The organism is Winogradskyella psychrotolerans (assembly GCF_018860545.1).
GTDB classification, from domain to species: Bacteria; Bacteroidota; Bacteroidia; order Flavobacteriales; family Flavobacteriaceae; genus Winogradskyella; species Winogradskyella psychrotolerans_A.
Map to the genome: position 1 here is coordinate 1 of NZ_JAHKPN010000011.1, position 57,671 is coordinate 57,671.

The 57,671-nt window shown below is 34.0% G+C and carries 48 protein-coding genes and 1 other RNA gene (1 of these 49 running past the window's edge); 22 read left to right on the forward strand and 27 right to left on the reverse strand.

Going from position 1 to position 57,671, the window contains the following annotated elements; translation table 11 throughout:
• Positions 1–174 precede the first annotated feature (174 nt).
• From KO515_RS03445 to KO515_RS03465, 5 genes are all read right to left on the reverse strand, one after another.
• On the reverse strand, positions 175–4,368 hold the full coding sequence (locus KO515_RS03445; RefSeq protein ID WP_215934988.1) for a phosphodiester glycosidase family protein: 4,194 nt from the start codon (positions 4,366–4,368) through the stop codon (positions 175–177).
• 10 nt (positions 4,369–4,378) lie between these two features.
• Complete coding sequence (locus tag KO515_RS03450; RefSeq protein ID WP_215934989.1) at positions 4,379–5,623, reverse strand: glycosyltransferase family 4 protein; 1,245 nt, start codon at positions 5,621–5,623, stop codon at positions 4,379–4,381.
• A 227-nt stretch (positions 5,624–5,850) separates the two neighbouring features.
• Entirely contained in the window at positions 5,851–6,339 is a 489-nt protein-coding gene (locus KO515_RS03455; protein WP_215934990.1) for an AAA family ATPase, read from the reverse strand.
• Positions 6,340–6,353: 14 nt separating this feature from the next.
• Complete coding sequence (locus KO515_RS03460) at positions 6,354–6,578, reverse strand: hypothetical protein (RefSeq protein ID WP_215934991.1); 225 nt, start codon at positions 6,576–6,578, stop codon at positions 6,354–6,356.
• Between the two features lie 113 nt (positions 6,579–6,691).
• On the reverse strand, positions 6,692–7,603 hold the full coding sequence (locus KO515_RS03465) for a helix-turn-helix domain-containing protein (RefSeq protein WP_215934992.1): 912 nt from the start codon (positions 7,601–7,603) through the stop codon (positions 6,692–6,694).
• 201 nt (positions 7,604–7,804) lie between these two features.
• Between KO515_RS03465 and KO515_RS03470 the strand changes: the two genes are divergently transcribed.
• Positions 7,805–8,836: an NAD(P)-dependent alcohol dehydrogenase gene (locus tag KO515_RS03470; protein ID WP_215934993.1), complete on the forward strand. Its 1,032-nt coding sequence runs from the start codon at positions 7,805–7,807 to the stop codon at positions 8,834–8,836.
• Between the two features lie 116 nt (positions 8,837–8,952).
• Here the strand turns inward: KO515_RS03470 and KO515_RS03475 are convergent, their stop codons facing one another.
• From KO515_RS03475 to KO515_RS03500, 6 genes are all read right to left on the reverse strand, one after another.
• A complete protein-coding gene (locus KO515_RS03475; RefSeq protein ID WP_289846260.1) occupies positions 8,953–9,678 on the reverse strand; it encodes a tRNA-uridine aminocarboxypropyltransferase in 726 nt (241 codons plus the stop codon).
• Positions 9,679–9,852: 174 nt separating this feature from the next.
• Positions 9,853–10,419, reverse strand: a complete 567-nt coding sequence (locus KO515_RS03480) for a hypothetical protein (RefSeq protein ID WP_215934995.1) — start codon at positions 10,417–10,419, stop codon at positions 9,853–9,855.
• Between the two features lie 151 nt (positions 10,420–10,570).
• Entirely contained in the window at positions 10,571–11,605 is a 1,035-nt protein-coding gene (locus KO515_RS03485) for a hypothetical protein (protein WP_215934996.1), read from the reverse strand.
• Positions 11,606–11,760: 155 nt separating this feature from the next.
• Positions 11,761–12,432: a phosphoglycolate phosphatase gene (locus KO515_RS03490; RefSeq protein ID WP_215934997.1), complete on the reverse strand. Its 672-nt coding sequence runs from the start codon at positions 12,430–12,432 to the stop codon at positions 11,761–11,763.
• A 238-nt stretch (positions 12,433–12,670) separates the two neighbouring features.
• A complete protein-coding gene (locus tag KO515_RS03495; RefSeq protein ID WP_252723772.1) occupies positions 12,671–13,849 on the reverse strand; it encodes a DUF3095 family protein in 1,179 nt (392 codons plus the stop codon).
• Positions 13,850–14,116: 267 nt separating this feature from the next.
• On the reverse strand, positions 14,117–16,153 hold the full coding sequence (locus tag KO515_RS03500; RefSeq protein WP_215934998.1) for a dipeptidyl peptidase 3: 2,037 nt from the start codon (positions 16,151–16,153) through the stop codon (positions 14,117–14,119).
• A gap of 93 nt (positions 16,154–16,246) precedes the next feature.
• On the opposite strand from KO515_RS03500, the gene KO515_RS03505 reads away from it, so the two are divergent.
• Positions 16,247–17,266, forward strand: coding sequence for an SRPBCC family protein (locus KO515_RS03505; protein WP_215934999.1), 1,020 nt, complete (start codon positions 16,247–16,249; stop codon positions 17,264–17,266).
• A gap of 229 nt (positions 17,267–17,495) precedes the next feature.
• Entirely contained in the window at positions 17,496–17,861 is a 366-nt protein-coding gene (crcB, locus tag KO515_RS03510) for a fluoride efflux transporter CrcB (RefSeq protein WP_215935000.1), read from the forward strand.
• Positions 17,862–18,265: 404 nt separating this feature from the next.
• On the opposite strand, the gene KO515_RS03515 is transcribed toward crcB, so the two are convergent.
• Positions 18,266–18,634 carry a DUF1801 domain-containing protein gene (locus tag KO515_RS03515; RefSeq protein ID WP_215935001.1) on the reverse strand — a complete coding sequence of 123 codons (369 nt, stop codon included), beginning with the start codon at positions 18,632–18,634 and terminating at the stop codon, positions 18,266–18,268.
• Positions 18,635–18,758: 124 nt separating this feature from the next.
• Entirely contained in the window at positions 18,759–19,127 is a 369-nt protein-coding gene (locus KO515_RS03520) for a hypothetical protein (protein WP_215935002.1), read from the reverse strand.
• Between the two features lie 55 nt (positions 19,128–19,182).
• Between KO515_RS03520 and KO515_RS03525 the strand changes: the two genes are divergently transcribed.
• On the forward strand, positions 19,183–20,154 hold the full coding sequence (locus KO515_RS03525; protein WP_215935003.1) for a transglutaminase domain-containing protein: 972 nt from the start codon (positions 19,183–19,185) through the stop codon (positions 20,152–20,154).
• A gap of 68 nt (positions 20,155–20,222) precedes the next feature.
• Here KO515_RS03525 and KO515_RS03530 read toward each other — a convergent pair whose 3' ends face one another.
• The 3 genes from KO515_RS03530 to KO515_RS03540 form a co-directional block, all read right to left on the reverse strand.
• On the reverse strand, positions 20,223–20,756 hold the full coding sequence (locus KO515_RS03530; RefSeq protein ID WP_215935004.1) for an STM3941 family protein: 534 nt from the start codon (positions 20,754–20,756) through the stop codon (positions 20,223–20,225).
• Positions 20,757–20,927: 171 nt separating this feature from the next.
• Positions 20,928–23,471 (reverse strand): adenosylcobalamin-dependent ribonucleoside-diphosphate reductase, encoded by a 2,544-nt coding sequence (locus tag KO515_RS03535; RefSeq protein ID WP_215935005.1) that lies wholly within the window; start codon positions 23,469–23,471, stop codon positions 20,928–20,930.
• A gap of 231 nt (positions 23,472–23,702) precedes the next feature.
• Positions 23,703–24,056, reverse strand: coding sequence for a hypothetical protein (locus tag KO515_RS03540; RefSeq protein WP_215935006.1), 354 nt, complete (start codon positions 24,054–24,056; stop codon positions 23,703–23,705).
• Between the two features lie 107 nt (positions 24,057–24,163).
• Between KO515_RS03540 and KO515_RS03545 the strand changes: the two genes are divergently transcribed.
• The 9 genes from KO515_RS03545 to KO515_RS03585 all read left to right on the forward strand — a co-directional run bounded on the left by KO515_RS03545 (position 24,164) and on the right by KO515_RS03585 (position 31,439).
• The gene (locus KO515_RS03545) at positions 24,164–24,775 is read left to right on the forward strand and encodes a hypothetical protein (protein ID WP_215935007.1); all 612 of its coding nucleotides are present in this window, start codon (positions 24,164–24,166) and stop codon (positions 24,773–24,775) included.
• Positions 24,772–25,140: a hypothetical protein gene (locus KO515_RS03550; RefSeq protein WP_215935008.1), complete on the forward strand. Its 369-nt coding sequence runs from the start codon at positions 24,772–24,774 to the stop codon at positions 25,138–25,140. The genes KO515_RS03545 and KO515_RS03550 overlap by 4 nt, the downstream gene beginning before the upstream one ends.
• Before the next feature lie 32 nt (positions 25,141–25,172).
• Positions 25,173–25,466 carry a winged helix-turn-helix domain-containing protein gene (locus tag KO515_RS03555; RefSeq protein ID WP_215935009.1) on the forward strand — a complete coding sequence of 98 codons (294 nt, stop codon included), beginning with the start codon at positions 25,173–25,175 and terminating at the stop codon, positions 25,464–25,466.
• Between the two features lie 98 nt (positions 25,467–25,564).
• On the forward strand, positions 25,565–26,959 hold the full coding sequence (locus KO515_RS03560) for a DUF4153 domain-containing protein (protein ID WP_215935010.1): 1,395 nt from the start codon (positions 25,565–25,567) through the stop codon (positions 26,957–26,959).
• A gap of 330 nt (positions 26,960–27,289) precedes the next feature.
• The gene (locus tag KO515_RS03565; protein ID WP_215935011.1) at positions 27,290–27,808 is read left to right on the forward strand and encodes a hypothetical protein; all 519 of its coding nucleotides are present in this window, start codon (positions 27,290–27,292) and stop codon (positions 27,806–27,808) included.
• The gene (locus KO515_RS03570; RefSeq protein ID WP_215935012.1) at positions 27,805–28,419 is read left to right on the forward strand and encodes a SanA/YdcF family protein; all 615 of its coding nucleotides are present in this window, start codon (positions 27,805–27,807) and stop codon (positions 28,417–28,419) included. The genes KO515_RS03565 and KO515_RS03570 overlap by 4 nt, the downstream gene beginning before the upstream one ends.
• 16 nt (positions 28,420–28,435) lie before the next feature.
• A complete protein-coding gene (locus tag KO515_RS03575; RefSeq protein WP_215935013.1) occupies positions 28,436–28,843 on the forward strand; it encodes a DUF2809 domain-containing protein in 408 nt (135 codons plus the stop codon).
• Complete coding sequence (locus tag KO515_RS03580; protein ID WP_215935014.1) at positions 28,831–29,334, forward strand: DUF1361 domain-containing protein; 504 nt, start codon at positions 28,831–28,833, stop codon at positions 29,332–29,334. Before KO515_RS03575 ends, KO515_RS03580 begins: the two co-directional genes overlap by 13 nt.
• A gap of 227 nt (positions 29,335–29,561) precedes the next feature.
• Entirely contained in the window at positions 29,562–31,439 is a 1,878-nt protein-coding gene (locus KO515_RS03585) for a TlpA family protein disulfide reductase (RefSeq protein ID WP_215935015.1), read from the forward strand.
• A 52-nt stretch (positions 31,440–31,491) separates the two neighbouring features.
• Here the strand turns inward: KO515_RS03585 and KO515_RS03590 are convergent, their stop codons facing one another.
• Positions 31,492–32,694, reverse strand: coding sequence for an NAD(P)-dependent oxidoreductase (locus KO515_RS03590; protein ID WP_215935016.1), 1,203 nt, complete (start codon positions 32,692–32,694; stop codon positions 31,492–31,494).
• Between the two features lie 130 nt (positions 32,695–32,824).
• Between KO515_RS03590 and ssrA the strand changes: the two genes are divergently transcribed.
• Positions 32,825–33,221, forward strand: a transfer-messenger RNA (tmRNA) gene (gene ssrA, locus KO515_RS03595).
• Positions 33,222–33,518: 297 nt separating this feature from the next.
• Here the strand turns inward: ssrA and KO515_RS03600 are convergent.
• Positions 33,519–34,670 carry an adenylyltransferase/cytidyltransferase family protein gene (locus KO515_RS03600; RefSeq protein ID WP_215935017.1) on the reverse strand — a complete coding sequence of 384 codons (1,152 nt, stop codon included), beginning with the start codon at positions 34,668–34,670 and terminating at the stop codon, positions 33,519–33,521.
• A 370-nt stretch (positions 34,671–35,040) separates the two neighbouring features.
• Here KO515_RS03600 and KO515_RS03605 point away from each other — a divergent pair, with 370 nt between their 5' ends.
• Positions 35,041–35,586 (forward strand): DUF922 domain-containing protein, encoded by a 546-nt coding sequence (locus KO515_RS03605; RefSeq protein ID WP_215935018.1) that lies wholly within the window; start codon positions 35,041–35,043, stop codon positions 35,584–35,586.
• Between the two features lie 54 nt (positions 35,587–35,640).
• Here the strand turns inward: KO515_RS03605 and KO515_RS03610 are convergent, their stop codons facing one another.
• From KO515_RS03610 to KO515_RS03645, 8 genes are all read right to left on the reverse strand, one after another.
• A complete protein-coding gene (locus tag KO515_RS03610) occupies positions 35,641–36,504 on the reverse strand; it encodes an endonuclease/exonuclease/phosphatase family protein (RefSeq protein ID WP_215935019.1) in 864 nt (287 codons plus the stop codon).
• A gap of 64 nt (positions 36,505–36,568) precedes the next feature.
• Complete coding sequence (locus KO515_RS03615; protein ID WP_215935020.1) at positions 36,569–37,375, reverse strand: glycerophosphodiester phosphodiesterase family protein; 807 nt, start codon at positions 37,373–37,375, stop codon at positions 36,569–36,571.
• 105 nt (positions 37,376–37,480) lie between these two features.
• Positions 37,481–39,088 carry a RagB/SusD family nutrient uptake outer membrane protein gene (locus tag KO515_RS03620; protein ID WP_215935021.1) on the reverse strand — a complete coding sequence of 536 codons (1,608 nt, stop codon included), beginning with the start codon at positions 39,086–39,088 and terminating at the stop codon, positions 37,481–37,483.
• Positions 39,089–39,107: 19 nt separating this feature from the next.
• A complete protein-coding gene (locus KO515_RS03625; protein ID WP_215935022.1) occupies positions 39,108–42,182 on the reverse strand; it encodes a SusC/RagA family TonB-linked outer membrane protein in 3,075 nt (1,024 codons plus the stop codon).
• A gap of 303 nt (positions 42,183–42,485) precedes the next feature.
• Positions 42,486–45,266: a helix-turn-helix and ligand-binding sensor domain-containing protein gene (locus tag KO515_RS03630; protein WP_215935023.1), complete on the reverse strand. Its 2,781-nt coding sequence runs from the start codon at positions 45,264–45,266 to the stop codon at positions 42,486–42,488.
• Positions 45,267–45,365: 99 nt separating this feature from the next.
• Positions 45,366–46,094 (reverse strand): MIP/aquaporin family protein, encoded by a 729-nt coding sequence (locus tag KO515_RS03635; protein WP_215935024.1) that lies wholly within the window; start codon positions 46,092–46,094, stop codon positions 45,366–45,368.
• A 15-nt stretch (positions 46,095–46,109) separates the two neighbouring features.
• Positions 46,110–47,606, reverse strand: a complete 1,497-nt coding sequence (glpK, locus tag KO515_RS03640) for a glycerol kinase GlpK (protein WP_215935025.1) — start codon at positions 47,604–47,606, stop codon at positions 46,110–46,112.
• A 54-nt stretch (positions 47,607–47,660) separates the two neighbouring features.
• Entirely contained in the window at positions 47,661–49,235 is a 1,575-nt protein-coding gene (locus KO515_RS03645) for a glycerol-3-phosphate dehydrogenase/oxidase (RefSeq protein WP_215935544.1), read from the reverse strand.
• Between the two features lie 182 nt (positions 49,236–49,417).
• On the opposite strand from KO515_RS03645, the gene KO515_RS03650 reads away from it, so the two are divergent.
• The 3 genes from KO515_RS03650 (at position 49,418) to KO515_RS03660 (ending at position 54,121) form a co-directional block, all read left to right on the forward strand.
• Entirely contained in the window at positions 49,418–50,173 is a 756-nt protein-coding gene (locus KO515_RS03650; protein ID WP_215935026.1) for a DeoR/GlpR family DNA-binding transcription regulator, read from the forward strand.
• A gap of 27 nt (positions 50,174–50,200) precedes the next feature.
• Positions 50,201–51,700 (forward strand): sulfatase family protein, encoded by a 1,500-nt coding sequence (locus KO515_RS03655; RefSeq protein WP_215935027.1) that lies wholly within the window; start codon positions 50,201–50,203, stop codon positions 51,698–51,700.
• Between the two features lie 267 nt (positions 51,701–51,967).
• Entirely contained in the window at positions 51,968–54,121 is a 2,154-nt protein-coding gene (locus KO515_RS03660) for a T9SS type A sorting domain-containing protein (protein ID WP_215935028.1), read from the forward strand.
• A gap of 77 nt (positions 54,122–54,198) precedes the next feature.
• Here the strand turns inward: KO515_RS03660 and KO515_RS03665 are convergent, their stop codons facing one another.
• The gene (locus KO515_RS03665; protein ID WP_115838817.1) at positions 54,199–54,627 is read right to left on the reverse strand and encodes an FKBP-type peptidyl-prolyl cis-trans isomerase; all 429 of its coding nucleotides are present in this window, start codon (positions 54,625–54,627) and stop codon (positions 54,199–54,201) included.
• Between the two features lie 307 nt (positions 54,628–54,934).
• On the opposite strand from KO515_RS03665, the gene KO515_RS03670 reads away from it, so the two are divergent.
• The 4 genes from KO515_RS03670 to KO515_RS03685 form a co-directional block, all read left to right on the forward strand.
• Positions 54,935–55,174, forward strand: a complete 240-nt coding sequence (locus KO515_RS03670; protein WP_215935029.1) for a DUF7218 family protein — start codon at positions 54,935–54,937, stop codon at positions 55,172–55,174.
• A gap of 76 nt (positions 55,175–55,250) precedes the next feature.
• On the forward strand, positions 55,251–55,703 hold the full coding sequence (gene msrB, locus KO515_RS03675) for a peptide-methionine (R)-S-oxide reductase MsrB (protein WP_215935030.1): 453 nt from the start codon (positions 55,251–55,253) through the stop codon (positions 55,701–55,703).
• Entirely contained in the window at positions 55,703–56,245 is a 543-nt protein-coding gene (gene msrA, locus KO515_RS03680; protein ID WP_215935031.1) for a peptide-methionine (S)-S-oxide reductase MsrA, read from the forward strand. The genes msrB and msrA overlap by 1 nt, the downstream gene beginning before the upstream one ends.
• A 35-nt stretch (positions 56,246–56,280) precedes the next feature.
• Positions 56,281–57,671, forward strand: the 5' portion of a protein-coding gene (locus tag KO515_RS03685; RefSeq protein ID WP_215935032.1) for an aldo/keto reductase. It continues 76 nt past the right edge of the window; the window shows 1,391 of its 1,467 coding nt (coding positions 1–1,391); the start codon lies at positions 56,281–56,283; the stop codon falls past the right edge of the window.

Below are 57,671 nucleotides of genomic sequence, written 5' to 3' on the forward strand. Positions count from 1 at the left end.
TGGTTACATATTAGCTTCTCGATACAAAATTCCTAAAAAGCGGAATTTCACTCGAAGTGACGATACCTTGTATTTGAGGTTTCGACTGCGCTCAACCTGACATTGAGGAATAAATTGAATAAAAAAAAGAGGCAAATATCACTATTTACCCCTTTTTACAACTAGTATTTTATATTAATCTTCAATCCAACCCATAATCGCATTGGCTACAAACCTCGGTTCTGGAGGCAACGCATAAATGTCCTTTTCGTAGTTTTTATTATAGGGTGAAATATTCATAATATTTCCATCGACAACGAGCGTACTACTTCCACCTGGATCAAAGCCCATTGCTTTATCCATGCCATATTTTAAAAGAATATCGACCATATCAAAATGCGTAGCTCCAACGGATTCTCTAATACGACCATTGACCATTAACACCATTAATTTACCTGCTTTGGTAATTCCAACAGCAATTTTTGGACCTCGCATATCCGTAAAATCTAATCGTGCCGCTTGTGTTTTAATAGAGTTAGTGGTTTTCCAACCTTCTTCTTCCATGTTTAGAATTTGCTTGCCGTCATCTATCAACATAGGTCCTGCTTCAATAGCATAAGAAATTTCATCCCATCGATAAGGATTGTCTTCTGGCTCTAATAATTGAATTGATAATGATTTACCTTCTTCAAACATGGCATCAGAGAACAAATCTTCTGGAATAGATAAGGTAATTCCAACAGGAATCACACATACTTCTTCTTTCGGTTTTGTTTTAATTATTTCTTTTACTGTGTTTCCTGCTATTCTAACAATCACATTGCCATTACCCTTATAGGTGTCTTCAGTAAATGATAAATCGTAAAAACATGGTTCCGTTGCACTATGGGTATTATAATGAGCACTAGAAAATGTTAAGTCTTTCGTTTTTCCTTTAACAGTTAAACCGGCTTTGCTATTCACTTTTCGAATGTCAACATCACCGTTTTTATAAATGATAAAGGCTGGTTTATTAAAAAGTGGTGGACAAAACACTTTATTATCCATAATTAACAACCCTAAAGGCGAACCAATATAGGTTTCTGGTAAGCCTAGTTTACCAACCAATTCCGGATTTAATATATAACCACCATTCCACGCTAATTCAATTTTGTTTGGGTTTTTACTTTTCTTCTTGTACTCTTTTACAAGGGCAGGTACATTTTTAGGCTCTTTATTCGCAATATGTGCTGCGAATTTCCATTGGTGCTTTTTAGTATCAATTTCAGCTAATACTCCACTCCAAGGTAACCCGTCATCGTAAACACCTCCTGCAAAAGAGGATTTTACTTTTTCTACCGTTTTAGAAAGTTTTAAATCTTCTTTAATCTGCGTTAATAATTTGGCAATTGGTGTGCCGTTTTCAATGGCATCTTCAGTCATCATATTGAGTAATGTCTTCTCGCCTAGCTCATCTTTTAAATCTTGATACAACTCACTTTTAAGCACCATATCAAAATCCTTTGCCGTTTGAATTGGTGTAGGATATGCTAAAGTGGTACGCACACCAGCTGGTACAAACTGAATAAAACCACTACCTTTAGGAATACCCATTATTTTAGCGGTCATCTGATACATCACTTTTCCAATATGAAAATGATCGATTTCAATAATATCAGTCATCATTGCAGCATATTCTCCGTTAGTAATTAAGAAACCATCCGCTTCTTTAATATCTCTTAAAATCTTAATGGCCTTCGCTCCCATTTGAGGAAAATGGACACCTTCTGACCATTGTTTGGTTTCTACAATTTGAATCACTCCTGCATTGTACAACAATCCTAATTCTGGCTCTTTTCCGCTTTCTAAATACTCTTTAATATCCGCACTTGAGAACCATTTTGTGATTCTTGCCTCATGGATAAAAATGTAGATTTTTTCTAACTTATCTACATTTGCTTCAAGAATATCTGAGGTTAACTCTTGTTCTATGGTTAGATTTAATTGTGCACGAATCGGTTGTAATACAAAATATTCTAATTCATGTTTAATATAACGGCCAGGAAAATAACCTTTCGGAACATTTTTCTTTAAGTTCTTAGTCAAAATTTTTCGGTCATCAATACCCAAATATTTACTGTTAGTCAGTTGAAAAAGTGCTAATTCCCAATCAGCAAAAAACTGTGGCGCTAAAGTTAAATCTGGTAAATGTTCCGGTTTAAAAACATCGGTATATATCATGTTTACCAATCCGGTGACTTCTTGATAAGTGAAGGCTTGATAAGCGAAAGATTTTTTATTTCTATGACGATACGCCAACGCATGATCATGACGAATGGAAATTTCACCATCTACATATTTAAAAATATCATCAATAGCATTGTAATATTTATGGATGACTTCAAGGTTGGTATTTACCAAATCTGGAATATCATTTTCCATCGTTCTTGCATAACGCATCACACGGCCTTTTACCAATTGTTCTTCCACTCTAAAAAAGCTAGGATCAATTAAAGATTTTAGGTAATGCATAAACGACAAACGACCATAACCTGGTAAATAATGACGCTTCTTTTTATTAAGAATTGCATTCAAATCTTCATTTTCAAAATCCACAGACTTCTTATATTTCTTTAATAGATTAATCACTTGTGGATTATTTTCTATCGAAACCGAAACCAATTGGTAATACATACGCTGCAAAATGTAACGCATATTCTCCTCCAAGGCCTCTAAGCTGTAACGTTTTTTAATAACGCTTCTATTATGCGTCACATCAACCATTCTGTTTTGTGGATAAAACACATGATCACAGATTTTTTCTGCGAGTTTCTTTGGAACTTTAGACCCTTTAAATTCAAGTACATTAAGTCTAAGTGATTCATCTAAATGACGTCCAATCACCTCATCATAGACTTCTCTTGGTTCGTATTGTCTACAAAATATTGGTGTTCCACATGCTGCTGCTTCTATAATTGGCAGCCCACGGCCTTCGGTTTGACTTGGTAATAAAATTAAAGATGCCACATCAAAAAGCTGTTCGATATCTAATGGCTTTTTGTGTTTCTTTTTAAAATCATTCTTATCAAACTCACTAAATAAAAAGCCAAGTAATACACGCGATTTAAATGCTTTTGGTAGGTCTTTTAGAAAATTAGTGAAATCCTTTTTTAAATCGTGATAATAGTTCTGCTGGCCATGTGGAATCGGGCCCGAAACTATTAAAGATAATTTTAATTGAGGATTGGTCGTGAATTTTTCTGCAAATGAATCATAAGAAAATAAGCGTTTAATCAATTTGAAATTCAATTCTATAGACTTTCTACTTATCACTCGCGTTGGCTGTAAAAACACGATATTGTTATTGACAAAATCAAAGTTTTTGATCGTTTTATGACCTAATAATATAGGTTTTAAAGACCGTTTACTTTCGGTATGATGCGCAGCTGTATGAACCGTTATACTATCCTTTTTGTTTGCAAAAATAGTTGACACTTGCATAAACGCTTTTATAATATCGCGCTTACTCATTTGATGCATTTTGGTATCTACCGCAGTACCTAACAAGGCAACATTTGCCGGATTATGACCATTGACATTTATTAAATGATCTTGCTGAATTCTATTGATATTCACATTCATCCACGAGCGACTTTCCCAAGGATAAACTGTTTCTATAATTGAGAAAAACTCTCCGACATGCGCGTTGTGAAAAAAGAAATCTCTTGGTCCTTTTTTTAGACCTTTCTTTTTAATTTCTACCTCTCTATTTCCACCTTCCCAATAAAAATCGTGATTATTGTTAATCACAGGAATGCCTAAATATTCTGAAATTAAAACCGTTGCCAAAGCCAAAGACACATTACCAGGATTAGAACAGACATTAATAAGATATAACAACGAAATATCATTCTCCTCAATATAGTTTCCTAATTTTTCAACGAGCACTAATACCTCTTTCCAAAACTTACCAATAAGATTATTATAAGCTTCACTCCCACGTTCCATTTTAATTTGAAAGAAATCCTGGTACAACGGCCAAGCATCAAATGCTTCCATCTCAGGAATCACTTTTTTAAAGGCGTCTTTTGGAATAAGCTCATCAGCTTCCTGTTTAATTTCACCCGCTATAAAATGAATCGGAATATTGGGATAAATACTCTTAAAAGTTTTGGCGTATTTTTCCGTTTCTACCGTAATGCCATCAATAGTGAAATAAAAGGTTAAAAACGCAATACCACCATTTTCAATATGCGTATCAAATGTAGACGCATTACCTTTAAATGCAGATGGTAAGTCCTTCTCCTTAAATTTATCCATGAATAAACCTAAATCGAACCAGGTATTTATTTTTTCATTTTTAAGCTCATTTAAAATAGTAGAGATTTTCGTTGTTTTTTTATCAGTCATGTTTTAATTCTTAAAATGTAAATAATTGGCTTAACTTTTCTTCTAATACTTCATAGGAAAAATATTTTTTACCAATGTTAAAATTGTATTCGCCGATTTCTATACAGCGTTTTGGGTTGTATATAATATCGGACATTTGCTGTACGCTTTCTGGTGTAAGATTTCCATCTGAAATCATTACAGTTTCAAAACCCTTGTTACCAATATCTTGGCTATAAACAGGTTTATAATCGTTAACAAAAATTGGTTTTTTCGCTAATACGGTTTCTACAAAGGCGTTACCAAAGCCTTCATAGGTACTAAAATAGGTACATGCTCTTCCGTGGGCATACACATCAGATAAATCTTTATGATCTAACACCTTATGTGCTGCAAATATGATTTGTCGCGATAAATTTAAGTCATGAATTTGGTCGATTAATTCATTGTAATAGGTCTTATTTTCGTCGTCATTATTATTACCAGTAATGATTAGTTTAAGTTTCTTATCATCTAATTGATCAATTAATGAAATAGCGGTTTCAATCCCTTTTCGTCTTACAATACGCGTGACTTGCAGTAAGGCTATTTCATCCTTTAAAACTCCAACATCTCTAAGGAAAAATTCATTTTCTGGTGTTGGCACTCCGTAAACGCGGTTAAAATCCATAACATTAGGTACCATAATAGCATCAATATCAAATCGGTTTTTAAACGTTTCTACACCAAACGTATTGATGACCGCATGTTTAACGTCTGGCAGTAATAATGGAAAGTTCTTATCCACATAATGGTTAATTTCTGGATGAACAGACACGTAGCGCTGACCACGTTCCCAATGAAAATCATGATCGTGAGTTACCACAGGTATTCCCGAAGTTTCTATTAATTTTTTAATAGCGACTCCCATAGATAAATGACAAGGTAATGCTGATGCGTTTTCAGAAAGAATAACATCTATTTTCTTCTTCGCCACCCATTGTCGCATCGCAAGGTGAATACGATTAGACGCTTTCTCAACATGTTCTAATAAAGGATCTGGATCTCTATCGGGTTCAAAAAATGCTTTACGTTGGCCCCATTCTGCTTCAACTGAAAAGAAAGATAAGGCAGGATACAAATAATCGTGTTCACGATCTATGGTCCAGGATTCAAATTCACCAGACATGATGAAGACCTCATGGCCTAATTTTTTTAAAACATCTATCCATTTTTCGGTTTCGAGTGCTACGCCATCGACACCTCCAATTCGTCCAATAATAATTCCTATTCGCATGTTATATCTAAAGTTTTGAGTTCTTTAAATATAGAGAATAGAAAAATGTATTGAAAGGTTTTGAAGTGCTGTATTTACAGATTTACGACTTCAAAAATTTAAAGGATATTAAATTATGTGTAATATAATTTATGTTCTTATTCTTAACGAAATGATAATATTGAAAGTTATGCCTTTAGCGATTTTAAGCTCTAAAAGTACTTAAGGCATAGAAATTAGAAGTTATTTTATTCTGAAATCACAAATGCATCAGCGAGTTCTTGCTCGGTTGGTTTCTCAAACCAAGTTTCCATAAACTCGAAGTTATCATTGGTCACTTCAAACTCAAACGCGGCCCCTTTTTCCGTATTTCTCTTCATCACGCGCTCTAATCGTTTCGTTTTAGAAACGTCTAAAAAATGTAATTTTATGGTATAGCCATTCATTTCTGCGAACTTCCTGAGTTTTTCACGATGTCCAAATTTGGACAATCCTAAATCCAAGATGGCATCTGTTTTTGAGTCTTCTAACTGATGAATTAGATTTAACATGATGCGTTCTGAGCGTTCAATGCGTTCTAAAAACCAATCTAAACCATCGGTTTCTTTTTTATCAGGAAGAAACAACACGTTATTCCATGTATCGATTGAAAACACGACTCCATTAATTTGCCTTTTTAGTTCGTTGGAGTAAGTGGTTTTTCCTGAGCCTGTGTTACCTACTATAAGGTGAATCATTTTGCTTTTAATTTTTATTCTACGATTTCGTAATCAATATCTAGTTTCCGTAGTGCTCTTAACGCAGAACCCGAATTTTTATCTGAAACTTCGATATCTACAGCATCTCCTTCTAAAAGAATATCTGTAAGCTCATTGGACAAGGATGCGTTCCCATTACTAGAGATCTCAGTAATACAGTTGGCAATTGCTCTTTTATCTGGTCTTTGAGCGTCGCATGATAATAGGTTTAATTTCATTGCAATGGATTAATACTGTTATTCAGAATAGTCTGAAGTATGCTTTTTTAAATAATTTGTGGTAGGATAAGAATACGTAATGTAGTAAATAATAATGAAGTGGACCCTAGCAATTACGTAAACGTATTATAATTTGAGCGCTTTTTTTTTAAATACGCTAGAGGAGTCATACCCGTCTCTTTTTTAAAAAACCGACTAAATTCTTCTAAGTTGTAATAATGCAAGGAAGTAGCGACTTCGGTTATGTTATACCTGCCAGATCGCAACAAGGATTTTGCTTGCGAAATTAAAATTTCATTGATATGTTTTTTTGCCGATCTTCCGGTATCTTTTAATAATATCTTGGTGAGTTGATGTGTTGATAGCGCTAATTTATTGGCATAGAACTGTACTTTTCGTTCCTTAAAGAAGTTCTTTCGTAACAATTCGTGAAAATCCGAAATTACTTTGTCGTGCCTCAAGTGCTTCTCAATTGTATAAGAAACATTATGGTGGCTGATTAAAATGTTTTCGGTCTCATATAATAGAATTATAATAAGGTTTCGTATAATATCATTTTTAAAAAGATGTTGTTCATCTTTCATTTTATCTCGAATGTTTTCAATCTGAATTGTGAGTTTTTCCGTATCCAAATCTGTTAATTTCAAATAATCTAAGCCGTTATTATTTAAAATTCTAAAGCGATCCAAGAAGTAAATATTATTGAGTACCTCTACAAGAAAATTTTTCTTGAAAATAACAGTGAGGCATCTGTAGTCTTCAGACACTTCCGTCATCTCAAAAACGGTAGAAGGTGTCAAAACAGCCAAAGTATGCTTGTCGTAGTAGATCTCTTTATCTTCAATCTTTCCTTTGATGTAGCCTGAAGTACATAATGCTATCTGATAACATGTAGAACGAAAAGGTCTGTTAGGTGCGATATTATTAATTGAAATGTCGGACACAAAAAAGTTAAGGTCTTTCAAACTTTTAGTTTCTCCGTGAGTAAACTCGTTAATATTTAAATCAGGAATTTTAAGCGACATAACATCATGGTTTATACCTTTAAAAAAAAAGTGTTTTTTAGTCAAACAATAATTCTTTTTAGTCAAAGATATTGGTTTTATAGAAAATAACTTTGTAAAGAAGAGAATCATTATCCTGTTAAATATCAAATGGACGGTTTTAGAAATAATTAAAATCAAAACGATATAACACAGATAACATAATAATTAAAATTAAGACATATGAAAGCAGTAAGATTTTATGGTAAAGAAGATGTGCGTATTGAGGACATAGAAAAACCAAGCCCTAAAACCGGAGAAGTATTAATAAAAATTGGAGGAGCAGGTGTTTGCCATTCCGATTTACATATTATCCACGATGGTATACCTGGTGCCGATGAACTAACGCCATTTACACTAGGACATGAAAATGCTGGCTGGGTTGAAGAAATCGGAGACGGAGTTACAGAATATAAAAAAGGAGATGCTGTAATTGTTTACGGACCTTGGGGCTGCGGACACTGTAAACCTTGTCAATTGTCTTCAGAAAATTATTGTGATTATCAATCCGTGCAAGCCTATGGAGGAGGCCTTGGTTTAAATGGAGGGTTAGCTGAATATATGATCGTGCCTTCTACTCGATTATTGGTACCCATTGGTGAACTTGATCCTGTTATTGCTGCTCCGTTAAGTGATGCTGCACTTACACCGTATGCCGCAATAAAACGTTCATTAACCAAACTTACCACAGATGCTACCGTTGTGGTTATTGGTATTGGTGGACTTGGTCATATGGCACTTCAAATATTAAAAGGGGTTTGTGGTTCTACGGTTATCGCCGGAGATATCTCTAAAGACAAACTTGAATTAGCAAAAACACATGGTGCCGATTACGTTATCAATACCACTGATGCTGATGCTGCTGAACAAATATTGAAAATTACAGGAATAAAGAAAGCAGCGGTTGTTTTAGATTTTGTTGGCATTGGTCCTACTATAGCACTTGGCAAAAAAGTTATAGGACTCAATGGTGATTTAACCATTGCAGGATTAGGAGGAGGAGCAATGGACGCTTCTTATGGTCAACTTCCGTTTGGTGTAAGAGTGAGCACTCCATATTGGGGTTCTAGAGCAGAACTCATTGAAGTCATAGCTTTAGCAAACCAAGGAAAATTAGACATTGCTATAGAAACTTATAATTTAGATCAAACAAAAGAAGTTTATGACAAGCTACATCATGGTAACATTATTGGTCGCGCTGTTATGATTCCTTAATATGGTTTGAGCTATAACTTCTACAATGGCTTTCTTGAATAAAGACTGACCAGCATATCTGCAAGGGATTCTCTGCATAGAAAACCATCAATAATTAAAATTCAAGACGACTGCAATTAATGCGCTGTTTCAAAAATCGTATTTCTTTCCGTTGTCTTATAAATATTCTTAGCAACAAGGCTATTGTTGGCTGTAGAACAATAGTTTTTATTATTTGGGTTTCGCAAATATTCCAGTTGATGATCTATCATTTTTTCAAAAGGCATAAGAAAGTCCGTTGTATCACAGTGTTCAATGCCTCTTGCTTTTAGTAAGTTTAAAACGGTATAAACAGATTCAATAGTACTCAAACAAAGCGGTTCTGGTTGTTGTTTGATGATAAATCTTGATTTAATCTCGTTATCAAAACTCACTCTTTTTAAGGTTTGCAAGTTCCTACTTAGTTTTAGCATTTTACGAGCACAAGGCCATGTTCCATCTAGAATGAAGAGGTGTGGCTTTTGCCCTATAAAAGACTGCACTTCTGAACTCTTGTTTACAGAAAGGTTGAAGTTATCTTTTCCTGGATACAATAAAAAAGGGCTGTTATTTTCATTTGCAAGTATGGCATTTACACGCTTATTATTGGTAAAATCGACACCGACTATAATTTCTGAGTTCTCCAATTGAAGCTTCGTCATATGTCCCGTTCCATTTTTTTCTTTCTTGTACTCTTTGGGGTGCATCAAAATTATAAAACGCGTCTTAGTCTGTAAAGGACTGATGTGTTTACAAATACAGGTGCTTTTAGGACTCATGCATTTGTAACAGGTTAGTCTTGGGGGTTTTGTTTCTGATTGCAATGTGTGAATAGCTTATTGTTTTTGTAGGTGGTTGCGGTTATGGATATAGGTAGTGACGTTGTTAAGCATATAATTTAGTAAAGTATATAAAAACCGAATAAAAAATCTGCGAGTATTTTCGTAAGTAGGCTAGAACCAAGCAATAAATCATATATAGTGTTGGCAATCTGACTTTTATTTATTCAGTTCGTTTTTATACAATTCCGCTATTTTTTTTCTTTCGTTTTCGTTTTTTAAAATATTCTGTAGCCACATTTGTGGTTGGTCAGTTGCATTTCCGTATTCTCGGTTCTTATATTCTTTAAATTCCGAAAATTCAAGCCAATTCTTATTATGAATATGTTGAAGTGAATAAACAGCCATTTCTCCGTTTGTTGCTCCAAAAAACGGGCAAGTATGCACTTTGGTTTTAGTTGTGTCAGAAAGTTTGGTTATAAGAAATTCAGTCAATTCCGTTTTGTCATTTTCCGCAATCTTTTCCCATTCCTTTTCACTAAAAACCATAGTAGCAATTTTTCTCTTTTTTTCTGTGACATATTGTGTTCCACCTAAACAACCTCCTTTTTCAAAGACCATAAAATTCCACTGTTCAGCAATTGAATCGGTTTGTTGAATTTCTGGTTGGGAAATTTCTTTAGTCAATTCAGCAGTTTCGATGCTCAATTCAAATTTTGATTCCGATTGATTTTTACAGGAAATCAAAGTAAAAATCAGAAGTAATATGTTTAATGCGTGTTTCATTTTCAGCTTGTTGCCAACGTTTATGTATATGGAAAGTTGCGTGTTTGTGTGCGAGGATTTTCCGAAGGAAAATCAGATGTAGTAAATACGCAACGACCTTTGTTTTAGCACAACACCAGCAATTTTTTATATACTGTGTTGGGCATAGTTTTTATTCTTCTTCATCCAATCCATATCTCGGTTTTTCTCCTTTATATTTAGGGAATAAATAAGATTTATTATCAGATGTATTTAGTTCAAATATTTTTTCTGTCAATGTTCTTATTTCGTGAACATAAGAATTGTCTTTATTATAATCCGCAATAATCCTTTGTTCCATTGACCATTCATTATGCCAAGCGTCTGATAACAGAATGTCAATCGTTTCTTCTTTGTCAAGTCCTCTTTTTTTGAGAACCTTTTTATATGCTTTGCTAATTTTAGTAAGTCCTAATTCAACGCTTTTTCGGTCGTTTATAAAATCAGATGTTTGAACTTGCATAAGACCAAGTGAATGTTTTTTTCCTGTTAGTTTGAAACGAGCGTTTTCAACAAATCTGGCTACTTTTGGTCGGTTAAAATCTTCATAAACCATTATAGCATAAGCAATTGATTTTAATTTGTCATTAGTAATTTTTTCATTAACCAAATCAGAATATTTTTCTTTGAAATGAGAAATTCGACTCCTTAAATAGTTCTCTTTTCGTTGGATAGTTTTGTCAGATGAGATTCTAATTTGATTTAATGTGTGGAAAATAAAAATCAAAATGATTATCCATAATTCATTTGAAACTGTTTCAAAATCAGGAAGTATATTTTCCTTTTTATAAATAATCTCTGTATAAGAAAAATATGAAATTGTAATTATTGAAATCCAATAAAGAACTTGACGATACCAATTCATTAAGAGTCCACGATTGGTGATTAAGTTAAATGCTAATCTAAAAAGGATGTAATAAATTGAAATGAAATAAGCGTTTGTTACAAAGTCATCAAGCCCAATTTTATATAGAATTGCAGAAACAATAAAAAGGTAAATTATTGGACTAATTATTCTAAATAGGAAATTGAAAGCTGGTGCTTCTTCGACTTTAAGAAACATCGAGATTTCCATATATCCAACTGAATAAGAATGTCTACCAATCCAATTGATAATGAAGAAGAGTAAAACTCCTAAAAAAAATTGTAAAATGTGAATTTCTATCATTTTCTCAAATTATGCCCAACTCGTTATATAAAAATAAACAGCAACCTTATCAATATTACACTTCAGGATAACAAAACTTTAAGGCACTATTTGTTTTCTATAAATCTATGAAAACCATTCCACATATCTATACGTAAAGTCACGTACGTTTTAGCCTAAAAAAATTCCTGTAGTTCCGCAAATTCATCAACCACTATAGTTGGCTTATAATCGGCAATATTCTCGTTATAGTTATAACCGTAACTCACACCAATACTGTCTATGTTGGCATTCTGAGCGGCTAGAATATCATTTTTAGAGTCACCAACCATGATGCTTTTTTCTATCGTTGTATTCAGTTCGTTTACTAAGTGTAACAATGGTGCTGCACTGGGTTTTTTCTCAGCTAAGGAATCTTCTCCTATCCAACGTTTAAAGTATGTTGTAATCTCTAAGGTGTCTAAAATCGGTTGTATAAATCCAAAAGGTTTATTAGTGCAAATCGCCATGTTATAACCGTTTTGGTCCAAAATTTTTAAAGTTTCTAAAACACCGGAATACATAAACGTTTCTACACAAATGGCGTCTTTATAAGCCGCCAAATAAATATCAAAAGCGTCTTTTAACAAGGGTTCTGGCAGCGCTTTATCTGGCATTCTGTATTCTAGAGCTCTGCGCACCAAAGGTTTGGCACCATTGCCTATAAACGGAGTGACTTGGCTTATGGTTAAGGGCTGTAAACTATAATACTTTAACATTGTATTTACAGCCAAGGTCAAATCTGGAATACTATTAATTAGCGTGCCGTCAAAATCGAATATAATAAGGTCTTTGTCTTTAAAATTCACAATGTTTAATTTTACACAAAGATGCGGAAGTTTTGGATAAAATAAGGCTTGTAAGTTCTACAAACTTAGTCGCGATTATGATTGGTATAAAATCGCGAAGGCGTTGGTGTAAAAATTCTTGTTCTCGATACTCATTTTACTCATTTTCAATCGTAAAATGCACTCGAACTGACGAATTTTAGAGCATCTGAATTCAATTAGATTAAGCTTTAGTTTAGATGCGTTTCAAATGAAGATGCTACACATGTTTCAACTTTTGCTTCAGCATTTTGGCCGCAGACGTATAACCGCCTTCGGTGCCATCGACGAAGTGAGAATGTTTGGTCTTTCGATCTAACACATAACAAGACATGACTGAGGCGTGCGTGACATGAATACCATAAATAATTTTTTTGTCATCTTCTAGTGCATTCAAATACGCTATAAAACGATCAATTTTAGATTGTTCTGCTGTAAATACAGTATTAATCATACCATCGAGCATAAATGTATGCGATAATTGCCCTATTTGTTGTAAATAGTGTTTTCCATCATTTGAAAAGTTTAAATAGAATTTACCGATGAGTGTAGACATCCATTTTTTTAACAAGTAACTTATATTTTGCTTAGCGAGACTAATCTTCATTTCCTCCCAAATATTAAGAAGACTAAAATTTAATTTTAAGTTAGTCGTTTTTATAGGTTGTCGGTTATCAAAAGTCCCAAAGAGCGCATCCATTTGACTCACCACATCTCTATAAATTCGTCGTTGATCGTCTTCGTTTATAGCGTCTAATAATAAACAGACTACTTTTTTTTGAGTTTGAATAGGCTTGATTTGCTTCCAACGACACTCCATGCCTTCTAAGTTTAGAAGGGCTTTTTCAAAATGAGTATTGCTCTCTTCAAAATTAGTTTTAATTAAGTCCTCAGCCTTTTTTAAACCGCTACCTAACACAATAGGAATCGACAATTGATTGGTCAGTTGGTGTTTGGCTAGTTTTAAACCGTAATCCTGACCTCTTAAATAATTAACCGAAATATGCCCTACTCTAAGTATTAAATTGGTATGATTCTTAATATGAAGGCTATAATTATCTAAAATCTGTATAATTGGTTCTAAAAACACCGTTGGAATAATAAACGTGGCGCCATCACCTCCAAAAAAATAGGGAATTTCGATATTTTGCTTTTCTTTTCTGATAAAATTTAGAACAGAAATTATAGAACCCGTTGCAGTAAGATTAACCTGATGGTGTTTGCCTTCATCAACAGCTAATGTAGAATTTAGAATATCAACAATGACCACATGCCAAGTATCTGGCACATCTGAAAAATACGATTCATTTTCCAAAAGCTCAGACAGAGTCTCAGTCGATTTTTTTAGTTTATTATAGTATGTTATGTCTTCCATTATGACCTCTACGGATTGCGCCATTTTTCTTTAAAATCCTTTTAATCTTCTGTTTAGGATCACTTTTAAATACATATTATTTTTTCAGATCCTATTTTAAAAGCATCATTATTAAGTCCGTTTAAAACCTACAAAATCCTATAATTTTAAATATAGTCAATTTTAAAATGAATCAACGTTATAACATACTTCATAATTGTTATGGTTATTAGTAGTCACCATCCTTTTCAATAAAAAAAGCACCTACATTATTATTGCAAGTGCTTTTTAAAACCTATGATAATCTATACCTTAATTAACATCAGGAAGATTGTTGTACGTTTTACTGTAATATAACATCTGCTCAGCAAATGCATTAGGTTGTGTCACTTTAATCGTTGTGATTTCGCCAGCATCATCCATTTCAGGAACTAAAACCGGATTTACAAAACCACTATAAGGTGGAGATGGAAATTGTTTGTTACGCTCTAAAACTTCAGCATGAATATCTTGATCGACTTTTACACCATAACCTTCAACTAAGGCTTCAACAGCAGCGTAATCTCCTTCAGACTTAATACGTTGTGTTTCTCTTAATAATTGTCCGAATAAATCGTGTAATTTTTCGTAATCATTAATATTGAAATAGGTTTTTCCGTCTCTTGTTACTTTTTCAATCACGTTGTCTGCTTTTCCTTGTTCGAAAGCCCAAGCCGAAACCCACTGTCTGTTTCGCATGTGTGCTTCTTCAACATCGTCACCTAAATCTAAACGGATTAACTGCGTCATTAAACCATTTCTGATGTAACCATCGTAAGCTGCTTTCCCTACTTTTTTCCAGTCGTCAACTAACCCTAAGTCTTGTAATTTAGAATCGTATAAATAGTATAAACCTACTAAATCGGCACGACCCTCTTCTAAAGTTGAGGCGTACGTTTTAAGCGTTTCTTTAGTTTCACCAACACCAGGATTTAATTGTCCTGAAGCATGACCAATCACCTCATGTAACGCGGTGTGCAATTTATCTGCTAATTGTCCGTATGCTTCTTCGAGTTGTAACTCTTCTTCATCGTGTACAAATTCTTTTAAACGACCAGAACCGCCTGCATTATTATAAGCATTGATAATATTTCCTAGGGAAACCGATTTACTTCCAACGGCTGCTCTAATCCAGTTAGCATTTGGTAAATTAACACCAATTGGAGTACTTGGCGAGGCATCACCTGCTTCACCAGCCACGTTTACTACTTTATATGTGACCCCAACAACACTGTCTTTTTTGTGTGCGTCCATTAATGGAGAATTATCTTCAAACCATTGTGCGTTTTCAGACAAAACTGCCATTTTTTTAGACATGTCAAAATCGTTAATCTGCACTACCGTTTCGTAAGACCCTCTATAGCCTAAAGGATCATTGTACACTTCAATAAAACTATTAATATAATCCACATTACCTTCGGTTGCGGCTGTCCAAGCGACGTTATAATCGTCCCAAGTTTGTAAATCACCCGTTTTATAATACTTAATTAGTAAACCTAAAGCTTCACCTTGTGCTTCATTTTCGGCAACTCCTTGTGCTTTTTCTAACCACTTTACAATTTCGTCTATAGCGGCACCATATAAGCCGCCAGACTTATAAACACGTTCTTTTAATTCTCCATTTTCTTTTACCAATTGAGAGTTTAACCCATATGACAATGGCTTCTCTGGATCTGGAGAGACTTTCGTTTTGTAAAAATTAGCCACATCTGCATTGGTCACATCTGGACCGTAAAAATTCACTGCAGATTCTAAAACATTGTCAATACCTTTAGCCTGATTCACTTTTTTAGAATCTTTATCATTGAATAAAACCTCAAAAGCCTCACCTTCTAAAGTGGTATTGGTTGCCACTAATAATTCATTTAAATAATCTTTACCAAACGCAGGTTTTAACTTCGCATTAGAATAGTGATGGTGGATTCCGTTACTAAACCAAACACGTTTTAAGTAGCTCTCAAAATTTTTCCAGTTGTCTGTGGTTTTGTCACCAGTGTAGTTGGTATAGATATTTTCTAGCGCATGTCTAATTTTAAGATTATGTCTATAATTCTGATCCCACATAATATCGCGACCCTCAAGACCTGCTTGCGTTAAATAATATACTAATTTTTGTTCTTTCAGGCTAAGATTTTCCCAACCTGGAATTTGGTATCGTAAAATTTTAATATCAGCAAATTCTTCAACATTAAAACTAAAATCCGCTTCAGTAACTTCTACGGTTTCAGTTGGTTCTTCTTTTGCTTCATTCTTACATGCCACTATAAATAGGGCAAGAAAACAGATTTTAATTAAGGAATTTAAATTCATGGGATATTTTTATTTGTTGTACACAAATGTAATGTATATATCACATATCATAAAATCACTATCTTTGATAAACACATAATTTATTTCTTCTAAATGAAAGTATTTAAATCCTTCCTTTTATTATTCTTAATCCTTGTTATAGGAGTTTCAATTTATATTGCTGTGCAGCCTAATTCGTACAAGGTGACACGCACAAAAACGATAGATGCACCTCCTTCGGTTATTTATAATACTGTTATTGATTTTAAGACATGGGACTCGTGGAGTTCTTGGGTTGAAACTAATCCTGATATTGTATCCACCTTAGGCGATACCACTAAAGGTATTGGAGCATCATATAAATGGAATGAGGCTGGAGAGATTGGACATATGAAAACAATAGAAGCTGAAACCAACACATCTATTGCCCAAGAGATGCAATTTGCTGAGTACCCAAAATCTGATGTGAATTGGAATTTTAAGTCCAATACGGATGGGTCTACCGATGTGACTTGGAGTATTTCTGGTGATGATTTACCATTTGGATTTAAAATGTGGGCTGCCTTTTCTGGTGGTATGGAACAGCAAATTGGTCCGGATTACGAACGTAGTTTAGAATTATTAGACAGTGTAGTACAAGCCGACATGAAAGTTTATACGATTAAAGTTGAAGGTGTCACACAACATAGTGGAGGCTATTATCTTTATAATACGGCATCTTGTAAATTCAGTGATTTTGAAAAAAACATGACTTCAATGTTACCTAAAGTTGGAGCCTACGCTATAGCTCATAATGTTACTATGGCTGGACCTCCATTTATTTTATATCACAAATGGGATGAAGAAAATGATACCGTAATGTTCTCTACATGTGTACCAACGAATTCTAGAATTATTACTGACGAAGCCGAAATTTTAACGGGTAACCTAGAATCTTTTAGAGCTGTAAAAACTGTTTTAACAGGTAATTATGATAATTTGAAAGAAGCTTGGGACACCACAATGGCGTATATAAGCACTAATAATCTTGAAATGGTTGAAGGTGGATCAATGCTTGAAACCTATTTAACCGATCCTATGAGTGAGCAAAATCCTGCAAAATGGATTACCGAGATTTATGTGGAAGTGAAGTGATTTGAAGTGTGAAGTGTGAAGTGTGAAGTGTGAAGTTAAAAAACTCTCACTACATTTTGAAGAAAAAATTACGCGAAGATACACAGAGATAACGCAGAGATGCACAGAGACTAATTAGTTAACGACTAAATAACTTAATTACAGAATAACCTAATAATTCTATTTTCGAAACTTAAGAATCATGTTTACATCTAACAAACTATCATCTACCGACTAAAAATTAAAACAATTGAAACAACTTATACTCGTATTTCTTGGTGGTGGCTTGGGTAGCGTACTGCGTTTTATCATAGGCAGATGGCTTAACAATTCGGAAACTGTAATTCCGTATGGCACTTTTGCAGCTAATGTAATTGGGAGCTTACTCATTGGACTTATTCTTGGTTTAGCGGCTAAAAATGAAACCTTATCCCAGAGTCAGACCTTACTTTTAGCGACAGGGTTTTGTGGTGGCTTTACGACGTTCTCTACATTTGCTTATGAGAATCATGTGTTTTTAAAATCGGGTGACTTTATGAGCTTTGCCATTTATACGGTGGCGAGTTTTGTCGTTGGGTTTTTGGCAGTGTTTTTAGGGATGTGGCTGGTGAAATAAGTTGTAAAGTTTCAGAGGTGCAGAATTTCAAAGTGAAGAATGTTTCGCGGAAAGACGTTGAGACGCAAAGTGGGAATTACGCTGAGACACACAGAGGTTTCACGGAGATGCGTAGAGTAATTTGGGACAACAACTTAATAACTCAATAACTTTTTACCCAATCAATCTAATAACTGAAGACTGAAAAAGTTACGCGCAAAAGCGCAGAGGCGCAAAGTCGGAATTATATGGAAGTTTCACAGTTGCAGAGTAAAAAAGTTTCTCGCGAAAGTGCTGAGACGCAAAACAGAGATTACTTAGAGATGTACAGAGCGATTTGAGACCTCATCTTAATAAGTTAATATCAAATAACTATTTTCCATCTTGAGACTGAACACTGAACACGGAACACGGAACACTAAAACCTACCCTTTCTTATAAAACCCTTTTTCCTTCAATCCTTCGACTTCTTTTATAATGGAAATGAAAATAGCATCATCAATATCATCCAACGTTTTGTAGCGTAATGATTTTACAACTTTCCGATTTTCACTTACCAAATAAGCATCCCATTGTTTTGATAAGTGTGCGGAATGCCAAAAACCGACATCTACATAATCTTTACTTTTATTGAGATAGCAGATTGGTCGCTTATCTATGTAATAGCATGGCATTCTCCATTTGTATAATAAATCGGCCTCTGGTAAGGTATGTTCAACCAAGACTTGCAAATGCATAAATATGGATTTGAAAGGTTCTAATTGTTTTAGGATGTGGGCTTCGGCTGGATTCACATTATTTCATTTTAATTTATACCTACAATGTTTTTGAAACCTTGCAGGATTACTCAAATTTACAATATCCAAACGGTTTAAGAAATCTGATGTTTCAAGTAATTATATAAGTTACTAATACCTATTAATTTGCAAACAATACATCAAATTTTAATACAAAATGAAAATTCGTCCATATTAAAGATAAGATAGTGCCAAGGATAAATAATATCCATTTAAATGTCTGACTTGTACTTTTGGCTTTAAATACATAATGATTACCAATTCCTAAAATCCAACTAAAAGAATAACATACATTAGCTCCGAAAATAAAAATTAGGGTTTCCAAAATAATTTGAGTACCACCAATAATTTTTCGCATGGGATAATCCCAAAAACTATAAATAAGAAAAATAGAAAGTGTCATTATTAAAGCATTATAGATAGGTCTCTTTTTTTCCCACCATAAAATAATGTCCTTTGCAACTGAATGTTTTGATTCTTCTACTTTCAAATAAGGATAGTTCTTGGGTTTCAAAAACGGAATAATTTTTGTCTAATTTAGCAATATGAAACGACTTTTTATAATAATCACACTACTATCAATTCAAATTATGTCTTCTCAGAATTATAGTCGAATAGATTCTACAGTCGCCACATATCCTAAAAAATTTAAATCCATTGAGCAATTTGCTAATCAGATTGACCATGATTTTGATACTAATATTGAAAAAACCAGAGCAGCATATTTTTGGATCGCAAATCATATCACATATGATTATAAAACGTTCCGAAAAAATAAAAAACCTCAAAAAATAAAATCAAAGTCCAAAGCAGATTATGAAGCAAAACTTCAAATCTATAACCGTAAATTAGCTCAGAAAACACTGCGAAAAAGATCAGCAGTGTGTGAGGGGTATTCAAGGTTACTAACAGAAGTGTTAAAAGATTTAAATATTATTTCTGTAGTTGTTACCGGATATACTAAAACATACGTTCAAGAAATCGGAAGGAAGAGAAACAATTCAAATCACGCATGGAACGCTGTAAAATTAGATAACAAATGGTATCTCATTGACGCAACTTGGTCCACCGGAAATAGTATTTATAATTCTGAATTCTTCAATTTCTCAGATACTTACTTTATGATTGATCCTGAAAAATTAGTGCTGACGCATTTCCCTGACGATGAGCAATGGCAATTGTTAGAAAAACCTATATCTAAAAATGACTATTTCAACTTCCCTATATTCTACAGTGCTTACCATACATCAGGATTAAAACTCGAAAACACAACCAGTGGATACATCATCACAAAAACAGATTCAGTGATTCAATTAGACTTCGCTAATATTAGTAAAGATAAAACTTATTATTATTCATTTGTCAACTCAGGTCATTCTGGAAAAATTGAATTCATATATCAGCATGGGATTTACACAACTTTTATTCCCTATGAAGATAAACGAAGGAGAAATTTAGTTATTAGTGATGGGCAGTTAGCACTAATGAAATTTAAAATTAAATTAATCTCTCCTTAATTTTTTGTCTAAGACCAGACTAATATACCAACAATTAACCCCAACTAAAATTTGAAGTCTAAGTCCAACTAATGTTGTATAGCCTTTGTAATTAATTCCTTTTTTTTGTTCTTATCAGCATGAGTCATTGCGATTATAAACTCAGTCAATTTAATTGGGTCTATATCCAATTGTCCAAGTTGAATGTTCAACTCTTGTGCTCCAGTCATCTCATTTAATTTAGCTAAACCTTTATATAATCTACTTTTCTTTCTCGAAGGTTTAAAATCTTCAGGAACTGAAAGGCAAATAAAATGTTGTCCATGAATATTTATAGGGTATGCATCTTTAATGATTTCCCAATTAATAAATTCGTTATGAGTTGTTCTGTCAAAAATTCCGATTTCGTTAATTATGACTTGTGGTCTTTTATCAAATAAATGATAAAGTGAAAAAGGAATCGCTAAACCAAAAAAACAGGTCCCAACCCAACCCATTATCCTATCTGTTTCTGAACTTTCAGCTCTTGTTATCAACCAAATTCCACATAATATAAAAGGCACTGCTCGTAAGTACATTTTTAATGCTTTTATTTTGGATTTATATAGTTTGATTTCGGTCATACTTTGATATTGTACCACTAGAAAATATAATCAATAATACTCAATTTTGAACTATTATAACAAAAAGGAAGGTTTAAATAAAAAGACCTCAATGATTTTTACACCATTGAGGTCTGGGTTTAGATTTAGTCAATTTATTAAAAGTGAGACACCTGCTTTTACAAGAACTACTTACCCGCATTTAGAATATCCACAGCTTTTACACTTTAAACACCCTTCTTCAAAAATTAAACCTTCCGGATCATTACAGCTAGGACACTTTTTATCCACAGCTTCTGTTCCCTCTGGCACAAACCGTTTTAAGGCTCTAGCCACACCATTTTTCCAGGTGTTGATATGATCGTCGTATAAATTTAAATTCTGAATCAAATCTACCACATAAGGCATTGGCATACCGTGACGTAACACACCTGATATTAATTTGGCGTAATTCCAAAATTCTTTATCGAATGATCGCGACAAGCCTTCTATGGTTATTTTATAGCCTTCATTATCGATGTATTGAAAGTCGTATCTTGAAGACCCATCGTCGTTGCGTTGCTTAATAACCCAACCTTTATTCACCCATTTTGGTAAATTAAACGCGTCTTTCATTTGACCTGTAAAAATTTCATAAGGGCGGCCTTCTACTAAACCGATGACGGCTAACCATTTTTCGGACTCATTATGAAAACGCACAATTTCGGCTTCAATTTTATCTGGGCGTTTGGCGACTAAGGTTTCCGTTGTGGTTATAGTTTCCTCCTTTGTTTTCTCATCGGTTGCGACTAAAATGCCACTTCGAGACCCATCTCTGTACACCGTGATGCCTTTTAAGCCTTTTTGCCAAGAGTCCACGTAAATATTACCGACCAAATCTACCGTCACGTCTTTAGCCAAATTAATCGTTGAGCTAATGGAATGCGTTGTATATTTTTGAACCAAAGCTTGTAATTCCACACGCTTTTTCCAGTCAATTTCTGGTGCTGTTGCTCCGGCATAAGGACTGTCTGCTATATCAGTTTTACCTGTAATGTTCATCCAAGTTTCAAACTTTTTATGGTACACGGTAAACTCTTCAAAGGCATCGCCTAAATCATCTACAAAATCGACTTTAGAATTGTCGTCATTGGTATTCACTTTACGTCGTCTTACGTAGGACAATAAGAACACTGGCTCAATTCCTGAAGATACTTGCGCTAACATACTCAACGAGCCGGTTGGGGCAACGGTACTTATGGATATATTTCTTCGACCGTGTTCCATCATACGGTTGTACGTATCAGGAAATTCATTAGCCATCATTTGCACAAATTCTGAAGTATCTTCAATATTTCTGTTAAAGACTTCAAACTGACCTCTAGTGATTGCCATATCTATACTATCAAACTCAGCCGTCATTTTTGTTTTCATTATATCATCCACAACAGTTAAGGCTTCATCCGTATCGAATTTAATTCCTAAAGCCGCAACGGCATCGGCTAAGGCTGTAAACCCTAAGCCTGTACGCCGTCCTTTTCTACCGGTTTCAGCGAGTAGATTCCATAAGTCCTTTTCATTTCTTTTAATCGCATCCGGTTCAGGGTCAGCATTAATTTTAGCTAAAATACGTTCTACAGCTTCGAGTTCTAAATCGACTAAATCGTCCATCAAACGCTGCGTTTCATAAACTACTTCGTAGAATTTCTTAAAGTTGAATTTCGCTTTCTTAGTAAATGGTTTATCCACAAAACTGAATAGATTCACAGCAATCAATCGGCAACTATCACCACCTTGCATCGCAATTTCCGAACATGGATTAGTGGAACTATTTTTAAATTCAGGATATACAGACGAGGTAGAATACTGATGTTGTCGGTCCCAAAAAATCAAACCGGGTTCTGCGGTATTGTGCGCACAGGTTATAATTTTATCCCAAAGATCTTTGGCATCAATCTCCTTTGTATATTGTGGTGTTTTACTATCGATAGGCCATTGTAAAGTAAATTTAGTGTTGTTAACAACGGCTTGCATAAATTCATCTGACAAACGAATGGAAATATTAGCACCTGTAATTTTGGTTAAATCCTGCTTAATGGTAATAAAATCTTCAATATCTGGATGTTTAACGTCCATGGTAAGCATTAGTGCGCCACGTCTTCCGTTTTGTGCAACCTCTCTTGTGGTGTTAGAAAAACGATTCATAAACGACACTGCTCCCGTTGTAGAACCTGCTGCATTAGATACCAAAGCATCTTTTGGTCGTAGTTCGGACAAGTCCACTCCCACTCCACAACGTCTTTTAAATAATTGTGCTAATTGCTCGTCGGTATTACAAACTCCACCATAAGAATCTAAAACGGAAGGCACCACGATGCAATTGGATAAAGATGCAATGACGTGTTCATTACCCAATCCAAACATGACACTACCTTGAGGAATTACATATTTGAAATCTTTAAAAAGGTGGTATATTTTAGTTTCATCTAACGGTTTTCTAATTTTCCCATACTCTGATAAGTGTTCTGAAATGCTATCGGTAAGCGCGTATTTATTTTCGATTCGACCAAATTCTTTAGCCATCCTCAAATGCATATCGTCTGGTGACTTTTCTAAATAATTACCATGCTTATCTTTTAAACAATACTTGTTAATCCAAGTGGTTGCGGCAAGTTCATCGTTATTAAAATAAGCTAAACATTCTTTTAAAACGTAATTGTAAGCAAATGATTTTGAGGTAGAAAGCGTTTGATTCATAATGAAAAAAGTTTTGAAATATTAAAGGATAGACACAAATCTACCCTATGATAAATCTCAAAAACATGACAAAAATCATACTTGTTAATAAGTCTGAACGATTGTTAATTAATGAAAATATATTCGCTTTATTTTCCTACAAGATTAATAGGACAACCTCAATTTGACTTCTACCGAAACGCTTTCTACTTTATAATCAGATATTAAAGAGAAAAAGAGATTTCGGACACCTTAAAAAATTTGTAAAATACCAATTATAACGAGAGCAATCCCAATGACAGCTTTAAAAGGCATCAACTTTGCAGATAGTTGTCTTAAACTCGCCTCTAAAGCAGGTACTTTATAAAATACGTGCGTTAATAGTAAAATGCCGCCCAATATACTCACAATATTAAATAACAATCCATCCCAAAATTCGAGTATGGCTAAAATGATAAGTGCAAGTCCAATGACAGTATCAAAAGGAGCTAAAACTCCGGCAATTTTATTAAAAAAATTATGTTCACCATCCCACTTATCAAGCGTTGCTAGACCTAATAAGATGCCTCCTGAGATATTGGCAATAGCTAAAAGTAGTTCAATCATGGTGGTTATGTCATTTATTTGTTCATTTATAAATTTAACGAAATCTCGAAAATAAACTTGCGCAAACCGAATTATTTATTTTACTTTGTATTTCAAAGTACTTTAATATGAGCGATAAAGATTATTTAAAAGACATTAGTGAGATTAAAAATCTTATGAATAAGTCATCTCGATTTATTTCGTTGAGTGGGTTGTCTGGAATACTCGCTGGTGTTTATGCTTTAGTTGGTGCTGCTATTGCGTATTGGTTAGTGATGACTTATAGTGGTGGCACACTATTTATATTCCATGGTTGGGTATTTTGGACCTGCATGTTTGTGCTTTTTATGATTGCCTTTTTAAGTGCTTTAACTGGTATTATTTTAACCACACGAAAGGCCAAGAAAAACGGCGAAAAAATATGGGACAACTCCTCGCGTCGCCTACTCATCAATTTTTTAGTACCCTTGGCGGCAGGCGGATTATACACCTTAATTATATTAGATCAAGGGAGGTATGGACAGACAGGTGCTTTAATGCTCATATTTTATGGCTTAGCATTAATTAATGCTTCTAAATATAGTATTGGTGATATCAAGTATTTAGGGTTTGCAGAAATAATTTTAGGATTGTTTGCCGCCTATTATCCTGGATACGGATTTTGGCTATGGGTTATGGGATTTGGAATACTGCATATTGTTTATGGCACTTGGATGCATTTTAAATATGATGTAAAATGAGAGGTATAAAACTTATTCCAGGTTACGCTTTAATACTTACAGTTTTACTATCGTGCCAGACTAACGAAGGTAAATTTAGGATTTCAAACAAAAGTGATTACGATATTGATTCCTTACAAATTTCCCCAGACGCTAATCACCAATTAATCCATTTGAAGAAAGATGAAACGGTTGCATTTAACACCAACATGGACGAGATTAGCACAGATGGTGCATATTCTATAGCATTTAAAAGCGCTCATAATCAACAAGTTTTAAGACGCTTTGGGTACTATACTAATGGGCACCAACTAGAAGAGGTCATTAACATTACGATTTTAAATGATACTATTTTGATTAATGGTAAATTTGACAACCTTTATTAAAAAAATAGATTCCTGCTGTTGCGGGAAGTATAATGAGTATTATAACTAACATAAATAAACTTTTTGATCACAGAATACGACTCGGCATTATGTCGGTTCTTATGGTAAACGAGTATGCCGATTTTAAAATGTTGAAAGAATTATTGGGTGCCACAGATGGTAATTTGGCAAGTCATACTAAAGCTTTAGAAAAGGCCGAATACATTTTAGTTGAGAAACAGTTTATAGGTCGAAAACCAAACACAAGATATAGTGTGACGAAACTAGGGAAATTAAAATTTCAAAAACATATTGAAGCTCTTGAAAAATTAATCAATAAAACATAAAATCAACGTTCGACTACCCTCAACAAGATAGTCGAAAAATTAAAATCTTTTTTTTAATCATTTACTTTGAAATTCAAAGTACTTTAAAACAATCAATCATGAAAAAACTAATCTTATTTATTGCAGCCCTTTTATTTAGCACCTTTTTCTACGACCAATCTATCGGACTTAACCTCTTTTTGTTCAGCATACTCACTGTGGTCATTCTTTTTATTAATAACAAAGCACATTTTAAAAATCGGAAAACCCAAATCTACACCATAGCCTACCTCATCACAGGACTGACCATCTTTTTTCATAGTTCTTCATTATCCATAATTGCCAACTTAGTCTCCTTCTTCACGTTAATCGGTCATTTATCTGAAACCAAATCTTCAATTTATATAAGTTGGCTTAATGGTTTGTACACCACTATCGCAGGACTATTTCACCGTAATTTTGCCTTATCCACTTCAAAACCAAACACTGAGAATTTAGAAAAAAAGGACAAAATAGATTATTTACACTGGGCGAAGATCATTTTAATTCCAACCGTAATCCTTATCACTTTTATTGCACTTTATAAAGAAGGAAATCCCGTTTTTAGCAACTTAATAGAACAAATAGATTTTGGATTTATAAACATACAATGGGTCTTAGTCGCAGGTTTAGGTTACTATTTATTCAGTAATATCCATACACCAATAGAAGTAGAACCAGCCACAGAACTCGATTTACAAACTGAAAACACCTTACATAAAACAGCTGCATTTTCTATCCCCAAATTAAAACAAGAAAATCAACTAGGCGTGATTCTTATCGCGCTTTTAAATGCATTAATTGTAATGTATTTATTAACCGATATCACTTTTATAACAACACAACAAGAGATTAAAGCGTCCTTATATTCTGCCCAAGTTCATAATGGTATCAATGCGCTCATTGCCTCTATTGTTATTGCTATCATGATTTTACTTTATGTATTTCGAGGTAACCTCAATTTTTACGAACAAAACGCCTCCTTAAAACGGCTTGCTTTTACTTGGATTGTTTTAAATATTCTATTAGTCCTGAGCATTGTATTTAAAAACAGTCAGTATATCTATTACTTTGGGTTAACCTACAAACGTATTGGAGTCATTGTCTACCTACTCCTTGCCACAATTGGATTGGTTACAACGCTTCTTAAAATAAATGGAGCAAAAAACAACTGGTATTTATTCAGAATAAACACACAAGCTGCGTTTGCAATCCTCATTATTTCTAGCACAATTAATTGGGATTATCACATTACAAATTACAATTTTAGTTATGCCAAATCCATGGATTATAAGTATGTCATTGCATTATCCGATAACAACACCTTATTGTTAAATGAGCAGTTAGATAACGAAAACTTAAATGGAGATTCTATCCATCAAATCGAAGAGAAATATCACAACTACGTATACCGATTACGAACTAATAATTGGCAAGAATTACGATATGATAATTTTAAAATAGACACCGAATAACATGGCTATTCTAATCTTATTTGTTTCGCTTTTTGTTGGTGGAATCACTTTCATCTTGGTACGGCTTAGTATATCGTGCATATTTTGGGCTTCCAAATACCGACATGATAAAATACGCGTATTCAACCTCTATTTTCCGTATTACATTATAAGTGTATTTACGCTTTGTATTGCAGCAATTATTGGATTAAACAAGCATATTGTTGCCACTTATTATTTCAGTTTCGTGTTCAGCTTGTCGCTTTTTATTTGGAGATATGAACTCATACGAAGCAGAAAAACTCAGCATCACAACAACAACTATGTAAATTCAAATCATCCCGAATTACCATGAACAACCTATTTAAAACTTTAAAAGCAAAACGCAAGCAATTGATCATTTGGTTGTTTGAACATTCACAACGCATTTATACCAATATGTTTAAAATTCATAAGCCTTGGCATATCACAAAACAAGATTTATTAAAGTTTCCGGAACCAACGTTTGGAAGACACTTGGGAGAATTCTTAGACAAACATAATTTTGAACTCATTCCAAAAGTTGAGCGTCACGATTGCTACCATGTACTTTGTGGATACAGCACTAAAGTTGAAGATGAAATCGCGTTGCAATGCCTTTGCTATGGCAACGGCAAACGCAGTCCGTATTTGTATGGAGCCATCATTCTTGGTGTGACCATTCTTCCAGATTACTATAAGTATTACCATCATTCTTTCAAAATAGGAAAAGCAGCCAATGCCTTTCATCATTTTGATTATAGAAAGCTCATGCATGTGTCTATTTCAGATTTTAGAGCTGCTATTTTTCCAAAACATGAACTAGTGAACCTTAAACACATCTCCGCATGAAGACATTTAAAATCTTAATTCTAACAGGAATCTGCATGGTTTTTGGTGTGTTCGTCACCTTTCATTGGATCAGTTTTAAAGCTAAAGGCCTTATATATGATGATATGGATACTATCCCAAAGAACAACGTCGGACTCGTCCTTGGAGCAAGCAAATGGGCACCCAGTGGCAATATCAACTTATTCTACAAACACCGAGTGGATGCAGCGGTTTCACTTTACAAAGCTGGTAAGATAGACTACATTTTAGTCAGTGGAGATAATGGCAGAAAAGACTATGATGAACCTACTGATTTTAAAAATGATTTAGTCGCCAATGGGATTCCTGCTGAACATATATTTTTAGATTATGCAGGTTTTAGAACTTTAGATTCCATAGTGAGAGCTAAGAAAATATTTGGTCAAAATTCTATGACCATCATTTCACAGAAATTTCATAATGAACGTGCTATATACATTGCACAACATTATGATATTGAAGCTATAGCCTATAACGCCAAAGATGTTTATAAAACACCACCACGCGAATATTTAGCACGTACCAAAGCACGTTTAGACTTACTTTTTAATGTAAAACCTAAATTTTTAGGAGATAAAATCGCTATTAAATAAAATCACCAATACCATCATGAAATTTCAATTTAACAAAAACTATTTAGTACTCGCACATAGCCTCTTTCTTATAGAATTGGCCATCGCCTTCATCATCAAAACAGGATTTATTCGCTACACCTTTGGCGATTATCTCGTTGTTATTTTACTATATGCAATTATTAGAGGATTCACCAACTTGAATGTGAGGGCGTCGAGTGTGGTCGTCCTCTTGATTGCTTATGGTATCGAATTGCTTCAACTCACCCCATTCTTAACCTACTTTAATTTACAAGATAGTTTTACAGCTAAACTCATTTTCGGTAGCACATTTCATCTATCTGACTTGCTCGCTTATACCTTAGGCATACTGACGGTTTTAGCTGTTGAAACATCAATTTCAAAACTACATAACAGACAAAATTTGAACCTATGGAAACTATAAAAACTTTAATTCAAGAGCGTTTTAAAACCTTATCATTAATCACAGTGGCCTTACTGTTTAGTGGTATTTTACTTATGGTACGCATGAAACTCAACAAGTCCTATTTCTTTTCATTTTTAATCTGGAATATATTTTTAGCCATCATCCCTTATGCCACAACGATGTATTTGAATACCTCAAAAAATGTGAGCAAATTAAAACTTGGATTCTGGTTTATGGTGTGGTTGGCCTTTTTGCCCAATGCCCCTTATATTGTTACGGATTTAATTCATATTAGAATAGGAAACGACTCGCTTTTATGGCTCGATGTGTTGGTGGTATTATCATTTGCATTAAGTGGACTCTTACTGTTTTACATTTCCCTTTTGGATATGCAAACACTAGTGAAATCTAAATTTAAAACCCTTCCTGTTGAAATGATAAGTATCGCTATTCTTATGTTATGTGGATTTGGTGTTTACTTAGGACGTTTTCTACGTTACAATTCATAGGAAATCATTAGTCAACCACACTACCTGTTAATGGATATTGTAAATATGATTATCGCACCATTTCAGCACTTTGAAGCCTGGTTATTTACTTTTGGTTTCAGTGCGTTTTTAGTCGTAGGCTTTTGGATGTTTAAGAATTTTTATCGCCACGACTCCAATTTAAATTGACACATCAATCAAATTTGCATTCTAGTGCTTATCTTTATCTACAAAAACCACAAATAACTATGAAAAAAATAAACCTCGCAGCTGTTATATTACTTTTATTGCTATCTTGTAAAGACGACAAGAAAACAGAACTACAACCTATAGTAATTGGAGATTTTAGTTTTACATCCCCAACTATTAAAGCTAATGAACCTTTTAAAATCACCTATAATGGAGATGGTGATCTCGATGACAGCTTTTATTATCAGGTTAATCATGCCAATCACTATCCTCTCGATTTAGATTTTGTAAACAACTCTGCAACCATAACTGTTCCTGACAGTATTTCAGTAATAGCGTTTAATTTTAAAATAGATGAAACCTATGACGACAACAATGCAGACGGTTACCTTTTTTCTGTTGTAAATAATGAAGGGCAAGTTGCAAAAGATGAAGATGCTGCAACAGAATATTATGCTTTTAATACCGGTAAAAACTATGGTATAACCGGGGATGCTGAAAATGCTTTGATAACTATTGAGACTGCTATTGAGAAGCATCCTGAATTGACTAAAGATTGGGTTAATGTTCACTTTTATTTAACCAGACAAGTTGATGCTAATCAACTTTCAAATCTTGGCGAGGCTTATCTTTCAAAATATAAAACCGAACAGGTAAAATCTCTTGAAGATTATGAGATGTTATCTAACATATATTCCGGACTACGAGATTCTGAACGAAATGACAGCATTCTCAACATCATTTCAGAAAAATATCCTAATAGTAATTTAGCATTTAGACCCATAATCAATTCTTATTTTGATGCCAAAGATTTAGTCAGTAAAGAAACGATTTTTGAAACGCACAAAGAAGCCATTATAAACCATTCAGACGGTAAATTCATCATCCAAAATATTGCCTTAGCTAATTACAACGACGGAAATGAAGACGCTTTTCACAAGTACCTAGACCTAATGGATAATGAGTATTCTAAAGCCTCGATATACAACAGTATTGCTTGGCCAAAAGCTGAAAAAGGTGAAGATATTGAAGCAGCCATGGCATTATCAAAACAATCTTTAGATTTGGTTGAAGCTGAACAAAAAGCACTTAAAAATAAACCTGACTATTACAGCCCAAAACAATACGAAAACAGTTTAAAGCAAACTTATGGTATGTATGCTGACACCTATGCTTTACTCGCTTTTAAAAATGATGATATAAAGGAAGCCATAAAGTATCAATCTATAGCGGTTGAAGATGATGCTAATGGAGAAATTAATGAACGTTATATTCAGTTTTTAATGGCAGATGAACAATATAAAACCGTTGTTGAAAACGCTGCAGAATTTATTGAAGAAGGTAGAAGCACGGCAAAACTAAAATCTTATTTCTTAGAAGCGGTTAAAAATGAAGATGACACTAAAGATGCGGATATGATGTTGGCAAAACTTGAAGAAACAGCTAAGGCTGCTGAGATGGAAGCCATAAAGAAAACCATGATAGACAAAGAAGCTCCCGATTTCACTTTAAAGAACCTAGAAGGAAAAGATGTGACGTTATCATCTTTAAAAGGCAAAACCGTTGTTTTAGATTTTTGGGCAACATGGTGTGGCCCTTGTATTGCTTCGTTTCCAGGTATGCAAAAAGCCGTGACAAAATACAAAGACGATGAGACTATCGAATTTCTATTTATAGACACTTTTGAAGATGGTAAAGATCGTATAGAGAACGTATCAAAATTTATAGCAGATAATAACTATGATTTTAATGTACTCATAGATCCTAAAGAAGAAAACGGAAATCACACTGTTGTAAATGCTTACGATATAACTGGAATACCAACTAAAATCATCGTAGGACCAAGTGGAAGAATTAACTTTATTTCTGTCGGGTTTAGTGGCTCCGCAGATAAAGAAGTTAGTAAAATTAATACGATGATAGAAATACTAAACTGAAATAATAATAATCATAAAAAAGAGGCATCCTAATTAAGAATGCCTCTTTAAATTATTTTCCGTCGATATAGTCTTGTAAATAACTGAACCGCTTCGTTAATTTCCCATTTTCAGTCATCTGAGCACGTTTTAAGATTTCCCGTTCATCATTATTGAAGAACGCAGGAATTACGTGTTCTAAAAATGTTTCACCAAAACCTTCACTAGCATCTTTTGGTAATTCACAGGGTAAATTATCTACAGCCATAACGGTTATTGCGCCTTCGGCATCATAATCCACTTCTTTTTCAGAATTGGGATCATACCCATAAAATGGATCTTCAATAGTTGAAGGTCGTATTGTGCTCGCCACAGGACCATCAATATCACAAGAGATATCAGCCACTAAATTGATCCTGAAATCAGGATGCTTGGCATCTTCTCTCGTAAATAAATACGGTGCATTATTCCCGTAAAAATGACCTGCTATAAAATAATCGGTTTCCTTAGCATAAGGCATAAAGTTACTTTCATAACCCGATGGATCTTTGTAAAATTTAAAGCGATCTCCAACTTTTCCATCGGTTCGTTTGGCATACTCCATTACATCTGCCATAACATAGACAGGCTCTGTAAATTGAGATGTTAAATACAAGGCATCACTAATTTGTTTAATCCCTAAATGATCTAAAATCTCTTTGGCTCCATGTGCTACTTTTCCTGTTCCGGTGAGTAAAATTTTAATATTCGGAATGGTTATTTTATCTAATTCAGATTTCACCTCGTTTAAATCGGCAAGTGTTTCAACTTTTGGCAGTATAAACAAGCCATCTCGCAATCCTAACGCTCTAAAACCATTATAAGCACCAACTAACCCAGCATAACGACCAAAACCAATGAGTCGTGCTCCACTCTTTTTAATAATGGTTTCGTGATCAAACATTTCTATATTTTTCTCTAACATGGCTAACAACAATGTCCTATTGTAAGGCTGTTTTTTAATGGTATGTGAGAAGTAGAAATATTTTTTATTAGGAATTAAATTTTCAATCGGCACTTCTTTAACTCCAATCATTACATCGGCATGAGAGACATCATCCAACACCTCAAATCCTAATTTTCTATAAGCATCGTCAGGAAAGATTCTTATTTCCGAAGACTCTACAATAAATGTAGCCTCTGGAAATTGGCTTCTAGCTTCAGCTAAATGTTCAGGAGAAAACACCACACGTCTGTCTGGTGGATTTTTACGTTCTTTTATGATGGCGAATGTCATACTAATTATAATTTTAAGACTGACAAAACTGTCAAAATCTAATATGGAATAATATTTGTACGAATGTAAAAGGATTTATGAGGTTGCGCAACTTTTTTCGTAACTTCGCCGTCCATTTATTTTAAACTTTGGGGTCGACTGGTTTTGACAGCGAGATTAATTAGATGGTAAGCACGTGGTGTAATGGCATTGAAACACCTAAAAGGCTAGACCAAATTTTAAACGGCGAGAATAACTACGCTTTAGCTGCATAATCTGAATTATAGTAAGATTTCGTGCTCATTCCTACTAGGTAGGAAGGCTAAATGTCTCCGAAAAGCCCTGGTCAGTGGCGTTTCTGCATGAGGCATCGTAAAAATTGACTAAGATTAGGTAGCGCTTTGATGCCTTTTCAAGATTAAAAAGCTAAGTTGTAAGTGGGTTGTTTGTAACCAGCTTGCAATCGAAAATCTAAGAACAAAATAAACGTGTAGAAAGCCTTTTGGTTACTTGTTTGGACGAGAGTTCGATTCTCTCCGACTCCACGACACTCACAACTGCGTTGTGAATGAAAATATAAAAATCCATCAAGTTTACTTGAATGGATTTTTGTGTTTTTAGTCATCAGTCTTGCAAAGACTGGCAGTTGTATTTGCAACATTGAAGTCATTAGAGAACAACGCAGTTAATCTCACTAACTTCACAAAAAAACCCTGTAAACAATTAATTTACAGGGTTTTTAATTTTATTTAATATCATCCTAGTGTACACGTATGCATCCATAGTGTTACTTAACTAACCTAATTTAAACGCGGAAGATAATTGACGCTACCAACCAGAGTTATTTACAATACTTCTTTCCTACGAATATTAATTCGCATAGTACCTTCTATTGGTTGTTCAGAGACTAATACTAAATAGCCTCCTCCTCCAGCACCAGCTAATTTCCATGCAAGTGCTTTATCTTTATATTTCGCAATCTCAGCATTTATTTTTGGATTAATCATCGCAGGAAACATCTTAGTCTGCGCATTAAATGATTCTAGAAATCCTTCAGCAAATCTCTCTAAATCTTCACTTTTAATAGCCTCCCATACCTTATCGGCTGAATCAGCAAGTGATTTTACGTTATCTTCAGTTACATAAGTTTCTGTTAGCAAATCTAACTCTTGTTCTCTAGGCCAGAGCAGCACCATACAAAGATGTTCTTCTAACCATGTAAGCGTAGATTCTGAATGAATGGATTCAAATTTAGTTGGCCAATACTCGTTATCATAATGATGTCTAACGACTCCAGGCATACATATTCCGACCGCATCTTGTGCACCTGAAATTAATGTTGACCCAGGAGTATTTTCAAATTTGAAAAGTATTTCAGCTAATTTTTCTGGTTTATCGAAAGGCAAGTAATGTGGCCATATTTTTTTTGCTGCATTTCTAGTTGAGGTAGACATCCCACAACGTTCATTATACTCTATGATGGGTTCGAGAGATAACGTTATAGCCCATCCAGGATGATACTTAGAAACATATGGTTGATCTATCCATGTCCCTGCTAAATCGATTCTATAAGGTAATGAACAATTCCCTGAAGTCCTTATTGCAGTAGTTGAACGCGGTGGAAGGTCGGCATCTGGTACGCGTCTCAAAACTTTTAATTCAATACCCAAAGAATTACAAAACTCTTCTTTCATTGAAGAAAAACCATCTTCATTCACCACAAAAAGATCTGGCTTTAACTTTTCAAGTTCATCCTTAAAATCCAAAATTCCTGACCCACTATTAACAAAAACCTCTTTTACATACTTTATGGAGTCAATCATGTAAAGTCTTTCTTGTTCTGAAGTAATGGTTTTACGTCCCTTTAATTTTTCAATTGTCGCATCAGAACCTATTCCAACATATAGATCTCCATAACTAGCAGCTTCTTTAAAAAAAGCGACATGTCCACTGTGCAGCATATCAAAACAACCTGAGACAAATATTTTTTTATTCATATTTTAATCAATATTAAATGTAATCTAGAGAATAATAGGCTTAAAGCACCTAACTATATAACGTTTCAAATTTCATACATTTTTAGCTAAAAAAAGATTAATCCTTCAATAATCTGACTATTCATTCATATTCACATGTCCAAATGGTCCGTTTGGTTAAAGTTTTAATTAACAACATTTACGTTGACCTCAAATTATTTTCCTGTTTTTAATCAATTAGATTTGCGAATACAGTTACAAAACACAAAGTTGTAGTTTATACAAAAAAGACAACAGACATTTCCTATATATATTTTGTTTGCTAAATTAGTTGCGTCATTACACCTAAACATCATTTAAGTCATTCAACCCATAACGACCTCAACTCCACATGAAAAAAACAGTAGCACTATGCTTTATATTAACGTCCCTATTTCTTTCAACACCGTTATACGCCCAAGACACAGTAGAATGGTCACGAGACAGAAAATTAAACTGGTCGGATTTTAAAGCAGCTCCTAATTTAGATATTGTGGCTTATGCCCTCACTTCTTACAAAATAGAAATCCTACCAAGTGATATTATGGTTGATGCTGATGAGAATATTCAGGATTATGAAGCCTTAACAGTTGTAGCGAATTTTTATAAAGAACATTCTTGGGTTTATGAAAAAAGCGCCTATTTACTTTTACATGAGCAATTACACTTTGATATTGCTGCCTTATACGCTCTTAAAATCCAAGCAGAGTTCGAAAAATTAAAAGCAGAGAAGAATACTAATTACAATTCTTATGTAAGTATCTATCAAGAATTATGGGCAGAATGCCTGAAAACACAAACATCTTACGATAAGGAAACACAGCATGGTCAATTAGTTGCTATTAACGACACTTGGATCGATAAAATTAACGAGCAAATAAATGCTTTTGAACAATAAAGAAAAAGCTAAGCAGCTATAAGCATTGTTTTAATTTTATTGTTTACTTAAAAATCATTTGAACTCAATTTCTGTATATACAGGAAAATGATCAGAAGGATACTTGAAATCTATTGCACTTGAAAACACGGCATATTTAAGTACAAGAACATTGGGTGATTTTGAAACGAAAATATAATCGATTCTCCGCGTTACAGGTTTATTATAATTAAAACCATTGAATGTGCCATCGGCTCCAAACTTTAAGGTTGCCACTTGTTTTAAATCTGACATAGTTAGTAATATTTCTGCTACAACCTCACTGTTAGGTTCTACATTAAAATCACCCATTAAAAGTACAGGATAGTTTTGTGAGTTTTCTAAAGTGATCTTTTTAAGAATGAGTTTCATGCCTTCTTTTTGTGCCTCATCACCAACATGATCTAAATGTGTATTGAACACCCAAAATTTTTGATCACTGTCTTTTAAAGTAAACAAGCCGTAAGTACAAACTCTCGGATAAGCTGCATCCCAACCTTTAGATACCACTGTAGGAGAATCTGATAACCAAAAGGTGTTCTGTTTTTCAACTTTTATGTTTTTTGAATTGTAATAAATCGCAGAAAACTCTCCTTCTCCATGACCATCGCGTCCTTCTCCTATAAATTTATAATCTGGTAAGGCGGAATTTAAATCTTCTATTTGATTTGGTCTTGCTTCTTGAACTCCAAAAACATCTGGACTCAAAAATAAAATTTGAGAACTTAAAAAGTCTTTTCGATTTGGCCATGCATTCGCGCCGTCTGATGCAATATCCAAACGAATATTATAGGTCATTGCCTTCAGGCTGACCTTACTTCTTTTAGCCTCAGACGTATTACTTTTAGAACTGCAACCTAAAACGATAAGACTAATAAGACACAGCGTAATTCGTTTCATATATTCATTGTTTCAAACTTGAAAAAATTATCACAAGCATTTAAAGGTTTCGTTATATTTACGCTTAATCAGTACGCTCTGAAGCGACCTTTATCCTTTCAAACGTTAATTCTGGTTCATCGGTAGTGATATAATCAAAATCATGAGCTAATAACCAATCTATATCTTCTTCTTTATTTGCTGTCCATCCATTTAATTTGAGACCTAAATCTTTAGCTTCTTTGACCCAATGCTCTTTATGTTTCAACTTCCAGACTAAGTAATCTAAACCCGTAATACCATCATTTTTTAATTCTTCTGGAGCTTTTGAACCATCGAGATATAAAACTTTTGCATTCGCATCAATGTCTTTAATACGCTTAATAACATCGTAACTAAAACTGATATAATAGGAAATATACGCTTCAGCTTTTAATTCTTTTACCATGGCTACCGTTTTGTTAGCCAATTCAATATTACGGCCTTCAATTTTTGAAGGCTTTATTTCACACACCAACCCCGTTGTCGTATTATTAATCATACCTGCGCTAATAAAATCTCTTAGTGTAGGAAGTGTTTCTCCATTAGGCAACTTATGTTTTGCTAATTCTTCATAAGTTGACGTTTCTATTTCAAGTCCTTCATAATCGGCATCATGTGTTACGATTAAAACGTGATCGGCTGTCATTCGAACATCAAACTCAGAACCTGTACAGTTTAATCGGATCGCCTCATGTAATGCAGCAATAGAATTTTTCGGAAAACCTTTAGCTTTCCATGCCCCTCTGTGGGCAATTACAGGATTATCTGCAAACACGATTACGGATTCTGAGGTAGTTGAATTGCATGATGCTAATCCAAGACATAAATATAAAATAATGAAACAACGCATAGGTAAAAGTATTAAAATAAAAGGTGTAAAAAAGATAAATAAAAAACACAAAAGGGCAAGTGAACTTGCCCAATTATGTTTCTATAAAATGACTAATTCAAATGATTAATTATAACCATTATTCTGAGGATAATCTGGGCCTAATAAATCTAAATCGTTTTGAGAAATTGGCCAATTAATAAAATGTGATCTCCAGTTTTCTCTAGGATCTTTTGCACCTAGATTTGCAGGGAAATATTCACCATCACCCGCATAATTGGTCATTTGAAAATCCATAACATCTTGTCCCATACGCTTTAATGTAAACCAACGTTGTCCCTCAAATGCTAATTCTCTTGCACGTTCATCTAAAATGGTTTGTTGATTTACAAAAGTTACAGGCTCAGCACCAGCTCTTGTTCTTATAGCATTGATATATGGCAACGGATCACCTGAAGATCTCATACTCGCTTCTGCAGCTATTAAATAGGTTTCGGCTAATCTGTAAACCATAATATTTCCTCTAATGGTGTAAGACGCTTCATTTCCATCTTCTTGTGCAAATTTAATACACGAAGGATGCATTCTTTGGTAGTATAAACTGTAGTTATCACTTGGATTATCTAAATCAGTAATTGGAGCATAATCATCAACCTCTTCACCAATTCGTTCACCTGAAGTATAATAATATTTTAATCTGAAATACGTATTATCATCTCTAGTATCGTTTGGATCTTCAGCTAAAAGATTTAACAAATATAAATTCGGCACAACTCTAGAAAAGCCTCTACCACCTTGCTCATTATTATAATCAACACCAGAAATCTGAAAAAATTGAGCTACATAATTTGCATTCATCATATTGGCATCACCTCCGCCAAGTACATCATCAGTTGATTGTATTACGAATAAAGCTTCTGAATTATTTCTATCTCCAGCAAATACTTCCGCTGTAGAACTAACTAAGCTATGTGGTCCCTCTTCTATTAATGAAACCGCTTGGTTTTTAGCTTCTGTCCAATTTCCTTCCCACATCGCTACTTTCGCTTTAACATGCTTAGCAGTTCCTTTAGTTACACGACCAAAAGTATCTGACCAATTTAAATTTTCGATAGCATAGTTTAAATCACTATTAATGAGCGCAAAAATTTCTTGTTCCGAGGATTTATCATTTATAACATCAAATGCATTATCTACAGTTATTGTTTCTGTAGTTACATAAATATTGTTATACATTCTGTACAAGTAAAAATAAGCATGTGCTCTAAAAAACTTGGCTTCAGATAAAATTTGAGCTCTTTCCCCATCGTCTATACCTTCTAAAGTTTCAGCCGCATTGATTATAGCTGTTGCTTTATTTGCTATATTGTAATAGTGCTTCCAAAATAATGACGACGCAAAAGTGGCTCCTAAATCTAATGGAGAAATTCCTCTTTCATATCGTCCTAGTAAACCGGTATAACCCGATCTTGAGAAGGTTAAATCAGCTCTCGAGGACATAAGCACTGAGCCCATATAATCTTCAGTACTATTATCGTAACGATCCCTTTCAAATTTATATAAACTTACTACACCAGACTTTAAACCTCCTTCTGTGGTATAAATGTAATCTGCATCGATTAACGTACTTGGCTGTTCTTCTAAGTAGTCTTCACAAGAAGCAACTACAAAAAATAACGTCATGGCTAGCAGAAAGCCACCTTTTATTTTTGAATTAAAAAACTTGATTTTCATAATACTATTCTTTTTTTAATTAAAATTTAACTCTTACTCCAAAAGTGAATGATCTCGCATCTGGATAACCTGTATCAGCACTAGAATAAGTATCTCTGATATTTACTTCTGGGCTATAACCTAAATAATCTGTTTGTGTAAATACATTTGTTGCAGTGACATATAATCTAATCTGCTCAAAGTTTAATTTAGATGTAAACTTTTCCGCCAAAGTATAGCCTAAGCTTACCGTTCTTAACCTCACATAGGAAGCATCCTTAACCGCTAAGGCATTTAAATATTGATCGGCAGCATCTCTGTTAGGACGTGGAAAACTTGTTGATGGATTTTCTGGTGTGTAATAATCTACTTTTATACCATTAATATCTCCTCTTAACGTTCCACCATTATTGTACTCATTTAAGAATGGATTTATTTTTGTAGCTCCTTCTACAACATAGAAATCAACAAATAAATCAAAACCTTTATAAGCTATAGATGTTGATATTGAACCAAACCAGTCTGGATTAGGATCCGTAAACACACGGTCTTCTTGTGTGATTTTCCCGTCAGGACCAGGGATTATATTACCTTCTTCATCGACTCCATTAACATCCTTAATTCTGATATCACCTGGCGCTAACGTTTCTTGTGGATTTGCAGATTCTGGATTAGCTTGTGGTGAATTTGCATAATCCTCACCTTCTTGCCAAATACCATCAAATGCATATTGGTAAATTACACCTACTGGCTGACCAACATAATAATTAAATGAATTATCTTCAGTGATCGCATCTCCATTTCCATCATTATAAAGTTCTAATAGTTCGTTTCTATTATTAGACCAATTGGTAGATACAGACCATTTAAAATCTTCTGTATTAAAGATGTTTGCTGTTAAACCTAATTCAAGTCCCGTATTCTGCATTTCACCAGCATTAAAATATGTTGATGTATACCCTGTTACTGGAGGCACACCTCTTTTTAATAATAAATCTGTAGTTCTAGCGTCGTACCAGTTGATATTACCTACTAACACTCTGTTGAAGATTGAAAAATCCAAACCTAAGTTTAAGGTTGTGATTCTTTCAAATTTTAAATCTGGATTAGGTAAAATAGTTGATGGCGCGAATCCTGACCCAGTTTCCTCATCAAATATATAAGGCTGGAAATCAGCAGTAAAGAGTGATGTATAAGCACGACCTAAATCATTAACTAATGAACCATAACTTGCTCTAAATTTTAGTTCTTGGATTGCATTGACATCTGCTAGGAAGCTTTCATTATGAATTTTCCAAGCAAATGAACCTGCTGGATTATAACTCCACTTGTTACCCTCTCCGTTTAATGAAGCTCCATCAGCTCTAATAATTCCTTCAAGCGTATATTTATTTGCAAAACTATATCGCGCTCTCGCTAAATAGCCTAAGTAACGAAATTTATCTCCATCGCGCTCAACAGTAACATTACCGATAGCACTAGAAATACCATTATAGCCTAAATCTTCATTAGCAAATCCCTGACCTTCAGTAAATGTTCTTGAAAATGCATTTTCTTGAGTTGACTGTACTAAAGTAAGATTTAAGTTATGATTGTTGTTAATGGCTTTGTCATAAGTCAAAATATTTTCAACTAAATAAGACTCTCTTAATTGATTATCAATTCTTGCAATACCTCTAACATCATCACCAGCACTACTTAAAGACGATAGATACTGTCCTCTTTCTGACGTTCTTCTCGTTAAATTAGCTTTTAGTTGGTATTGTAGATCTTTAGTAATCTGCCATATTGGAGTCACATTAATCACATAATCATTTCCTTTTTCATTGTGATCTTGTTCACGTAAATTCCACAAAGGATTTACCGCAGAGCCTTCTTCTCCGCTTGGAAATTGTGTTATACTACCATCTTCATTATAAGCAGTACCAAATGGTGAGTTGGTAATTACATTCACTGCAGCTGCTCTACTTGTGTCATCATTTAATAAGTTTAAATCAAAATTAACCGAAAATTTATCTGATATTTTCTGGTCAACATTTAAACGCAATGTTTTTCTAGTATAACTCGATGTTGGAATAAGACCATCTTCTTGAAAATAATTAATACTACCAAAAACCTTAGTCATTTCCGTACCACCACTGACGCTGATAGCTTGACTATTAACAAATCCATTTCTCATTAATTCATCTTCCCAATCAACAAAACGGTTGTTTATAATATTGTCATATTCAGTTGGCGTGAATACTTCATCAACAACATCATCAGCATAACTATCATCACCTCTTGTGGTTCTCCATGCCTCTCTTCTCAATTGTGCTAATTCTTGACCACTATACACATCAAAATTACGTTCAATCGTTTTAGTGGTTAAAAATCCATGATAGCTCACACTCACTTTTCCTGCTGACCCACGCTTAGTTGTGATTAAAACCACACCATTTGCACCTCTAGATCCATAAATCGCCTGAGCTGATGCATCCTTTAAAAACTCAACAGATTTAATATCATCTGAATCGATATCTTCAATACCACCTTCTCTAACGATACCATCGACCACATAGATTGCACTCACATTACCTTCAATTGAACCTTGCCCTCTAAAGATAATATCTGAAGTACCACCCGGACGTAATGTTCCACCACCTACATTGACCTGTAAACCTGCGATTCTACCTCGCAGCATCTCATTAACATCAGAAGTTGGTGACAATATTGCTTCTTCAACATCTACTGTAGCAACAGCATTTACAATATCACTTTTCTTTTGTGTACCATACCCAACGACAACGACTTCCTCTAAAGTGGTATCATCTTCTAATGCCACCGTAATTTCAGCTGAACTATAGAGTACGTCTTTAGATTTAAAACCTACATAAGACACTACAATAATAGAAGACTCATTCGTGACTTCTAAAATAAAAGCACCATCAAAATCTGTTTGCGTGCCATTCGTTGTTCCTTTTTCTATTACAGACGCACCTGGTAAAGGCATATTATCTGAAGCAGAAATCACTTTTCCTTTTATTGTGGTTTGCGCCATCAAAGAAAACGAACAGCACAATAAAAAGAGACAGAAGAATATTTCAATTCTTGATTTTCGAAATTTTAATTTCATGAATATTGATTTGATTTAATTGTTTGAGTATTCAAAATTAGATAACACCCAAATAATCTAGAGGTATCTAATTTTATGTTATTGTAAATTTAAACGGAAGAAATTGTAAATATGACAATAAACACCTCGATAAAAAACCAACAATATAAAATTTCGCAAAAATATCGTTTATTAAAATCGTCTAACAGCATGTAAACGCTAAGGTTTTAAATCACAATAATTCTCTTAACAAATTCTTAATATTGAGTGAAGTAAAGCACTTGTCTAGGTAAAGTCGTGGTAAAAAATAGGATTGTCGAGGTCTTAAAATTTTAAGATATAATTAACTAAGCTATCATCGTGATTTAATTGTAATCTTTTACGCAATCGATAACGTTTAGTTTCCACACTTTTGATTGATATATTGAGTAATGGAGCCATTTCTTTCGATGATAAGTTCAATCTTAAGTAGGCACAAAACTTTAAATCATTAGGAGTTAATTCTGGATGGGCGGCTTTAATTTTATCCATAAAATCTTTATCAGCATTGTTAAAAGCCTCTTCAAAAAATTTCCAATCTTTATTATTATTTAGATTATTATTTATAAGATCGATGGCGCTTCCAATATCTGTTCTGTTTTTAGCATGCTTCAACTCCTTTTTAATTTTTCGAAGCATCTCGTTCTTTTTAATAATACTCATCGTAGAAATAGCTAACTCACGGTTTTTTCCTTCGATATCCTGATTCAGCTTTTCGTTTTTAAATTGAATAATGGTTCTTTCGTTTTTAATTTGTTCATGTTTTAATATCCGCTCATAATAAAACTTATATGCTTTGTGAACTAAAAACCCTAATAACGCTAGTATGAGTACATAAATAAAAATGGCCGTATTTGAAATAAACCACGGCCTCGCAATCTCAAATTGATAATTTACGACATTGTCTGATAATTGATTTCCTATTTTAGCTCTAACTTCTAGATTATAATCTCCAAAAGATAGATTTTCAAATTGAACACTAGCTTGTTTAGACCAAGTACTCCAGCGATCCATCTGACCATTTAATTTGTATTGGTAGTTAACGTCGAGAAATTTATTGTATTCCGGTAAAGCATAGCTAAAAAACAAGGTGCCGTATTTGTGTTTAAAATCGCCTTTATCATGAAGCGGTAGATCAACAACATTATTCTCCAGATCTGTAACCTTTACCGAGTTTAGATGAATAACATATTCGGATTCATTTTTGATTTCAGATATATCCATAGTTAAATAACCATTAGACGTACCTAATACATATTTTTCATTTGCTATATGCTGTATATTTTCAAATCCAAGCACTCCCTTTCTTAAATTTGAAGGAATTGATATCGTAGTTATTTCTGGTTCATTGGTAAGGTTATCATTATCTACATAACTTATATCGTGTTCTGAAAACAACCACAATCGTCCTGTTTGATCTACGACCATTTTCACAGATTTATAAGGCGATATCTTTTCACTTAAATCTATATTTTTTTCAAACTTACTCTTCGTTTTGTCATATTTGAACACCCCATCTTCAGATGTATATAAAATATTATCGCGGTATGAAATTAAACCTGAATTTTTTCCTAATTTCAATTCTGATTGCCGCTTAATATCCACAACTTCATGCAGCAAACTGTCTAATTGAATTCTGAAAACACCTTTATACTCATGATTCACCAATATTTGGTTTAAATCGTTGATTTCAAAAAAGCGTGATGAATTTTTAAAACCTTCTATCTTATTCCTCACTTCCCACGAATTATTGCTTTTCTGTAAAACATATAAGCCGTCATAATTACCTTGAAGTAAAAGGTTATCATGATTTGGTACTGTTTTAAAATTCCAAGCACCTAAAATAGGACTGATACTTTTTGCCGAATTACCCTCAATCAAAAATGTACCTAAATGGTGTCCGCAGAACAAGGATTTGTTATCGTCATTAAAGAGACTCCAAACCTGACCTGCTGTACCTTTTACAAAAGTAAAATCTTGATCTTTAGAATCGAGAGAACGATAAAACAAGCCTTGATTTGTACCTACATAGAGATAATTTTGAAAAATCAAAGTTGTATACACCGTACCAATATCACCGTTATAATCTATAAATGTTTTTATAGACGAATTAACATTAATACAGTTGATTCCATTGTCTAAACCGGTCCAAACATTATTTTCGTGATCCTCAAAAAGTGAAAGCACCGTATTATTTGTTAATCCTTTTTTTTGATTTATTTCGTATGCAATCTCACCACTAGTATTCACTTTAATGAGACCATTAGAAATTGTACCTAATACAGAACTACCATCTTTAAGCTGAATACTACTAAATACATTTAATTCTTTAAGCCTTTGGTTAGAAGACACATTCCATTCTTTAAATTCATTATTATGCAATTCAAAAAAACCAGAGTTACGGGTGAGTACAATTAGCTTTTCTTCTGTGTGAAAAACATTAATAACCCTATCTTCAAGCACAATTTCATCATCAAGGACTAGTTTTGGTTTACCTTCCTCTAACACATATATCCCTTCATTAGCCACATGATAATAAATGCGATTTTTAACATTAAAGACTTTGTAAATTATATTTTCAGAAATTATGCTTTTAAAACTTTCAGTAGTTTTATCGTAGAAATATAGAGCGTGACCTGCTTGAAATACGACCCATTCACCATAACTTATGATATTCCAAATCTGATCATCGCTTAAAATCTTTTCTCCTAATTTTGGGATAAGCGATGTGTATTCTAAGTGCCCAAATTTATTCCGCTGCCAATAACCAAATTCCTCATAACAACCTGAGTAAATCCTATCACCAATAGCCTTCACAGCCCTTAAGATCGTGTTATTTGGAGAACGATAAGGCACCCAATTGGCACCATTAAATTCTAACAATCCTAAATTATTTGCGACATAGATATAATTATTAGAATCTTGAGAAATCATCCAATTTTGATTCTCACCATCATAATCCGATGTTGTATATACTTTTATAGGTGGTAATTCTTGACTATAAGACACATAGCTTATAAAAAATATAAGAAATAACGATACGATTTTCATTTTAAGGATAGACATTTATACGATACTTGTAAAGATAGTTTTAGAAAATGAACAAACAAAATGCCAACTCTAATAGAATTGACATTTTCATATTTAAATAAATCTGAAATTATTTTAAGACAAAGCTAACATTAGAAATGCCGCCAAAGCACCACCAACCAATGGTCCCAAAACCGGAATCCAAGCATAAGACCAATCACTTTTCGCTTTGTTTTGTATTGGCAGAATGGCATGGATAAGTCGCGGCCCTAAATCTCTTGCCGGATTAATGGCATAACCTGTTGTACCTCCTAAAGACAAACCAATAGACCATACCAAAAAGGCCACAGGCAAAGCACCTAAAGACCCCATACCAATGACAGTTTCAGCTTCTGAGATACTGGCATCAGTAAAATAAAATATGCTAAACAGCAGAACAAATGTCCCGAGCATTTCACTAAAAAAATTCGAAAATGTGTTTCTAATTGCTGGAGCTGTGCAGAATACAGCCTTTTTAGAATCCGCATTATCTGTTTCATCAAAGTGATTTTTATACATTAACCACACCGCTGTTGCACCAATCATAGCACCAATCATTTGTGCTAAAATATACATTGGCACATCGGCCCAAGGAAATTTACCTGCTATGGCCACCGCAACGGTCACTGCCGGATTAATATGCGCTCCACTATATGGACCTGCGATGACAACCGCCACGTAAACCGCCAAAGCCCACCCCGTTGTAATCACAATCCAACCACTATTATTACCAATGGTTTTGTTGAGGACAACGTTAGCCACAACACCTCCTCCAAGTAAAATTAAAATCGCTGTACCTATAAGCTCTGCTATAAATGGTGTCATAATATAACTACGTTTTTAAATGTTTTTAGTCCAATATTCTAAAGCATCAATAGCTTTATACCAACCTTTAATATTCATTTCAACTTCCGTTCTATCTTCAATTGGACTGAACACTTTGTCCGTTTGCCAAATATCCTGTATTTCTTCAGGACTTGCCCAATACCCAACCGCCAAGCCTGCTAAAAACGCCGCTCCCATGGCTGTGGTTTCCACCACTTTTGGCCTTACAGTTACCGTGTTTAAAACGTCGGATTGGAACTGCATTAATACATTATTTATGGTTGCACCACCATCTACGCGCAACTCTTTTATAGAAATTTCAGCATCTGCCTCCATGGCTTTTAAAATATCCATCGTTTGAAAAGCAATAGATTCTATAGCGGCTCTTGCAATGTGCGCATCTGTACTTCCTCTTGTTAACCCAAACATGGTACCTTTAGCATGCTGATTCCAATGTGGCGCACCTAAACCCGCAAAAGCGGGCACAAAATAAACTCCGTCAGAGCTATCTACTGAAGATGCCAATGCCTCAACATCAGAAGAATGTCTTATAATTTTTAAGCCATCGCGAAGCCATTGCACAACGGCTCCTGCAATAAAAACACTACCTTCTAGTGCATAAGTTGTTTTTCCATTAATTTTCCAAGCGACAGTCGTTAATAAGTTATTTTTTGAAACAATAGGCTTCTCTCCAATATTCATTAACATAAAACAACCGGTTCCATATGTGTTTTTTACCATGCCTGGTTTGGTACACATTTGGCCGAATAATGCGGCTTGTTGATCACCGGCAATACCTGCAATGGGAATTTTAGTATCATAAAATGTAGATGTCGTATGACCATAAACTTCACTAGACGCTTTTACTTCTGGCAACATACTTTTAGGAATGGTTAATAACTCCAATAATTCAGCATCCCAATCCATAGTATTGATGTTAAACATTAAAGTTCTTGAAGCGTTAGTGACATCTGTGACGTGTTGCTTGCCTTTAGTGAAATTCCAAACTAACCAACAATCTATTGTTCCTAAAATTAAATCTCCTGCCTCCGCTTTTGCTCGTGCTCCATCGACATTGTCTAGGATCCATTTCACTTTAGTTCCTGAAAAATAAGAATCTATCACCAGGCCAGTTTTTTGCTTTATAAGTTCTGATTTACCTTCTTTTTTAAGCTGATCGCAATAATCTGATGTTCTTTTATCTTGCCAAACAATCGCATTATAAACGGGTTCTCCTGTGTTTTTATCCCAAACCACAACGGTTTCACGTTGATTTGTAATACCAATTGCCGCTATATGCTCAACATCTAATCCTTTTTTGGCAATAGCTTCTGTAGCCACTCCTGCTTGAGACGACCAAATTTCTCTTGGGTCGTGTTCTACCCAACCAGGCTTAGGAAAATATTGTGTAAATTCTTTTTGAGCTGTAGATATAATATGCCCTTTTTTATCGAAAACTATTGCCCTAGAACTGGTTGTCCCTTGATCTAGGGATAAAATATATTTCCCCATAGTGTATTGTTTATTTAGTAGTTTAACCGAAGTAGAGTTCGGAATAAATTATTATTATTTTAAAATATATTGATCTGCAATCTGTATAAATTCGGAAATTTTCTGAGCACGCCATTCTTCGGTTTCATTCAATTCTGCTCGTACTAACTCACCCACCATTGGAGCAATCTCAATAGCTGCTTTTGCATCTAAAAAAAGTATTCGGACACGCCTTGCTAAAACATCATCAATACTTCTGGCCATTTCATGTCGTACCGCCCAAACGACTTCTGCTTTTGTAAATTCTAATCTTGGATGCAGACGCTCACTTAAAACAGGATTTTCCTCGATGAGTTCGGCTATACCTTTTTGATCGCTTCCATAAATATAAAGATGATTGGCGCGATCGACTGTACCGTTAGCACCATGAATCAATAAGTTATGCGTCAGGCATTCTTCATTTGGCAATTTCTCTAACGCTATTATTTTATTTACAACATCTTGAGCCATCCGTCTATAGGTGGTCCATTTCCCTCCTGTGATTGTCACCAATTCAGAATCTGAAACTATTATTTTATGACTACGAGATATTTCTTTTGTTTTTTCAGATTTATCTTTTGGAGCCGCTAAGGGTCGTAATCCCGCAAAAATACTTAGCACATCAGCCTTACTTGCATTTTTATTAAGATACCTATTAGCGGTTTCTAAAACGAAATCGACCTCTTTATCTAAAGCTTTTGGCTCTAAACTATGACTATCTAGTAAAGTATCTGTTGTACCAACCACCACTCTATTATGCCAGGGTACTAAGAACAGCACACGCCCATCGTCTGTTTTCGGTATCATTATAGCATCATTTCCAGGCAAAAAGGATTTATCAAACACCAGATGAATACCTTGACTTGGGCGAATACTATTTTCTGCAGCGATATCATCCATTTGCAAAACCTCATCTGAAAAAACACCTGTAGCATTGACTACTACTTTAGCGCTTAATGTATATTCACGATTGGTTTCCGTATCAATGGAAACAACACCATCTACTATTCCTTTATCATTTTTTTGAAGGTGTTTTACCTTAAAGTGATTTAAAACCGTTGCACCATGTTCAATACAACTCTGCGCAATATTAACGGCTAATCTAGAATCATCAAACTGACCATCATGATATACGACGCCTCCTTTTAGTTGATGCGTTTTTAAAGTTGCTAATCTTGAAATAGTTTCGGCTTTTTTAATTCTAATAGATTTTCCAAAGCTTAACTTACCAGCCAAAAAATCATAAACTTTTAATCCTACCGTATAAAAGAAATTATCCCACCATTTATAATTTGGAATAATGAACGATTGGTTACGAACTAAATGTGACGCATTTTTCAACATTAAACCTCTCTCATACAAAGCCTCTCGAACCAAATCAATATTGCCCTGAGCCAAATAACGCACTCCTCCATGCACTAACTTTGTACTTCTACTCGATGTACCTTTAGCAAAATCAACTTGCTCCAGCAATAAGGTTTTATAACCACGAGTTGCACAATCTAAGGCGACACCCAATCCTGTGGCTCCACCTCCAATGATAATAACATCCCACTTTTTGGTGGTATTTAACTGATTTACTAAAGTTTCTCTTTTGAACAAAATGCTAATTACATGTTACAATTAGTTTCAAATGTAAACAAATTATTTTAAAATGAAACTAAACGAAACTATAATTTAATCAAAAATGAAGATTTACGAAAAAATAAACTTCATTTTCTTTCGTTTTACTATATTTGTTCTTGCAGAGCTAAATACAACCATTCATTACAAAAAAGATAAAAACATATTACATGAAGCGACATCAAGACATACTAGATCTACTATCAAAAGAGAAACATCTTGAAGTTTTAGAGCTGTGTGAGATGTTAAATGTTTCTGCAGTTACGATTAGAAAAGATTTAAAATTACTTGAACAAAAAGGATTACTTCATAGAACACATGGAGGAGCTTCTATTGAAAACCCATACATCAATGAACGTACGGTTTTGGATAAAGAGAAAATCTCGGTAGAGGAAAAAAATGGTATTGCCCAAATGGCTGCCACCCGTATTGTTGAAAACGACTCTATTTTAATTGCTTCGGGAACAACGGTTCAGGCACTTTCTAAATTTATAGAAGCAAAGAACAAATTAACGGTCATTACGTCTTCGCTCAACGTGGTATTACATTTAATTCATGATAAGAATATTGAAATTCTTCAACTTGGTGGCTATATAAGACACAGTTCTGCATCTGTAATAGGAAATTACGCGGAGTATATTTTAAAAAATGTGTCTTGTAGTAAATTATTTTTAGGTGTTGATGGTATTGATTTAGACTACGGACTTTCTACAACCAACTTAGAAGAAGCCGAATTAAACAAGAAAATGCTCAATGCTGCCCAGAAAGTGATTGTTTTAGCTGATTCTTCTAAATTTGGAAAAAAGAGTTTTGCTAGAATCTGTGACCTTACACTTGTGGATGAAATTATAACAGATAAAGGCATATCTAATTCTGTTAGAAAAAAACTGGAAGAAAAGGAAATAAAAGTCACTATTGTAAATTAATTAGAAATAACCTAAGCCACTTTCAAAATGAAAAAAATCGTATTCCTATTGATTTTAGCACTCTGTATGTCTTGTGATTCAGATAAAAAGAAAAACGAAACAACGGAACAAAATAGTGAACAAAAAAATGAACAACCAAATATTCTATTAATTGTTATCGATGATCAAGGTTATGCAGATTTTTCGCCTTTTGATAATTTTGATACTACCGTTTCTAGTCCAAATATTTCTCGATTAGGAAAATCAGGTACGGTTTACTCACAAGCTTACGTTACAGCACCTGTATGTAGTCCATCTAGAGCGGGAATCATTACTGGAAAAAATCAATTCCGTTGGGATAAACCCGCAAGTTGGGGACCAGGTTTACCAGACGATATAAAAACATTACCAGAATATTTAAAAGAAGCGGGTTACCATACCGCACGAATAGGCAAAAATGATTTAGGTCAAAATTTTCACAAAAATGATGTTAGAGAATATCCTTTACAACATGGTTACGATGAGTTTTTAGGATTTTCAGCACACGCTCACGATTATTGGTTAAATTCTCAAAGCATCAAAGATCGCACACCAGACCCTTATGGTACAAGCGCTTTATTAGGTCCTTTGATGCATAATATGAGTGAAAAAAGTTACGACAAAGGTTATCTTACTGATATTTTAACAGACGAATCTATTGATTACTTAAAGCGCGAACACGATAAACCATTCTTTTTAACGTTAGCTTACAGTGCTGTACATCACTTAATTCACGAGGTTCCAAAAAAGTATTTGGATAAATATAATGTGAAAGAAATCGCGAATTACGATCCAGATAGTTTAGTCACTTTTGGTAATCACAAACCAGGAAGTTACTCTGCTTACTACGATAAATACTCTAGAGTCGGAGCTATAAACACAGATGATCTACGAAAATATTATTTAGCGAATCTAAATTGCTTAGATGATAATATTGGTCGTGTTTTAGATGCTTTGAGTGAAACCGGATTAGACAAAAACACCTTAGTTGTATTTATATCCGATAATGGCGGCTCTCCGCTTACAGGTGCTAATAATGCGCCATTAACGGGTGGAAAATATTCACTTTGGGAAGGTGGTATTAGAGTACCAATGGCCGTAAGTTGGCCAGGACATGTTGATGCTGGAAAAATTGAAAAACGCTATGTATCTGCATTAGACATTTTACCAACCTTAACAAAAGCTGCTGGCATTGCAACCACCGACAAAGATTTGGATGGCATTAGCCTACTTGATCCTAAAGAAGAACGCTTATTGGTTTGGAAATGGCAAAAAACTTGGGCTGCACGACAAGGCAAATGGAAAATAACAAACGCCAAGGAAAATCATTGGAAGAGCGAGCCATCCGCACAGTATATCGCTCCAATTAGAGATGATTTAACTCTGAAATTATTTGATATAGAAGCTGATCCAGGGGAGCGCCATGATGTTTCAGCGCAACATCCTGAAGTTGTAAAAAAACTGCAAACTGCATACGATGCATGGTGTGATGCCAACATCATAAAATAAATAGCCTTTTTGCCCTTGTTTTATATAATTGAAAAAAACTTGTGAAATTTACTTTACAGGTTTTTTTCTTTTATATAACGACCGCTACGGAATCCTATATACAACTCTCAAATCAAACAAAATTTTATCATTACGAGCATATTATAGTTCATTGCGACCTTTTTGAACCTCATCATAATTACTTAAATTAAGTATTTTATTTTTAAGATCATCATTATAAATTTGTAGGGGTATACATCCTTTTACTTAATTAAAAATGATTGACTTATGAAAAAAAAATTACTATGCTTTGCTATACTTGCTAATTCTATCATTAGTTATGGTACAACCGAAAACTTCCACTCAATTAAAAGCAGTAATCATTTAGCGGTTACGCCAGACTCACAAACCTACGTCCCAGATGATAATTTTGAACAAGCCTTAATCGACTTAGGTTACGATAATGTTTTAGATGATTATGTGCTTACAGCAAGTATAGATACTGTTACAAGTCTTGATGTCTCAGATTTAAGCATTTCAGATTTAACAGGTATTGAAGACTTCAGTGCTTTAGAAACCTTATTAGCTAGCACTAATGCATTAACTTCAATTGATATTTCTAACAATCTTGCTTTAGTTGAATTAGCTCTAAGCTATAATCAACTTTCTTCTCTAGACATTTCTAACAACACCGCATTAACATCACTGTTTATTAATGATAATTTATTAACCACCATAGACGTTTCTAACAATGCCGCTCTAACACGTTTTGGTATCATGAGAAACCAATTTACCAGTATAGATGTAAGTGCTTTAGTTAATATCGAAGAATTATTTTTACACGAAAACGAAATTTCATCCGTGACTTTTCCAACAACGTCACCTTTATGGAAATTGTATATTTATGATAATGCACTGACCGAATTAGACGTATCTCCACTTACAAGTTTAGTAGACTTACGAGCTTACACCAATCAACTTACAGAATTAGACGTATCCATGTTATCTACTTTAACCAATTTTAGCGCCAATGATAATCAACTGACGAGTTTAAATATGGCCAATGGTAATAATTCTAATTTTAACTATTACAATAGTTATGATAATCCTGACCTAAGCTGTATACTAGTAGATGACGCAGCCTATTCTATTGCTAACTGGACTTTGGTTGATAGCACCTCTAGCTTTAGTGAAAACTGTGAACAAATGACCTACGTGCCAGATGATAATTTTGAACAAGCCTTAATTGACTTAGGTTACGATGATGTTTTGGATGATTATGTGCTTACAGCAAGTATAGATACTGTTACAAGTCTTAACGTTGAAGGCCTTGGCATCTCAGATTTAACTGGAATTGAAGACTTTAGAACTTTAACCGTTTTGTTAGCTGGTTACAATAGTTTAACCTCAATTGATGTTTCTAATAATCTTGCTTTAGTAGAATTAGGCTTAAGTGAGAATCAGCTTTCTACTCTAGATCTGTCTACAAATACAGCATTAACTTCACTTTTTGCTAATGATAATTTATTAACTACCCTCGATGTTTCTAATAACATAGCTTTAACAAGGTTTGGAATAATGAGAAACCAACTTACTAGTATTGATGTGAGTGCCTTAGTAAATATTGAAGAGTTATTTTTACATCAAAATTATATGTCATCAGTGACATTTCCTTCTTCTGCACCTTTATGGAAATTACATATCTACGATAATTTTCTATCGACCTTAAATGTATCTCAATTTACGGATTTAATAGTACTAAAAGCTTATCAAAATCAAATAACAGACTTAGATTTGAGCACTTTGGTTAATCTTGAAGAATTACTAATAAATGATAATCAAATTTCTGATATTACATTTACTTCATCACCAATATCTCTAATTTATATTTATAATAATGCATTAACTGAGTTAGATTTATCACCACTAACAAGTTTAGTTGAATTAAGAGCCTATCAAAATCAGTTAGTCAGCCTAGACGTATCTATGTTGCCTTTACTAACTAACTTTAGTGTTAATTATAATGCACTAACGATTTTAAACATGGCGAACGGAAATAACTCTAATTTTGAATATTATAATAGTTCAGATAATGAATATTTAAGCTGTATTCAAGTGGATGATGCTACATATTCTACAGCAAATTGGACTCTAGTAGATGACGCATCTTCTTTTAGTGAGGATTGTGAATACTTATCTTTAGATGATAATATAAATTCTACTACGTTTAGTATGTACCCAAATCCTGCTGATAATTATATCACCATTGAAACGCATCAAGATATTGCAAAATATACTATAACTAATATCACGGGACAAATCGTATACCAAGACCATTTTACGTCAAATAGAATTGAGGTGTCTCAGTTAAAGACTGGTATTTATTTTATACTATTTGAAAGTGATCAATCTATAATTACTAAAAAATTAATTATCAAATAAATAGAACTATTGCTATTCTAAACAAAAAGACCTGTGAATTAAATTCACAGGTCTTTTTATTTTAAGCAAAAATGGTCTTACTTAATCTCTACCAATTCAAGATCAAATACTAATTCTTGTCCTGCTAAAGGATGATTTCCATCTACCACAATATGGTCTTCATTCACCTCTACAATTTTGAAAGGATGCTCATTACCTTGTGCATCTTTAGACACTAAACCCAGACCAACTTCTGGCTTTACTTCTTCAGGAAGTTGTGCCTTTTCAACTTTGTGAAATAACTCTTGTCTCACTTCACCATAAGCTTCAGTTACAGGAATATCAACAGTTTTTTTATCGTTTACTTTCATATCGATAACTGCTTTTTCAAAACCAGGAATCAACATCCCTTGACCTAATGTAAACTCTAAAGGCTCGCGCTCTAAAGAACTATCAAAGACTTGTCCGTTTTTTAATTTCCCTGTATAATGTACTTTAACAGTATCATTTTCTTTTACTTGACTCATAAATTTCTTATTTTCATTATAATAAGCTGCAAAATTATTGTTTATCATAGAGAATAAAGAATCATACGACCCTTTTCTGCCCATTTAAGAAAAACTTAACGTCTCAAAATACCAATCCATAAAATATCAACCCTAAATTAGAGTTACAATTAGTCAAATGATCCGAACCCTATATAAAATCGCAAAGCCAACGTATAGATATTTTTATTGAGTTGCTTATTAACACAGCCAATTTTTGTTGCAATTGCGCTAAGCAATTGTGCCTTTTATTTAGAACTTTTCGGTTACAAATTGTAAAGACATATACATGGCACGCTCAAGAATTAAAAATGAAGATCAATACGACGCTTTGCGCGATAAAGGTTACAGTAAAGAAAAAGCAGCAAGAATTGCCAACACACCAGATGCCGGCAAAAAAGGAGGAAAAGCAAAACCATATGAAGAATGGACCAAAGATGAACTATACGAACAAGCTAAAAATGTAGATATCGATGGAAGATCTAAAATGACAAAGGATGAATTAATCACTGCCCTCAGAAATAATTAAAATTTTTAAAATTGAAATCTATTTTTCGTGAAAGTTATTTGATATTTTCACGACTATTTTATTTAAATACAAATCTATGTTAACTTGGAAAGACATTATTAACTTTTCTGTTAATGGCAACCCTACTCCAGATCGTCGTGTTGAGAAAACTGAGGCCGAGTGGAAAGCGCAATTAACAGATGAGCAATATAGAATTACACGTCAAAAAGGTACCGAACGTGCACATACTGGTGACCTTTGCACAACTTATGAAGAAGGCAAGTACAATTGCGTTTGTTGCAACACTCCATTATTCGATTCTACAATAAAATTCAGTTCAGGCACAGGCTGGCCAAGCTTTACACAACCTATAAAGAAAAATGCTATTAAATATGAAAAAGACATATCTTATGGTATGGTGCGCGTTGAAGTCATGTGTAATACTTGCGATGCCCATTTAGGACATGTGTTTCCAGATGGCCCTGAACCGAGTGGATTGCGCTATTGCGTGAATTCAGAATCCATGATTTTAGATAAAGAAACAGCATAATGAATACTAAGAACTTACAAATAGCAACAGTTGGTGGCGGCTGCTTTTGGTGTACAGAAGCCGTATTTCAAGAGGTTAAAGGTGTAGAACAAGTTATCTCTGGATATGCTGGAGGGAATGTACCTGGAAAACCTACGTACAGAGAAATCTGTTCTGGTTTAACAGGTCATGCAGAAGTCGTTCAAGTAACTTTTGACGCTAACGTTATTAGCTATGAAGCTATTTTAATCATTTTTATGACTACTCACGATCCAACAACACTCAACAAGCAAGGTGCCGACCGTGGTACGCAGTATCGTTCGGTAATTTACTATCATAACGATGAACAGAAAAATATTGCAAACCATGTGCTCCAAGAAATGAAACCGTATTACGAACAACCAATTGTGACCGAATTAACTGCTGCTCCTACGTTTTATGAAGCGGAACAAGAGCATCAGGATTTTTATGAAAACAATCCAGATTATGGGTATTGTAGTTTTGTGATAGATCCCAAATTAGCAAAGCTCAGAAAATTACATGCTGACAAGTTAAAGCATTAAAAAACACCTAAATCTATAGATTCTGAGTGAATTAAATGAACAAATTAACTAAAATAGCATTTGGTGGAGGTTGTCATTGGTGTACCGAAGCTATTTTTCAAGCGTTAATTGGTGTTGAAAAAGTACAACAAGGTTATGTCGCTTCAACTGGAAAAAACACTACGTTTTCAGAAGCCGTTATTGTTCATTTTAATGTTGATGTTATTACACTGAATACATTAATTGAGATTCATTTACGCACACACAAAAGTTCCTCTGCGCATTCTATGCGAGGAAAATACCGTTCTGCAATTTATTCGTTTTCAAACGTGCAGAAACTAGAAGCAGAGATTTTACTAAAAGCTTTTCAACTCGAATTTGAACATCAATTAATCACTCGAGTATATCCTTTTTCAGAATTTAAAGCTTCACGTGAAGCGATTCAGAATTACTTTATAAAAAATCCTAAAAAACCTTTTTGCGAACGTTTTATAATACCTAAATTGAACCTCTTACGCGACAAATACTCGGAAAAGTTAAAGACCAATTACTTATACCATAATGACATGAGTACTACAAAACTAGGATTAGGTTTAGCAGCTTTAGGCAGACCAGATTATATAAATATTAGACCCGAAACCTCTATTGATAAATCAGTTGAAGCCTTTAGATATACAGCTTTTAGCACTTTAGATGAAGCTTATCATCTTGGTATTCGCGATTTTGATGTGGCGCCTTCTTACGGTTTGGGCGAACAATTTTTGCAAGATTGGAATACCTCTAGAAACCACAAAGACGTTAACCTCTCCACAAAATTTGGTTACACTTATGTCGCCAATTGGGAAATAGGGTTCTCGGGTAAGCATGAAATTAAAGAACATTCGATAGACAAACTGAATGAACAATGGAACGTTTCTAAAGCTTTATTACCTAATTTAAAAATCTATCAAATTCATTCAGCAACATTAGATAGTGGTGTGTTAAAAAATGACGCTGTATTGTATAGATTGCATGAATTAAAAAAAACGCATCAATTAAAAATCGGAATATCTTCAAGTGGAACCGAACAAATAAAAATCATTAATGAAGCTCGAAAAATTAAATTTGATGGTATCGATTTATTTGATAGCTATCAAGTAACCTATAACGTCTTTGAACAATCCACGTATGCAGTTTTAAAAGCATTATTAGCAGAAGGTAAAACTGTTATAATTAAAGAAGCTTTAGCTAATGGTCGTATATTTAGAAATGATCAATTTAAAGCCTATCAAACGGCATATCATTATCTCGAAACACTTTCGAAAAAATATCAGGTTGAAAGTGATGCCATTGCCCTACGATTTATTATGGATTATTTAGAACCAAAATTGGTTTTAAGCGGTGCCTCGAACACGACTCAACTTCAACAAAATTTGAAAGCTTTACATTTTAAACTAGATACAAACGA

Coding starts and splice junctions, on each gene's coding strand:
- KO515_RS03650 (WP_215935026.1), top strand. CDS start 49,418: ATGAAGCGACATCAAGACATACTAGATCTACTATCAAAAGAGAAACAT.
- KO515_RS03585 (WP_215935015.1), top strand. CDS start 29,562: ATGAAAAAAATAAACCTCGCAGCTGTTATATTACTTTTATTGCTATCT.
- KO515_RS03535 (WP_215935005.1), bottom strand. CDS start 23,471: ATGAATCAAACGCTTTCTACCTCAAAATCATTTGCTTACAATTACGTT.
- KO515_RS03470 (WP_215934993.1), top strand. CDS start 7,805: ATGAAAGCAGTAAGATTTTATGGTAAAGAAGATGTGCGTATTGAGGAC.
- KO515_RS03630 (WP_215935023.1), bottom strand. CDS start 45,266: ATGTCTATCCTTAAAATGAAAATCGTATCGTTATTTCTTATATTTTTT.
- KO515_RS03450 (WP_215934989.1), bottom strand. CDS start 5,623: ATGCGAATAGGAATTATTATTGGACGAATTGGAGGTGTCGATGGCGTA.
- KO515_RS03460 (WP_215934991.1), bottom strand. CDS start 6,578: ATGAAATTAAACCTATTATCATGCGACGCTCAAAGACCAGATAAAAGA.
- KO515_RS03600 (WP_215935017.1), bottom strand. CDS start 34,670: ATGAATAAAAAAATATTTGTCTCAGGTTGTTTTGATATGCTGCACAGT.
- msrB (WP_215935030.1), top strand. CDS start 55,251: ATGTTAACTTGGAAAGACATTATTAACTTTTCTGTTAATGGCAACCCT.
- KO515_RS03480 (WP_215934995.1), bottom strand. CDS start 10,419: ATGAAACACGCATTAAACATATTACTTCTGATTTTTACTTTGATTTCC.
- KO515_RS03540 (WP_215935006.1), bottom strand. CDS start 24,056: ATGATTGAACTACTTTTAGCTATTGCCAATATCTCAGGAGGCATCTTA.
- KO515_RS03590 (WP_215935016.1), bottom strand. CDS start 32,694: ATGACATTCGCCATCATAAAAGAACGTAAAAATCCACCAGACAGACGT.
- KO515_RS03465 (WP_215934992.1), bottom strand. CDS start 7,603: ATGTCGCTTAAAATTCCTGATTTAAATATTAACGAGTTTACTCACGGA.
- KO515_RS03575 (WP_215935013.1), top strand. CDS start 28,436: ATGAAATTTCAATTTAACAAAAACTATTTAGTACTCGCACATAGCCTC.
- KO515_RS03560 (WP_215935010.1), top strand. CDS start 25,565: ATGAAAAAACTAATCTTATTTATTGCAGCCCTTTTATTTAGCACCTTT.
- KO515_RS03530 (WP_215935004.1), bottom strand. CDS start 20,756: ATGACCGAAATCAAACTATATAAATCCAAAATAAAAGCATTAAAAATG.
- KO515_RS03605 (WP_215935018.1), top strand. CDS start 35,041: ATGAAAAAAACAGTAGCACTATGCTTTATATTAACGTCCCTATTTCTT.
- glpK (WP_215935025.1), bottom strand. CDS start 47,606: ATGGGGAAATATATTTTATCCCTAGATCAAGGGACAACCAGTTCTAGG.
- KO515_RS03625 (WP_215935022.1), bottom strand. CDS start 42,182: ATGAAATTAAAATTTCGAAAATCAAGAATTGAAATATTCTTCTGTCTC.
- KO515_RS03660 (WP_215935028.1), top strand. CDS start 51,968: ATGAAAAAAAAATTACTATGCTTTGCTATACTTGCTAATTCTATCATT.
- msrA (WP_215935031.1), top strand. CDS start 55,703: ATGAATACTAAGAACTTACAAATAGCAACAGTTGGTGGCGGCTGCTTT.
- KO515_RS03550 (WP_215935008.1), top strand. CDS start 24,772: ATGAGAGGTATAAAACTTATTCCAGGTTACGCTTTAATACTTACAGTT.
- KO515_RS03565 (WP_215935011.1), top strand. CDS start 27,290: ATGAACAACCTATTTAAAACTTTAAAAGCAAAACGCAAGCAATTGATC.
- KO515_RS03670 (WP_215935029.1), top strand. CDS start 54,935: ATGGCACGCTCAAGAATTAAAAATGAAGATCAATACGACGCTTTGCGC.
- KO515_RS03615 (WP_215935020.1), bottom strand. CDS start 37,375: ATGCGTTGTTTCATTATTTTATATTTATGTCTTGGATTAGCATCATGC.
- KO515_RS03500 (WP_215934998.1), bottom strand. CDS start 16,153: ATGAATTTAAATTCCTTAATTAAAATCTGTTTTCTTGCCCTATTTATA.
- KO515_RS03665 (WP_115838817.1), bottom strand. CDS start 54,627: ATGAGTCAAGTAAAAGAAAATGATACTGTTAAAGTACATTATACAGGG.
- KO515_RS03545 (WP_215935007.1), top strand. CDS start 24,164: ATGAGCGATAAAGATTATTTAAAAGACATTAGTGAGATTAAAAATCTT.
- KO515_RS03495 (WP_252723772.1), bottom strand. CDS start 13,849: ATGGCGCAATCCGTAGAGGTCATAATGGAAGACATAACATACTATAAT.
- KO515_RS03555 (WP_215935009.1), top strand. CDS start 25,173: ATGAGTATTATAACTAACATAAATAAACTTTTTGATCACAGAATACGA.
- KO515_RS03485 (WP_215934996.1), bottom strand. CDS start 11,605: ATGATAGAAATTCACATTTTACAATTTTTTTTAGGAGTTTTACTCTTC.
- KO515_RS03570 (WP_215935012.1), top strand. CDS start 27,805: ATGAAGACATTTAAAATCTTAATTCTAACAGGAATCTGCATGGTTTTT.
- KO515_RS03505 (WP_215934999.1), top strand. CDS start 16,247: ATGAAAGTATTTAAATCCTTCCTTTTATTATTCTTAATCCTTGTTATA.
- KO515_RS03610 (WP_215935019.1), bottom strand. CDS start 36,504: ATGAAACGAATTACGCTGTGTCTTATTAGTCTTATCGTTTTAGGTTGC.
- KO515_RS03580 (WP_215935014.1), top strand. CDS start 28,831: ATGGAAACTATAAAAACTTTAATTCAAGAGCGTTTTAAAACCTTATCA.
- KO515_RS03445 (WP_215934988.1), bottom strand. CDS start 4,368: ATGACTGATAAAAAAACAACGAAAATCTCTACTATTTTAAATGAGCTT.
- KO515_RS03655 (WP_215935027.1), top strand. CDS start 50,201: ATGAAAAAAATCGTATTCCTATTGATTTTAGCACTCTGTATGTCTTGT.
- KO515_RS03635 (WP_215935024.1), bottom strand. CDS start 46,094: ATGACACCATTTATAGCAGAGCTTATAGGTACAGCGATTTTAATTTTA.
- KO515_RS03455 (WP_215934990.1), bottom strand. CDS start 6,339: ATGATTCACCTTATAGTAGGTAACACAGGCTCAGGAAAAACCACTTAC.
- KO515_RS03620 (WP_215935021.1), bottom strand. CDS start 39,088: ATGAAAATCAAGTTTTTTAATTCAAAAATAAAAGGTGGCTTTCTGCTA.
- KO515_RS03525 (WP_215935003.1), top strand. CDS start 19,183: ATGAAACGACTTTTTATAATAATCACACTACTATCAATTCAAATTATG.